This window comes from Mesorhizobium sp. L-8-10 (assembly GCF_016756635.1).
Taxonomy (GTDB): Bacteria; Pseudomonadota; Alphaproteobacteria; order Rhizobiales; family Rhizobiaceae.
Genome location: NZ_AP023263.1, coordinates 1,248,237 through 1,305,138, shown reverse-complemented (window position 1 = coordinate 1,305,138; position 56,902 = coordinate 1,248,237). Strand labels below are relative to the sequence as shown.

Below are 56,902 nucleotides of genomic sequence, written 5' to 3'. Positions count from 1 at the left end.
GCTGCGTGGCGCCGAGCAACGACCCGACCTCTGGTTCACCTACCACCCCTATTGCAAGGCGCCGGACTGGATCGGCCCGCGGGTCGCCGAGGCGCTCGGCATAGGCTACGTCACCGCCGAAGCCTGCCGCACGCGGCAAGGCACCGACGAGGATTGGGCTGCTTCGCGGCGAGCCGTCCAGGCGGCGGTGAAGGGCGCAGCGGTCAATTTCTGTCTGAAGCCCTCCGACCGGGCCTATCTCGAAAGTTTCCTGCCCGACATGGAGACGGTCGTTTCCCTGCTGCCCTTCGTCGACCTCGCCCGCATCGATTCCGTGCCGGAGCCAGCCCCCGATGCCGAGCGTTTCTCCCACGGCCACCCGCTGATTCTCGCCGTGGGCATGATGCGGCCGAACGCCAAGTTCAGATCCTATGAATTGCTGGCCGCGGCACTCGGCCGTCTTCCGGATCTGGCCTGGAAGCTCGCCATCGTGGGCGATGGACCAATGCGCGGCAACGTCGAAAGGCTGTTGTCGGCCCTGCCGGCCGAACGCGTGCATTTCGCTGGCGCGATCGGCCGGGACGAGGTGCTGCGGTGGATGCGCGCGGCCGACATCATGGCCTGGCCGGGCTTCAGCGAGGCTTTCGGCATGGTCTATCTCGAGGCGCAGGCCTGCGGGCTTCCGGTCGTCGCGCTGCACACCGCCGGCGTGCCCGTCGTCGTGGAGGACGCGGTGAGCGGGATGCTCACCGCCGAGGACGCTGAAGCCTATGCCGCCGCCCTTCGGAGCCTTCTGGCGAGCGAGGCGAAGCGGCGGGCCTATGGCGCCGCCGGCCGGCGAAACGTGGAAAGAAGCCACAATATCGCCAGCGCGGCAAAAGTGATGAGGGACCGGCTCGGCGCATTGGTAAATCCCGGCGACGGCTCGCCGGTGCCCCGGGCACGCTCGTCGTGAGCGTCTTTGCCGACGTCAATGCCGAGCTGGAAAACTGGCGACGGGAGAGCATGCGTCCGCGTTTCTGGCTGCGCGACGACGACGCCGCGGCGCCCGACCCGCGCCTCGACCGGCTGATCGGCCTCGTCCGCCGCTTCGACGTGCCCCTGCTTCTCGCCGTCGTGCCGGCCTTGGCCGGCGCGCCTCTTGCCGACCGCCTCGCCGGGGAGCCGCTCGTGACGCCCTGCGTCCACGGTTTCGCTCATGAAAACCATATGGCCGAGGGCGAGAAGAAGGTCGAACTCGGCGGGCGGGCCGCCGACGAGGTGCTGGCCGAGCTTCGCGAAGGGCGGCGGCGGCTTTCCGAACTCTTCCCCGGCAGCCTGTCTGATATATTGGTGCCGCCATGGAACAGGATCGCGCCCGATGTCGCAGCGCGGATCCACGAATGCGGCTTCTCGGCCGTCTCCACGGCATCCTGGCATCGCACCGGTACGTCGCTGCCCGAACTCAACACGCAAGTCGACATCATGGACTGGGCGGGCGGCCGGGTCGGACACCGGCTGGACGCCGTGGCGGCGGAACTGCGTCGACGCCTGGAGCAGGCGCGCGCGCGAGGCGGCGTGCCGATCGGCATATTGAGTCACCATCTCGTCCATGACGAGACCGCCTGGGCAACGCTTGCGAGCGTGATCGGCTATCTCAAGATCGAGCGGGGGCTCGATTTCGAGACCGCGGAGAGCTTGATCCGCGATCGGGACTGGTGAAACCGCGCGCGCTTTCTACCGGGTGGCGCCTGCTTCGGCAGCGCCTCGAGGGCCGCGAGCTTGTGCGTGGGCGGCCCTATTCTCGCAGTCATTACCCGGCCGCCGACGCCAGCCTCTCATTGACGAGCGTCGTCCAGTAGCGAACGCCATGGATAATCGCATTGTCGTTGAAATCGTAAGCGGGATTGTGAAGCCCGGCCGAGTCGCCGTTGCCAAGCCAGATGATCGCTCCAGGCCGCTTCTCGAGCATATAGGAAAAGTCTTCCGCACCCATCGTGCACGGACAGTTGCCGTCGACCCGATCAGATCCTGCGACTCTGGAGGCGGCCGATATCGCGGCAGTCGTCATCGCCGGATCGTTGACCGTCACCGGGTAGCCGGGTCGCCATTCGATCTCGGCAGTCGCTTCGAAGAGCCGCGCGGTACTGGTCACGATATCCCGGAAACGCTGCTCGACCGCTTGCCGGGTTGCCGGATCGATCGTTCGTATCGTGCCGCCGATGACCGCCGTTTCCGGAATCACATTGAGAGCCTCGACGCTTCCGCCCGCCATGTGGGTGACCGATACCACCACCGGGTCGAAGGGATCGACATGGCGCGAGGCGATCGACTGGAGCGCCGTCACCAGATGCGCGCAGGCCAGCACGGGGTCGCGCGCTTCATGCGGCGAGGCCGCATGACCGCCGCGGCCGCGCAGGGTGATGACGAAGCGGTCGGCGGCTGCCAGCATCGGTCCGGGCCGGATCGCGAAGGAGCCGACCGGCCGGCCCGGCTCGTTGTGCATGCCGAAGACCTCGTCGATGCCGAAGCGTTCCAGCAGCCCTTCCTCTATCATTACGCGCCCGCCGGCTCCGCCCTCCTCGGCAGGCTGGAAGACCAGCACCACCGTTCCGGCGAAATCCCTCGCGGAGGCGAGGTGGCGGGCGGAGGCCAGCAGCATCGCCGTGTGGCCGTCGTGGCCGCAAGCGTGCATCCTGCCGAGCACTTTCGAAGCGTGCGGCAGATTGGTCTGTTCCGCTAGCGGCAATGCGTCCATGTCGGCTCGCAGGGCGATGGTGCGGCCGCCTCCGAGACTTCCCTTCACGACCCCGACGACGCCTGATCGCGCAATGCCTGTCACGACCTCGTCGCAGCCGAACGACCTCAGTTTCCCGGCAACGAATTCGGATGTCATGGGCAAGTCGAACAACAGTTCGGGATACTGGTGAAGATGGCGGCGCCACTGGGCGGCTTCTTCCGCTATCGCCTCGATCGTGTCTGGGATCGCCATCTTTTCCCCTTTCAGCTGGCTGGATTTCATTCGTCATACCACGCAAAAGCCGGCGTTCCGGATGGAAGGCCGTGCGTGCTCGACCATTCGATGCCCGTAGGACGAAACGCTTGCCTTCACAAGACACAGGTGCCACAGACTGGCCGTAGCCAAGAATGACGGTACGCCATGCCTGTGATTGAACAGATCGCCCAGTTTGCCGACGACCTCACCGCGATACGCCGGGACTTCCACCAGCATCCCGAACTTGGCTTCGAAGAGCATCGCACGTCGCAACGGGTGGCCGATCTGCTTGAAAGCTGGGGCATTGCCGTCGAGCGCGGTATCGGCGGCACTGGCGTCGTGGGCGTTATCGAAGGAGTCAGACCGGGACGCAGCATCGGGTTGCGGGCCGATATGGACGCCCTGCCGATGGAAGAGCTGACGAACCTTCCCTATGCGTCGAAAAACCCCGGCGTATTTCATGGCTGCGGGCACGACGGGCACACCACGATGCTGCTCGGTGCAGCGCGCTATCTCGCCGAGACGCGCAATTTCGCTGGTCGCGCCGTATTGATCTTCCAGCCCGCAGAGGAAGGGCTTGGCGGCGCCCGGGCCATGCTGCGCGACCGGCTCTTCGACCGCTTCCCCTGTGACGAACTGTATGGAATGCACAATTCTCCGTACAATGAGCATTCCCAACTGACGATACGGCCGGGCAAGGCGCAGGCCGGTGCGGGCTTCTTTGACATCACCCTTCATGGTCGCGGCAGTCATGGGGCGATGCCCCAGGCCAGCCGCGATCCGATCACCATCGGCTCGGGCCTGGTGAAGGAGATGCAGGAGATCGTCTCGCGCAACACCGACCCGACGCATCCTGCGGTCGTGTCGGTCACACAGTTCCATGCCGGTTCCGCCTACAACGTCATCCCGGAGACCGCCGCCCTTCGCGGCACGTTCCGCTACTTCGACGAAGCCGACGGCGAGATGATCGAGACGCGCATCCGCAAACTCTGCGCGGGCTTCGCGCTTGCTCACGAGATCGAGATCACGGCCGATATCCGCAACGTCTTCGGCGTCCTTTCGAACGATCCGCAGCGCGTGGACGACCTCATCGAGGTCGCGCGCGAGATCGTCGGGGAAAGGGCGCAGCCGAGCGCCGAACTGACGATGGGGTCGGAGGACATGGCCGATCTTCTGAACGTCGTGCCCGGCGCGTTCTTCAATCTGGGGCACGGCGGTACCGTTCCGCTGCACAATCCGGGATTTGTTTTTGACGATACGATCCTGCCGGTCGGCGCCAGCCTGCTGGCCCGCCTCGTCGAAGTCCGCGGTGCCGCCTGAGGGCGATTCAGCCCGCAAAAACAGCTCGTTGACCTGAGAGCGTCGCGCGGCCGCGCATCGGCCGCGCGGGACGAGGCGCTGCCGTTTTGCGCCGGCGCCCGCATGCATCGGCCCGATCCTTGTGCGCCGCAGCGCGTTTTTCTCTTGACCGAACGGCCGCGAAGCTCCATTGGTTGCAAATAGTGGAACTAAGGTTCCATTTTTTGGAACGACAGGAGGATTGATGTCGGTCCTGAAGAATGCCGCCGATGTGCTGAGATGCTTTGGCAACGACTGTCCCGACCTTACGGTCTCCGACGTCGTGAAGCGGCTTGGCATGCCCAAGGCCAATGCCTCGCGCCTGCTCAAGGCGATGCGGGAAGCCAGGATGCTGGAGACGATCGGCGACACCCATCGGCATCGTCCCGGGCGCCTGATGCTGGATCTCGCGGCGGCCTACCGGCGCTCCTCGATACTGATCGGCCGCGCCAGCGAAGTCGTCGCCGGAGTGAGCAGCAGCTTCGGCCATACCGGCTACATCTCGGTGAGGGACGGCCAGGAAGTGACCGCCGTGGCCGACTTCCAGGGCACCAACACGCTGCGCGTCGTCAGCAACATCGGCCGGCGGCTGCCCGCCCATCTCAGCGCGACCGGCCGTTCGCTCCTGGCGCGGCTGAGCGAGGATGAGGTGCTTGAGCTCTATGCCGGCCACAGGGCGATGGCCGACCTGCCCGCGCAACTCGCGAAGGTGCGGCGTCAGGGCTACGCCTATTCCAGCCAGGAGGCGACACCTGGCGTCGACGCGATCGCCATCGCCGTCGCGGATGTCCTCACCGACGAGGCCGTAAGCCTCTGCATCGTTTACCCCCACGCACTCGTGGATGCCGAGGGGCGCGACCAGATGATCGCCGCCCTCGGGACGGGCGCCGCCCGGATTGCCGAAGACCTGGGCGACCGCGCCTTCGTCGCCCCCGGATTTGACAGAAAGGACACCCTGGAATGAGCGATCTGCAGAACCGCTGGCGCGTGGGGTTCGACATCGGTGGAACCTTCACCGACTTCGTTCTCTATGACCGCGAGAACCACTCCGTCACGCTTCACAAGCGGCTGACGACACCTCACGACCCGTCCCAGGCCGCGCTTCTTGGCCTGGAGGAGCTCCTCGCGCTTCGCGACATCACCCATCGCGATGTCGGCGAGATCGTTCACGGCACGACCCTGGTCACCAACGCCGTCATCGAGCGCAAGGGCGCGCCGGTCGGCCTCATCACGACGCGCGGTTTCCGGGACCTGCTCGAGATGGGAACGGAACAGCGTTACGACATCTATGATCTTTTCGTCTCGTTTCCCGATCCGATGGTCAGCCGCGACCTGCGCCTCGAGGTCGATGAGCGCATGACGGCCGCGGGCGAGGTGGAAACGCCCCTCGACGACTCTCAGGTTCTCCTGGCAGCGAAATCGCTGGTCGCGCAGGGCTGCGAAGCAGTGTCCATTGCCTTCATCCATTCATATGCCAATGCCGCGCACGAACGTCGCGCCGCCGACATCATCCGAGCCGCCTTCCCGGAGCTTTCGATCTCGATGTCGAGCGAGGTCGTGGCGGAAATGGGCGAATACCAGCGTACGGTGACAACCTGTGCCAATGCCTTCGTGCAGCCCTTGATGCACCGATACCTCACCAAGCTGGAGAGATCCTTGCGCAGCGCGGGCTTCACAGGTTCGCTACGGCTCATGCATTCCGCCGGCGGGCTCATGTCGCTAGAGACCGCACGTGACTTTCCGATCCGCCTCCTGGAAAGCGGCCCGGCCGGCGGCGGACTCGCCACCGCGCTGTTCGGTCATGGAGCCGGGCTTTCCGACGTCATTTCCTTCGACATGGGGGGTACGACCGCCAAGGCCTGCATGATCGAGAATGGCCGCGCCGAAATCTCGCCCATGATGGAGGCCGCGCGCGTCCACCGTTTCGTCAAGGGTTCCGGCCTGCCGATCAAGGCGCCCGTGATCGAGATGATCGAAATCGGCGCCGGCGGCGGTTCGATCGCGGCAATCGACGACGTCGGCCTCTTGAAGGTCGGCCCCCAGTCCGCCGGCTCCGATCCGGGACCGGCATGCTATGGCATGGGCGGCCACGAGCCGACCGTCACCGACGCCAACCTGACGCTGGGCTACTACGATCCCGACTTCTTCCTCGGCGGCCGCATGAAGCTCGACCTCGAAGCCGCCCGCGCCGCGATCGCGCGCGTGGCGGAGCCGCTGGGACTGACGATCGAGCAGGCCGCGCTCGGCATCCACAAGGTGGTCGTGGAGAGCATGGCCTCGGCGGCGCGTGTTCATCTTGTGGAACGCGGCAAGGATCCGCGCGAATACTCCATGGTCGGGTTCGGCGGTGCGGGCCCCGCCCATGCTGTCGACGTGGCACGCGCGATGGGCATCGGTTCCGTCCTGATCCCGCCCGCGTCGGGCGCCGCATCCGCGCTCGGTTTTCTCGCCGCTCCGCTGTCCTTCGAGGGCGTGCGATCGCTGCGCGTGGAACTGAAGCCCGGCTTCGATGCGGAAGCGGTCAACAGACTGCTGACGGACCTCGAGAATGAGGGCCGCCACCATCTTGCCCGTTCGGGCATCGCGGCATTGGACACTGTGGTCGAACGCAGCGCAGACATGCGCCTGGTGGGCCAAATGCACGACATCAGCGTGCCGCTTCCCGCCACCGCACTGGGCGAGGCCGACCTTCCGGCCATACGCGAGGCCTTCGTGCGTGCCTATTCGGCCCGCTATGCCGCGCCCTTCGAGGGCGCGCGCTTCGAAACCGTCAACTTCCGCGTTCGCGTCGCCGGCCCCACGCCGGAACTTTCGCTGACCGGCGCGACGGGCGGCGGCGACACTGCGGCCCGGATCAAGGGGCACCGCGTCTGCTGGTTCGACGAAGGAGAGTTCAGCACCGCGGTCTATGACCGCTATGCGCTGCGGACCGGCGACACGATCCCTGGCCCGGCGATCATCGAGGAACGGGAGTCCACCACCGTCATCGGCCCGTCGGACAGCGTGACGATCGACGCTGGCCAGAATCTTTGCGTCCGGGTCGGTGCACTCAAGGCCGTCGAGGCGTTCGTGACTGCCGACATGTCGCGGGCCGAAGCAGTCGCGCGCATCAAGGGCGACCCGATCGGCCTCGAAATCATGTGGTCACGCCTCGTCAATGTCGTGGAGGAGATGTGGCTTACGGTGTGCAGGACCGCGTTTTCGCTCGTGATCGCCGAGGCACAGGACTTTGCCTGCGAACTCCTCGACAAGGACGGAGAAACGCTTGCCCACAGCCCGCGTGCGATGCCGGTTTTCAACCTGACGCTTCCCCGGGCGGTCAAGGCACTGCTGGCGCGTTATCCGGCGGAGACGCTCAAGCCCGGCGATGTGCTGATCACCAACGACCCCTGGCTCTGCGCCGGCCATCTCTTCGACATCGCCATCGTGACGCCCGCTTTCCGCAATGGCCGTCTTGTGGGCCTGATGGGCACGGTCGGGCACGTCTCGGACATCGGGGGCACAAAGGACTCGCTCCATGCCCGCGAGATCTACGAGGAAGGCCTGCAGATCCCGCCGATGAAACTTTTCGAGGAGGGAAAACCCAACGAGACGCTGATCCAGCTCATTCGCCAGAACGTCCGCAACGGCGAACAGGTCCTGGGCGACATCTTCTCCTTCGTCGCGGCCAATACGCTCGGTGCGGAACGGCTGGACGCCTTCATGCACGACTACGGAATGCATGATCTGGGCGCCTTGGCCGAGGTCGTCCAGGGCCTGTCCGAAAAGGCCATGCGCGACGCCATCCGGGCGCTGCCCGATGGCGAATACCGCTCGGTCATTACCAACAACCCGCTGGGCGAAAAGATCAGCTATCCGGTTCTTGTGAAGGTGGAGGACGACAGCATTACGGTGGACTTCGACGGCGCCCCGCCGCAACTGCCGCAGGGCGGCCTGAACTCGACGCTGAACTACACGGCGGCCCACGCGACCTATCCGCTGAAGTGCATGCTCACGCCCACTGTGCGCGGCAATGCCGGATGCTATCGCCCGTTCACCGTGACCGCGCCGGAGGGATCGATCCTGAATCCGACCTATCCGGCGTCGGTGAACCTGCGCACGCGCACCGGCTGGTATCTCGCGCCGAACATCTTTGCCGCGCTCGCGTCGGCCTCGCCGGATATGGTCCAGTCCTTCACCGGGCTTGCGGTGGCAGCGAATGTCTACGGCCAGACCAAGGACGGGCAGTTCTATTCGGACATGCTCTTCTGCGGCGGCGGCCAGGGTGGCTCGCAGCGCGGCGACGGCCATTCCTCGCTGCTCTGGCCGACCTCGGCGGCCAATACGTCCATCGAACTGATGGAAAGCCGCGTGCCGGTCCTGGTGATGGAGAAGGCATTCCTCGCCGACAGTGGCGGCGCCGGCAGGATGCGAGGCGGATTGGGCCAGGTCGTGCGCTTCCGCAAGCGTGACGAGGACGGGCTGGAGATGCTCGTTTCCGTCTACCCTGAGGGCGTCGACAATCCGATCGAAGGTCTGTTCGGCGGAAAGGCCGGCGGCGGGGCCCGTGGGCGCGTGCTCTCCACGGACGGCCGCGTGCTGCGCGATTGCGGCACAGGCGAGCTGGTTTCGCTGCACCGTACCGACCAGGTGGTGGAACTCGTCCTGGCTGGAGGCGCCGGATACGGCAATTCCGCCGAGCGCGAACCCGCGGCGATCGCCCGCGACCTCGCGCTCGGCTATGTGACGCCGGACCATCTGGCGCTCAACTACCGGAAGGAACCCGGAACGCCCGGTTCCGCCGCCCTGCAGGAAAACATGGCCTGGGCGTAGTGCCCGGCCAGGTCCGGCGGCGCCCGACCCGACCAGGCGCCGCCCATTCGCAACGACGACCAGACACCCGATATGGAGCAAAGCAATGACAGCCTCTGACCATCTCAACATCTCGCGGCGCGGCCTGCTGGCCTTGGCCGGCGTAGGGCTTGCCACCACCGTCTTTCCGCGCCGGCTCTTTGCGCAGTCAGGCAATGTCCTCATCATCGCCGCCGGTCAGGACATTCCCAATTTCGATCCGCACACGGCGACGGGCTATTCCGCGTCCTTCTTCATGCGAAACGTCTACGACCCGCTCGTGCGTATTTCGGGCAATCCGCCGGTACCCGCTCCGGGAATCGCCGAGAGCTGGACCGTCAGCCCCGACGGAACGGAGTATACATTCGTCCTGAACAAGGCTGCGAAGTTCCATTCCGGCAATGCCGTCACCGCCGACGACGTGGTCTATTCCTTCGGCCGCGCACTGAAGCTCGCCAAGGGCAATTCGTGGATGATCCGCGATATTGTCACCGCCGAGGGAGTGTCGGCGGTCGACGCCGGCACGGTGAAGTTCAAGCTCACCGCGCCGTTCGCGCCGTTCCTGCAGGTCCTGCCATGGATCTTCATCGTCGAGAAGGCCGTGGTCGAGGCCAACCTCGGAAGCGATTCCGGCGAGACCTATCTCATGACCAGCACCGCCGGTTCAGGCCCCTTCACCGTGGCCCGGGCCGAAGTCGGCACGCTCTATCACCTGGCCCGCGCGCCCGAAGCGTGGCAGGCCGGCGGCGGCAATCTCGAAGGCGTGATCTGGCAGATCGCGCGTGAAACCGCCACGCAACGGCTGATGATCCAGCGGGGCGAAGCGCATATCGCCACGGATCTCACCAGCGAGGACATGGACTCCCTGAAGGATGCGCCCGGCGTTGTCAGCATCATCGAGCCGGAATACCGAACCTTCTCGATCAAGATGAACACGGAGCACGGCCCCTGCGCCGACATCAATCTGCGCAAGGCGATTTCATATGCCACGAACTACCAGGCGATCCTGGACGCCGCGGGCTATGCCGACCTGATGACCGGGCCGCTGCCGAACGGCATTCTCGGCTTCGACCCCGACCTCGTCACCTACCGCACCGATCTCGCCAAGGCGAAGGAGTATATGGCGAAATCCGCGAAGCCGGAGGGCGGGTTCACGCTCAGGATGTTCCACGTCACGGGTCTCGAACAGCAGCGCCGCTGGGCCCTCATCATGCTCGACAGCCTCAAGCAGCTCAACATCGGCCTCGAGATCATGCCCATGAACTGGCCCGACATGGTGACCGCCTGCAAGTCGCCCGAAACCTTCCCGGACTTGTTCCCCGTCTATCAGACGGCGAATTACGGCGACCCGGACAACATCGCCTACGCGGCCTATCATTCGTCGCGCAACGGGGGCTGGCAGAACGCCGTCTACAAGAATCCGGAAGTCGATGCCCTGATCGAGGCTGCGCGCAAGGAGGTCGACCAGGCCAAGCGCGTGGCGATCTATGGCGACTTTCAGAAGAAGGTCGTCGAGGATGCGCCCGATATCTTCGGCGTGCTGGAGCGGCGCAAGCTCGCGATGCGCGACAATGTAAAGGACTACCACTTCACGCCGGTCGCCTCCAACGCCATCGAGGCCTGGGGCCTGTCGCTCGGCTAAGCAAGCTTAAAGCCGCGCCGCGGTTTTCTGAGAGAACCTGCGAGAAGGAAGCGGCCGGCAGGGAAAACGTAGGCAAAGCCACGGAAAACTGCGTATTTCGAACATTTGGCGGGCTTCCGGGCCCGCCAAGGCCCAAAAAAGAGGACATCGGAAATGCTGCGTTTCATCCTGCGGCGGCTCCTGCTGCTCATTCCGGTCATCGTCGGGCTGACGGTCATCATGTTCGCCATTGCCCGCCTTTTGCCGGGCGATCCGGTTGCGCTCGCCGCGGGTCCAAACGCCACCAAGGCCGAGATCGAGGCCCTGGCCGTGGAATACGGCCTGGATAAGCCTGTCTGGGTGCAGTACGCGAACTATGTCTCCGGTCTCGTTCATGGGGATCTCGGGACGTCGCTCCTGACGCGTCGCCCCGTCGCCGCCGATATCGCCGCCTACCTTCCCGCCACCCTCGAACTCGTGTTTGCGGCGATGTTCATCGCCGTGGCGGTCGGCATCCCGCTCGGACTGGTCACCGCCGTTTGGCGCAACCGCTGGCCTGACTATCTTGCCCAGGTGGGCGCCATCGGCGCGATCTCCATGCCGCGTTTCTTCCTTGGGCTGCTGCTCCAGCTCTGCTTTGCCATGTGGCTCATGTGGCTGCCGCTCGGAGGCCGCCTGCCGATCGTGGTCATACCCCCGCCCACCGTTACCGGATTCCTGACGATAGACTCACTGATCGCTGGCAACTGGACCGCCTTCACGCTGTCGCTTCGCCACCTCGCGCTTCCCGCCATCGCCATGTCGCTCTCGCCCCTTGCCACCATCATGCGGATGATGCGCTCCTCGACGATCGAGGTGATGCAGCAGGACTATGTGATGACCGCCCGCGCTCTGGGCCTTTCGTCGACGAAGATCGTCACCAAATACGTCGCCCGCAACGCGGTCTCGGCGACGCTGACCGTGATCGGCCTCTATTTCGGCTGGCTGCTCGGCGGCACGGTGCTGGTGGAGACCGTATTCGACTGGCCGGGCCTCGGCCTCTACGCCACCAAGGCCATCGTTTCGCAGGACATGATGCCGGTGATCGGCGTCGCGCTCGTGATCGGCCTGCTCTTTGTCATCGCCAATCTCGTCATCGACATACTCTACGGCGTCATCAATCCCAAGGTCCGCTACTCATGAGCACGATCGAGCAGAACGCCGCGGACGATGCCGGCACGCCGCGCCGCGACAGGATGCGCCGCGCCTACTTCCGCTTCTCGCAGAGCAAGCTGTCGATGCTCGGCGCCGGCATGGTCGCCGCGGTGATCTTCTTCACCATATTCGGCGCTGTGCTTGCCCCCTATCCCGACCATGTCGCGGGCAGCGTCGCGACCGCGTCGCGTTTCCTGCCGCCGTCCGCGGCCCATCCTTTCGGCACCAACGAACTGGGCCAGGACGTGCTTTCGCTGGTCATGGCCGGCACCACCGTCTCCGTGCTTGCCGGCTTCAGCGTAGTGCTGATCGGCACGGCGATCGGCACGCTTGTCGGGGCTGTCGCGGGCTTCGCAAGCGGCTGGGTCGACGAAGTGCTGATGCGGCTGACCGACCTCACGCTCACCATTCCCGGGCTGATCCTCGCCATGGCCATCGCCGCAGCCCTCGGGCCGGGCTTCGGCAACATGGTCATCGCGATTGCTTTGTCCTGGTGGCCCGGCTATGCGCGGCTGGTGCGCGGCGAGGTGCTCGCCGCCCGCGAGGAGGTCTATGTGACCGCCGCCCGCGCGCTCGGGGCCACGCCGAAACGGATCCTCTTCCGTCACATCCTGCCCAACGTCGTTTCGCCGATCATCGTCAAGATGTCGCTCGACATGGGCTTCGCCATCCTGACGGTCGCCGGCCTTGGCTTCATCGGCATCGGTGTCCGCCCCCCCACGCCGGAGTGGGGCACGCTGCTTTCGATTTCGCGCTCCTATATGCCCGACTACTGGTGGACGGCGATGGCTCCGGGCATGGCGATGTTCCTGGCAGTCTTCGGATTCAATCTGCTCGGAGACGGCCTCCGCGACGTCCTCGATCCGAAAGCGAGGCGCTGAAATGACGGCCCCGCTCCTTTCGATACGCAACCTACACCTTCAGATGTCGAGCTTCGACGGCCGCGCCCATGTCCTGAACGGAATCAACCTGACCGTGAACCGGGGCGAGATCTGGGGTCTCGTCGGGGAAAGCGGCTGCGGAAAATCGCTGACAGGCCTGTCGGTCTCACGCCTGCAGCCAGCGCCGCCGGCACGCTACACCGCGGGTGAAATCCTGCTCGAGGGACAGGACCTTCTCAAGCTCAGCCCCGCCCAGATGCAGCGCCTGCGCGGCAAGCGCATAGGCATGATCTTCCAGGACCCTACCACCAACCTCAATCCGGCTTTCCGCATCGGCGAACAGCTTGTGGATGTGGCCTTGGCGGCGGCCGAGCACGATCCCGGCGTGATCGATTGCCCGCCCGGCTCCGGCAGGCGCGCCCGCCGCCGGGCCGCGCGCCGGCTGGCCGGCGAGATGCTGGCACGGGTCGGCATCCCCGATGCGCTGGCAAGGCTCGACAATTACCCGCATCAGTTCTCCGGCGGAATGCGCCAGCGGGTGCTGATCGCCATGGCGCTGATCGGCCGACCGGATCTCCTCATTGCCGACGAGCCGACGACAGCGCTCGACGTATCGGTCCAGGCACAGATCCTCGAGCTCATCAAGAACAGCGTCAACGACTTCGACATGGGCGTCGTGCTGATCACGCACAACCTTGGGGTCGTCGCCCAGACCTGCAGTCATGTCGCTGTGATGTATGCGGGAAACATCGTCGAAAACGGTCCGGTCGCGGCGGTGATCGGCAATCCCGTCCATCCCTATACGATTGCTCTGATGTCGGCGATCCCGACCCGGGAAACCAAGCGCGGCACGCTTCGCGGGCTGGCTGGTTCGGTGCCGAACCTCATCACGCCGCCGCCGGGCTGCCGCTTTGCGCCACGCTGCAAATTTGCCCTTCCCGCCTGCACCGCGGCCATGCCGGCGTCGCTGCCCGTGGGCGACAACCACGCGGCAGCCTGCATTCGCGTGGCCGAGATGGAGGCCCTTGTCCGTGACTGAGATCGTGCTCGAAATCGACAACGTCTCCAAGATCTATCCCGGACGCCGAGGCATCTTCGGGAAATCGCCCGAAGTCCACGCGCTGAAGAACGTTTCGCTTGCCGTGCGCAGGGGCGAGAGCTTCGGCCTCGTCGGCGAAAGTGGTTCGGGCAAGACGACGCTCACGCGATCGATCCTGCATCTCGAAACGCCGACCTCGGGCAGCATCCGGGTGCAGGGCCGGGATCTCGGGCAACTTTCCGACGCCGAATTGCGGCGGCTGCGCGCGCGGGTGCAAATCGTGTTCCAGGATCCCTATGCGTCGCTCAATCCGCGCATGTCGGTGCACGACATCGTGACCGAGCCTCTGCTGATCCACCACGAAACCCTCGGCCTGTCCCGCAAGCAGCGCACCGACCGCGCCGCCGAGCTGCTTTCGCTCGTCGGCATGGGCCCGCAGCACCTGCATCGTTATCCGCACGAATTCTCCGGCGGACAGCGGCAGCGAATCTGCATCGCGCGTGCGCTCGCATCCGGACCGGAATTGCTGCTGCTGGACGAACCGACCTCGGCGCTTGACGTGTCTGTGCAGGCGCAGGTTCTCAACCTCCTGTGCGAATTGCAGGATCGTCTCGGGCTGACCTATTTCTTCATCAGCCACGATCTGGCCGTGGTGCGCTATCTTTGCGATCGCGTTGCGCTGATCAACCGCGGTGAAATAGTCGAACAGGGCGATTGCTCCGACATTTTCGACGCTCCGGCAAGCGACTATGCCCGTATGCTGATCGGAGCGATGCCGGAGGTGAAAGTACCGGAAAGCGCCATCGGCCGCGCCCCCGACCGGGTCGAAGCGCGCCAAACCTCCTGATGTGCCACGGGCCGATCCTGCTCACGCGAGAGGGGCGGGTCGCCCGAACGGCCGGCGTTGTTGCGGCTGCAAGCCGTCACGGCGCAGGCTCGGTGCCTCAGGATTTGTACCGGGCGCATGTCAGCGATAGGGATCGGCCGCGTCGCGCAGGCCGTCGCCCAGGAAGTTGAAGGCGAGAATGACCAGGATGACGGGCACGACCGGAAGGATGAGCCAGGGATAGAGTGCGACGACGTTGATGTTCTGGGCCTCGTTCAGCAGAACGCCCCAGCTCGTCACCGGCGGGCGCAGACCTAGGCCCAGGAAGCTCAGCGCCGTCTCGCCGAGGATCATGCTCGGTATGGTGATCGTGGCCGATGCGATCAGATGGCTCATGAAGCCCGGGATGAGATGGAGGAAAATGATACGCAGCGGGCTCGCACCCATGAGTTCGGCCGCCATCACATAGTCCTCCTCGCGCAGGGAAAGGAGCTTCGATCGGACGGCCCGCGCCAGCCCGGTCCAGTCGAGCAGCGCAAGGATCAGCGTTATGCCGAAATAGACGATGATCGGGCTCCAGGTCACCGGCATGATCGCGGCGAGCGCCAGCCAGAGCGGGATGCTCGGCAGGCTCTGCAGCACTTCGATGATCCGCTGCACGACATGGTCGACCCACCCCCCATAGTAGCCCGCCGCCCCGCCGATCGAGATGCCGAGCAGGAAGCTGATCGAGATGCCGATGAGGCCGATGGTGAGCGAGATTCGCGTGCCGTAGATGATCCGGGACAATACGTCCCGGCCCATCCGGTCCGTGCCGAGCAGGAAGGCGGTTCCGTTCTCGGCGGGGCAGAACAGGCGCATATTCGCCTCCCACAACCCCCAGAAGGTATATTCGTCACCCTTGCAGAAGAAGCGCAGCGGCTGGACCTTGGTATAGTCCGTCGTGAATTCGCGCTTCAGCGTCTCCATGTTCAGCTTGTACTGCGTGCCGTAGACGAACGGCCCGACGAAGCGCCCTTCGTGGAACAGATGCACCCGCTGCGGCGGCATGTAGATGTTCTGGGCGTTCCGTTGATTGAGGCTGTAGGGCGCCAGAAACTCGCTGAACAGGATCGACAGATAGAGCAGGCCGAGGAAGACGCCCGACACGACGGCCGCCCTGTGCTTGCGGAACTTCCACCACATCAGCTTCCATTGCGGAGCCAGGTAGATCCGCTGCTGCTCCGGCGTGAGTTTCTCCACGGCCTTCGGGTCGAAGGGTCTCGCTGAAACGAAATGGTCGAGCGGGGCGCCGTCCGGCGGCAATGCGGCGGTCATTTGCGACGGCCTCCAGCCAGCCGGATACGCGGATCGAGGATGGCGAGCGCGATGTCGGAGATGAGAACGCCGACCACGGTGAGCGTCGCCAGCAGCATGAGGAAGGAGCCGGCCAGATACATGTCCTGGCTCTGCAGCGCGCGGATGAGAAGGGGACCTGTCGTCTCCAGCGACAGCACTATGGCGACCACTTCGGCGCCCGAAATGACTGCCGGCAGGATGCTGCCGATGTCGGCAATGAAGAAGTTGAGCGACATGCGCAGCGGATATTTGACGAGCGCTTTCAGCGGCGGCACGCCCTTGGCGCGCGCGGTGATCACATATTGCTTGTGCAGTTCATCGAGCAGATTGGCGCGCAGGCGCCGGATCATGCCGGCGGTGCCGGACGTTCCAATGACGATGACGGGGATGACCATATGGCCGGCGATGGACATGAACTTGTCCCAGCTCATCGGCTGGTCGAGATACTGGGCGTCCATCAGGTGGCCGATCGACGTGCCGAACCACACATTGGCCAGATACAACAGGATCAGCGCCAGCAGGAAGTTCGGCGTCGCCAGCCCCAGCAGACCGAGGAACGTAAGTCCGTAGTCGCCCCACGAATACTGGTGCGTGGCCGAATAGATGCCGATCGGGAAGGCGATCAGCCAGGTGAAGATGATGGTCACCGTGGAGACGAGGATGGTCAGCCAGAGCCGGTTTCCGATCACCTCCGTCACAGGCAGTTCATATTCGAAGGAATAGCCGAAGTCGCCCTGCAGCATGCCCCACACCCAGCTGCCGTAGCGCACGATCATCGGCTGGTCGAAGCCGTATTCCTTCTTGAGATATTCGATCTTCTTGGGATCGACGGTTTCGCCCTGGGCCTGCAGCTCCGCTATGTAGGTTTCGAAGTAGTCTCCCGGCGGCAGTTCGATGATCAGGAAGATCAACGCGCTGATCAGGAACAGGGTAGGGATCGCCGCCAGCAACCTGAATGCGATGTAGCGGAGCACGACAGCCTATTCCTTGTACCAGAACGTGTCCGGCATATAGAGACCGAAATAGGCCGTCGGTGCAAAGGAATATACACCCTCCTCGGGCACGTTTTGCAGCTTGTCGTTGATGACGACAGGCTGCTTGACGCCGTTGACGGTGCCGATGGTGAAAACCTGGTCCGTGAAGATGTCGAGCATCTTTTCCCAGATCTCCCGCCGCTGCTCCGTTGTGGCCGAGACGCGCCACTGCTTGTACAGATCGAGAAGCTCCTTGGCGGCAGGCAGGTCGACCGGCTCGCCCGCCTTGCCGCCGCTGTCGGTATGTTCGCCCCATTTCGGCCAGTTGCCCTGGACGCCTGATACGGGCGCCATCTCCTCCGGAGGCAGATCGGGTGTCGCCTCGCCGACGCTCAGCCCGTTCCATACCGAAATCAGCGTGTCTCCGGCCAGGAAGCGGCGGCGCATCGTGTCGAGCTGGAAAGGCCTTGCGTAGACCTTGAGGCCGAGCGCGCCCCAATGCTCGCGGACGAGTTCAACGATATCGGTCTCCTGCGTATCGCCCGCAAACTCGATGATGAGTTCGGCCGGCCGGCCGTCGGGCAGCATGCGTATGCCCTTGTCGTTCCGCTTCAGCCCGATCTCGTCGAGCAGCGCGTTGGCCTGGTCCTGGTCGAATGTCGCCCAGGCCTGGTCCGCCTTCTCGCTGTAGAGCGGAGAGCTTTGCAGGACCGAATTGGCGCCCTCATGCGCCAGCCCGTAGAAGAACTGCTGGTTGATCTCGCCCCGGTCGATGCCGAGCGACAAAGCCCGCCGGAATTCGACCTTGCGGAAGATCTCGCGCCAGACGGGATCGTTGGTGTTGAGATTGGGCAGGAAGGCGACCTTCGAGCCGGTACCGTCGTTCCACAGCTTCACCCTGATTGGACGGGTCTTCTCCGCCTCCTTGAGGAAGGTGTAGTTGTCGAAACGGAGATAGCGCGCCTGGAGGTCGCTTTCGGCGCTGCCCGCCTTCGCGGCGATGAGATCGTTGGAACTCATCGTCATCGCCACCGTGCCGACATAGGGCAACTGACGGCCGGATGCGTCGACGCGATGGAAATAGGGATTGCGCTTGAAGACGAAACGCTCGGCGGGCGGAGCAGTGGTGTTCCACCAGGGCTCGAGCGTCGGCAGATCAGGATTCTCCGGCCGATATTGCCGGGCCTTCACCGTATGGAGCGCGATCCAGTCGCGCGATCTGTGCTCGGCGACCACGGCAGCCAGCTTGTCGGGATCGGCGTAGCGCTTGTGGAACTGCTTCATGTAATGCGCCGGTAGCTGGATGTAGTTCGGGCTGGCGCCCGCAAGCGAGGGCAGGAATAATGGATTGGGCTTGTCCCACGTGTAGCGGACGGTCAGTTCGTCGATGACCTCGAAGACCGGTGGCTTGCCGTCGACCAGCATCTGCTGGTCCGGACCGCCGCGCGACAGTTCCTCGTTCAGCGCCACATCCTCCCAGAAATAGCGGAAGTCCTCCGCCGTGAAGGGCGCGCCGTCGGACCATTTGTGCCCGCGCCGCAGGTGGAGGGTGAAGATCCGGCCCTCCTCCACGTCGAAGGATTCCAGGATGTCGGGTGCGAGATTCAGGTCCTTGTCGAAGACGACCAGGCGCGAATAACCGTAGATGGTCATCATACGGATGTCCTTGGCATCGGCCATGATAAGCCGCATCGTCCCGCCATATTGGCCTTCGGTCTTGCCGAGCGCGGCCATGTCGACCACCCGCGGCTTTTCCGGCAACCTTTCGGCGAGCGGCGGCAGGGCGCCGCTCTTCACGGCATCGGCTATGTCGGTCGGCTCCTCCGCGGAAGCGGGGACGGCGAAGCACCAGAGAACCGCCAGCGCGGCGGCGATGCTGCGGCGGAGCGGGAAGCAGGAAGTCATGCCGAAAGCCTCTCTTTTGATTGGGTGCGGGACAGCACGAAGTGCCCCTCGGCGACGGGTTGCAGGGACAGGTCTCCCGGGTGCTCGGACTTGAAGACCGGATTCCAGTCTTCGGTCTCGTCGCGGGTCTCGTCGGTCTGGTGCGCGAAATCGAGCTTGTGGTCGAGATCGGCGCGCGGGACGGCGTTCAGCAGCGCCTGGGTATAGGGATGGACCGGATTGCCAAACAGGGCCTCCGTCGGAGCGATCTCGACGATCCTGCCCCTGCGCATCACGGCGATGCGGTTCGCCAGATACTTCACCACGGCCAGATTGTGCGAGATGAAGATCAGCGTCAGGCCGAGTTCGGCTTGCAGCTTCTTCAAGAGGTTCAGGATCTGCGCCTGGACCGACACGTCGAGCGCCGAGACCGGCTCGTCGCAGATGAGCAAGTCCGGCGACAGAGCGAGCGCGCGGGCGATGCCGATCCGCTGGCGCTGGCCGCCCGAGAAGCTGTGAGGATAGCGGTTGAGAAAACTGGGCTGCAGCCCAACCAGTCCCATCAATTCTGCGGCATTGTGCTTGATCTCCGTCGGCGAGCCGATGCGGTGGATCTCGAGCGGCTCGCTGAGTATGTTGAGCACTGTCGAGCGCGGGCTGAGCGAGGCGAACGGGTCCTGGAACACGATCTGGATCCGTTTGCGGAATTCCTTGAGCGCGCTGCCCTCCAGCGTAGCGACGTCGCATTTCACTTCGCCATTGTCGAACCGGATCTGACCTGCATCCGCGGTCAGCGCGCGCATGATCAGCTTGCTGACGGTGGTCTTGCCCGATCCGCTCTCGCCGACGATGGCCAGGCACTCGCCGCGCAGCACGTCGAAGCTCACGTCGTCGACTGCCATGACCTTGCGCTGGTGGCCGGACAGCCAGCCTTCTTTGCGGATCACGAAGCCTTTGGACAGGTGACGCACGGAAAGCAGCGGCGCCGACCCGTCAGCGGGAGCGGAGGGTTTCCTGCGCATCGTGGCGGGAATCACCGGCGTATGGTCGCGCAGCGCGACGAGCTTTTCGCCCGGCGCCATGGAGAGCGTCGGAACGGCACGCATCAGGGCTTTGGTATAGGGGTGTCCCGGCCGACGAAAGACGTCGTCCACGGTCCCGGCCTCGACGACCTGGCCCTGATGCATGACGACGACCTCGTCCGCCATGTTGGCGACCACGCCCAGATCGTGGGTGATCAGCAGAAGCGACATGTCCAATTGCCGCTGCAGGCTCTTGAGCAGCCCCAGGACCTGCGCCTGGACGGTAACGTCGAGGGCCGTCGTCGGTTCGTCGGCGATCAGCAAAGCTGGCCGGCAGATCAGCGCCATCGCGATCATGGCGCGCTGGCGCAACCCGCCTGAAAGCTCCATCGGATACATGTCGTAGGCGCGGGACGGGTTGGGAAAACCTACCCTCTTCAGCATCTCTTCCGTCATCGGCCGCGCCTGGCCGCGTTCGACCTGCCGGTGCAGGACCAACGCTTCCTCGACCTGGTTGCCGATCTTGTGGAGCGGCGAGAGCGAGGTCATCGGTTCCTGGAATATCATCGAGATCCGCGCGCCGCGCAGTTCCTGCATGGCGCGGTCGTTCATCTCCAGCGTAGCGATGTCGACCGAGCTCCCCGGCTTTTCGGGATCACGGAACAGGATGCTTCCGCCGGTGACCGTCGCCACCTGCGGCAGGATGCCCAGGATCGCCTGCGCGGTTATCGACTTGCCCGACCCCGATTCGCCGACCACGGCGACAGTCCCCCCTGCGGGAATGCGGAAGCTCACATCGTTGACGACCTCGATAGTCGAACGCTGGAGGGCGATCGAGATACGCAGGCCCTCGACCCTCAGAAGGTCAGTCTTTTTGTTCCCCAGATCAGACATTTCCCGGAACCCCGGACAACAGGCGCACGGGAGTCCGACTTGTCGTCGTGGGGCGCCGGAGCGCCCCTGCCCGCAACGCAATGTCGCAATGCGCGGCGGCTTGCGCAAGGGGGTCGCGCGCCTTGCTTTTTGCTGCCGAAAAGGCGAATCCCAGCCCGTTCTGCGCGGGGTTTTTGCGCCAATTCGGCAACCCGCATTGGCAAGCGGGCATCAGCCAACCTAAATAGATGCCTCATGAGGCGCGCCACCGGGATATCGTGCGGGCGACGATTCGCGGGAAAAGAGCCGGAAAATCAGGGCTTGTCATGATGGGCATGTGCGATCGGCGGGCCGCCGTCTTCATCCGCTGGCTGTTTCCCCTCCTGGCCGCCACGCTGCTGGCCATCGGATTGACTTCCGCCAATGCCGTCGGCCAGACGTTGCCGCTCGCCGCCGTGACCAAGAGCCAGGGCCAGACCCAGCCGGGCGGCACGTCGCTCGAGCAATTCCTCGAAGAGGCGCGCAAGGCGGGCTCGACCGTCGTCGTCGTGACACCGGAGCAGAAGGCGCCGGAGCAGGAGCCCGGAATGTCGATGATGACGGCGCTGTCGTCGGACCAGTTGCTGATCGCGCGGGCCAAGCTCAGGCAGATGTTCGCCAATTCGGCCGCGATCCTGAAGAATTTCGACGAAGTGCTGAAGGCGTCGAGCCCTAACGGTACTCTGACCTGGGTGCTGGTCGCTGTCGGCACGGCCTTCAGCGGGCTCTTCCTCGGATTGGAGACGTATCGGTTCACGACACGCTGGGCGCGCGATCATTTCGACGAGGTTTACCGGCCGAACGAAACACGAAGGTCTCGCAAGCTGTCCTATCTGCTCGGCAGGGCGGCCGTGATGCTGCTCAGCACCGGCATCAGCTTCGTTGTCGCCATGGGCGTGGCGCTGATCTTCGACACCGGACATGCGCCCACGCGCAAGACCACCTTCCTGATCATCTCGACCTTCGCGATCTACCGCATCATGCGGTCGGTGATCCTGTGGAATTTCTTCGCGCCGGACACGCCGGCCCATCGCCTGATCAATGTCGACGACGACGCGGCCCGAAGGCTGCACCGCGACTGGTCGGCGGTGCTGGCTGTCGCCGCCGTGATCATAGCCTTCTGCCGCTGGGCGCAGCTGATGGGCGTCAGCGACGAGACCTACCGGCTGTCCTTCATCGTCGCGATGTTGGTCTGTGCGGTGATGTTCGCCATCTCGGCGATCGCGCACCGCAAAGAGCTCCATTCGATCCTGCTCGGCAAGGGCGATCCGGCCGCCAAACCCGCATGGCAGCGCTTTTTCGCGCGCTCGGCGTTGCTGGTCGTGCTCGGCTATTTCGGTATCGCCTGGTTCATGAGCTCGCTGCGACTGATCCTGGGCCTGCCGGGCGGCTATATCCTGGTCGCTGCACCGCTGCTCGTCTTCATCGTCGCGATCTTCGCCTATGGGGTCGCGATTCTCATCCTCGACAACATCTACGAGCGGCTGGAGCTTTCCTTCTACCGGCGGCTGGCGCGCGAGGATGCGGCGGAGCGCAATGCCCGGCGGCGCGACGAACAGGCCAAGGAACGGCTCGCGCAGCTCAGCGAACATGAGCGGGACATTCTGGAGGAGGGCGAGGAGATCACGGTCTACAAGCCCGAACTCCTGGCGCCGACGAACCGGCCCCGCAAATTCGTCCCGGTCTTCAAATCCTTCTTCGAGAATGTGATCTTCGCCGCGGTCGTCATCTTCTCGATCGCCATATTGGCCAGGCTCTGGGGCATCGAGCTCGAACGCGTCGACGGCAATCCGCTGGTCGCCGCGCTCGACATACTGCTCGTCCTGTTCATCGCCGGTTCGGCCTACAACGCGGTCAACAATTTCGTCGACATGAAGATCGTCGAGGAGGGCGGCTCGCTCGACGAGCGCCCCTTCAATCCAGGCGAAAGCGAAGGCGAGAGCGGCAAGGGACAGTCGCGCCTGGCCACGGTGCTGCCGATCTTCCGCTACGCGATCCTCTCCGTCATCGTCGCGGTCGCCGGCATGATCATCCTGGCCAATCTCGGCGTCGCCGTCGGACCGCTCTTCGCCGGCGCCGGCGTAATCGGCATCGCCATCGGCTTCGGCGCCCAGACACTGATACGCGACATCTTTTCCGGAGCGTTCTTCCTCGCCGACGACGCTTTCCGCAAGGGCGAATATATCGAGGTGGCCGGCGCCAAGGGCGTCGTCGAGAAGATCTCCATCCGCTCGTTCCAGCTTCGCCATCACCGTGGCGCGGTGAACACGATCCCGTTCGGCGAGATCCGCCAGCTCACCAACTATTCCCGCGACTGGGTGATGATGAAGCTGCCGCTGCGCCTGACCTACGATACCGACGTCGACAAGGTGCGAAAGCTGGTGAAGAGGTTCGGCCAGCAGCTTCTCGACGATCCCGTCGTCGGTAAGATGTTCCTGCAGCCGCTGAAGTCGCAAGGCGTCTATGCCATGGAGGACTCCGCTATGATCGTGCGCGTCAAATTCATGACGCGGCCTGGCGACCAGTTCGTCACGCGCAAGGTCATCTACGCCGGCATCCGCGAACTGTTCCATAAAGAAGGCATCCACTTCGCCCACCGCGAGGTGACCGTGCGGCTTGCCGATGGCGAGCAGATCGAGGACCTGACGCCCGAGCAGAAGGAAGCAGTCGCCGGCGCGACCCGCGCCGTCCTGGACGACGGACAGAAGCCGCGCCAGATCGCGCCGGCGGCGCAATAGGCGATCGCGGCTGATGAAGGCGGCGGCCGAACTCGACACGACAATGCCGTTCGGCGGCCGCCGGGCATCCCTGGGCGCTCGCCTCCTGTGGTGGTTGGCTACGCACCGTCTGCTCGCGCGGGAAACCCGCGGCCGCCTGCGCAGGATCATCCGGGGCCGGCATCGTGGCCCTTACGACGTGATCGTCGACGGCGTGAATTTCAGAACCTATCCGACCGAGAACTATTGCGACCGGATGCTGTTCGGCGCAGGCGCCCTGCCGGAGCCGGCCGAGCGCGTGCTGCTGCGGCCCTTCGTCCGGCCGGGCATGCATTTCGTCGATGTCGGGGCCAATGTCGGAACCTATGCGCTCTGGATCGCCGTGCTTGCAGGCCCTTCCGCGCGCATCCTGGCGCTCGAACCGCATCCGAGGACATTCGCGAAGCTCCGCTTCAATATCGAGGCCAACGGCGCAACCAACGTCACCGCCGTCAATCTCGGCGCCGGACCGAACAGCGGCGTCATGCAGCTCTTCTTCGACGGCGGCGGCAATGTCGGCCAGTCCTCGATGCTCGTCGAAGGCGCAGGCGCGGCTTCCAACCGCGAGACCGTGCGCCGAACCGTGCCCGAAACCGTAAAAGTGGCGCCGCTGGCCGAAATCCTGGAAGCCGAGCGTTTCCCCGCCATCGATCTCCTGAAGATCGACGTCGAAGGCTATGAGGACCGGGCGCTGCTGCCGCTGTTTTCGGAGGAAAGCCGGTCGTTGTGGCCAGCGGCGCTGCTGATCGAGACCGTCCAGAGTGAACTCTGGCAAACCGACTGCCTGGCGTTTCTCGCCGCGCGCGGTTACCGCAAGGCAGACGCGACAGCGCAGAATACGCTGCTTGTGCGCGACCGCTGAGGTCAGACCTTGCGATAGAAGGTTTCGCCCACCACGAATCCATCGAGCCCGGTATCCCGCGCATAGCGCGCGAGGTCGCTCAGGCGGTTGATGAAACCCTTGCCGTTGAAGTTCAGCGAGGTATTGCAGAGCACACCATATCCGGTCAGCCGTTTGAAGGCCGTCAGCAGTTCGTGGATCTGCGCGTTTTGCCTGCGGTTCACCGTCTGGACACGCGCTGTGCCGTCGACATGGGTCACCGCCTTCAGCGCGTCGGTCTTGGCGGTCTGGAAATAGAGCATATGCGGACTCGGCCCGTGATTCTCGAAGAGGCGATCGAGTTCGTCTTCCAGCATGATCGGCGCGATCGGCCGGAAAGCTTCGCGGCGCTTGATGGCGTTGAGCCGCGCATGGGTCTCGGCGGTAAAGGGTGCGGCAAGAAGCGACCGGTTGCCGAGTGCCCGCGGTCCGATCTCGTAGCGGCCCTGCACCCAGGCCAGCACGTCGCCGGCGGCGAGACGACCGGCGATCCCGGCATCGTCCCTCCGTTCCGGCTCGAACCCGTCGGGCCTGCCCGTGTCGATCACGAATTCCTCGCCGGCATAGACCGACCATTCAAGTTTGGCGTTGCCGGTATAGGCGAATTGCGCGTCGGCAGCGGTGCCGATGGCCGAGCCGGAATCATTGGCGCAAGGCGGCACGAACACATCGGCGAAGAGGCCGGTGGCGTGCCAGGCGCTGTTCCAGTCGCAATTCAGCCCGCAACCGCCCGAGACCAGCAAGGGCAGGCCGTCGCGCAAATTGCGGCGGGCAAAGTCGTGGAAGCGCTCGAAGACGGCATTCTGGAACCGTCGGGCGAGGGTCCGGAACGCCTGGGTCTGCAGCCCGATGTTGAAGAAGGACGATTCGGCGAAATCGGCCTTGCGCAACGGCGCCGCGACCGCATCATGGGCAAGGATGCGGTCGATCAGCACCCGCTCTTGCGGCGTCTCGGCGTCGTCACGGCCGAAAGCCGCCAGCGCCATGAGCTTGCCGGCATCCTCGCGGCGCGATTTGCGGGCATCGGCCGGGTAGGTCGGGTCGGCAAGGCCGTAAAGGAAGCCGTATTTGTGTCCCGGCCCGCTCATCGGCGTGCCGAGCGCCGTCACCTTGAGATCGGCGTCGATCCTGTAGAAGGCCCCGATCACCCCCTCCCAGACCAGCGCGTAGCAGGGTTGCCCCTGTGGAAAGGGCGACATGGCATAGCTGCCGATGATGTGGGATCGCTCATGGCTGGACGAGAAGGAGCGGATATCGCGGCCCAGCATGCGGCCGGGCCGGTCGATGATCGTCGCGCCTTCCGCATCGAAATAGCCGCCGCCGACGGGTCCGCTCATCGGCCGGAAAGAGCGTAGCCAGCCGGATACCGCGACGACGTCGGGGATGCCGTCGACCAGCGAGAGGCCGTGCAGCATGTTTTCAGACGACAGCGGTGCATAGCGGTCGCCCGAATCCTTCTCTGCCTCGATCGAAAAGACCAGGCTGCCGTCCTGGACAAGCGCGACGTGGCCGTCATGGCCTGGCTTGTAGGCGAAAATCTTCATGCCAGCTGCCGCTCGCCGTATCTCGGGCCGAGATCAGAGACGTGCATCGACATGCTCCTTCGGGAAGATCCCCTTGACGTCGAAGAGGATGCCTGACGGTTTCAGAAGTGCCCTGGCCTCAGCCGGCCCGAGTTCGCGGATGCTGCGATGGCCGACCGCCACGATCACCGCATCATAGGCTCCGGGCTCGAGCGTGGAGCTCAGTTCCAGGCCGTATTCTCGCTTCACGTCCCTTGGATCGGCCTCGGGATCGAAGACGTCGACCGCAACATTGAAGCTCTGGAGCTTCTTCACGATGTCGATCACGCGGCTGTTGCGGATATCGCGGCAGTTTTCCTTGAAGGTGAACCCCAGCACCAGCGCACGGAACGGCGGAGCGAGCCGCTTTTCGAGAAGCAGGCGGATGGTCTCGACCGCCACATGCTCGCCCATGTCGTCGTTGATGCGCCGCGCTGCCTGCACCATCTCCGGATGGAAGTTCAACTGCCGCGCCTTGTGGGTGAGATAATAGGGGTCGACGCCGATGCAGTGGCCACCGACGAGGCCGGGGCGGAACGGCAGGAAGTTCCACTTCGTTCCGGCGGTCTCCAGCACTTCGAGCGTGTCGATGCCGAGCTTGCCGAGCAGCACGGCGAGTTCGTTGACGAGCGCGATGTTGACGTCGCGTTGGGTGTTCTCGACGATCTTGGCGGCCTCCGCCACACGGATCGACGGAGCGCGGTAGGTGCCCGCGGGGATGGCGCGACGGTAGACCGCATCGACAAACTCGGTCGTTTCCGGCGTTCCCCCCGAGGTAACCTTGATCACGGTCTCGATCTTGTGCGTCGGATCACCTGGATTGACCCGCTCGGGACTGTAGCCGACGAAGAAATCGTGGTGGCAGCGCAGCCCCGACGCTTGCTCGATGAGCGGCACGCAATCTTCCTCGGTCGCTCCGGGATAGACCGTCGATTCGAAGACGACCGTAGCGCCGCGCGAGACCACTTGACCAACGGTGCGGCAAGCCTGGAAGAGGGGGCCGAGATTCGGCTGCTTCGCCGCGTCGATCGGCGTGGGAACGGCAACGACGATGAGCTTGCAGTCGCGCAATGCGTCCTGCTCGGCGGTGAAATCGAGATTGCGGCTTGCCAGTTCCTCGGCCGTCGCCTCGCCGGTACGGTCGATGCCTGCCTTCAGCGCCTCGATACGCGCCTGATCGACATCGAAGCCGGTGACCCGGAAGTGTTTGGCGAAAATAATCGCCAGCGGCAGACCGACATAGCCGAGGCCGATGATGCCGACATGCAGGCCGTCGAGTGTAGGGAATGCGGAGGGAAGCGAGGTGGAGGACATCAAGCCTGGAACTGAAGCCATGGGTTGGCACAGTTCTTAGTGACTTGAACGAATTCCAGCAACAGGGGCCCGCTACACCTTGCGGTGAACGCCGAGGGAGGCATGGCAGCTTCGGGCTGCGGCTTCACCACCCGGTGCAGAACCGGCGGGTGCGCCCGCCGGTTCGACCGGCGCGTCACCGCTTCAGGATTTGAGGCGCGCGACGCAATGGGCCCGAAGGATAAGGGCAGCTTCGGCGTAGCTCGCCTGCTCGTCGGCGAATTCCTGGTCATCGGTGCCCTTGAGCAGGGCCTGGACGTCTTCGAGAATGCGCATCGGAAGGATATCGGTGCAGCTGCGCATCCGCCCGAACACCGCGCTGATTGCGGTCGGCAGCCCTTCGCAGAGCACGGACGGTTCGGTCGTGCCGGGAGCCCAGTTCTCGAAGGCATCGAGCGCATCAGCGAAAGCCTGATGCAGAAAGATCGGCGCATGGCCCTCATGGAGCGGGGGCAGCAGATGTCTCATTGTTTCCTCACCTGTTGGTTGGCGGACGCAATCCCCCACCCGTCAACACAACGCCAGATACGCGGCAGGGGCACAGATTCGACCAAGGCGCGATGAAACGCAACCCCTTTGTGGTACCTGTCAGCCTCGACGGTTCGGCTTCTCAGGCCCGAAAACGCCGCCACGGAACATGGCGCGCGCCCGGCGCAGAGGAATGGGTCGGCCTCGGACGGACCAAAGGTGTGACCTGGCTGCCAAAGAGAGCGGCCGTATCGGCGACGAACTCGATATGCCTTGCATTCTCCTCCATCGCCCGATGCGGTCCGCTGACATCCTTCATTCAACTGGAAACTGGGGATAGCTGATTGTCGCCTGGCGGCGGACGATCAATGGCCGAGGAAACCGAACACCAGGGCGGCCGCGAAGCCCACGGCGAGGACGAAGCACAATGTCGCGGCTGCGTCCTGGACGAACTTGTCGCGCAGCCTGCGGTTCGGGCTTCGGGCCCGGTCTGCGGAATGGGAAAGGAACGTCATCGTGACCTCCACATGTCCCTTTAGTCTAGCGGATTAATAGACATTGTCGATTTCAAATTTCGGCCGCACTGGGGCAAGCTTTTCCAGCAGCGTACGGATTTGAGGAGACTGTGCCTTTTTCCACGGTGAAGCCGTACTTCGGGGGTCGGCATGATTTTGATGCGGGCCGGCGTCACGCGTGCTAGCCAGACGCCATGGCACAGAAAAAGGCGCATGAGGTCGATGGCTGGCTGAACCGGCCCGACGACAAGATCAGGATCGTTCTGATCTATGGTCCGGACCGAGGGCTCGTATCCGAGCGGGCCAAGCTGCTCGCCGGCAAGACGGGGCTTTCGCCCGACGATCCCTTCTCTGTCGTGCGTCTCGACGCGGCCGAGATCGAGCAACAGCCAGGCCGGCTGGTCGATGAAGCGCGCATGGTCCCGATGTTTTCGGACCGCAGGTTGGTGTGGGTCCGCAATGCCGGTACGCACAAGGCGCTGGCGGAAGATGTGAAAGTGCTGGCCGCCGACCCGCCGCGCGACGCGATCATCCTGATCGAGGCCGGAGACCTGAAAAAGGGGGCCGCTCTGCGCACCATGGTGGAGGCTGCTGCCGTAGCGATCGCCTTGCCTTGTTATGCCGACGAGGCGAAAGGCGTCGACGCGGTTATCGACCAGGAACTGCAGAAGGCCGGCATGACGATCACGCTGGAGGCCCGCCAGGCATTGCGCCGCAGCCTCGGCGGCGATCGCCTTGCTTCACGCGGGGAGATCGAGAAGCTCGTTCTCTATGCGCAGGGCCAGACCCAGATCACGATCGAAGACGTCGATCTGTCGATCGGCGACGTTGCGGGACTTTCGGTCGATGAAGTGGTCGATGCCGTTCTCGAAGGCAAGCTGGACGTCTTCGAGACGTCCTTTTCCCGCCTGGCCGCCTCGGGAAACCAGATATTTCCGATCCTCTCTGCCTTGATGCGGCAATTTCAGACCCTCCATGCAATGCGTGGCCAGATGGAAGCCAAGGGCCAGTCCGCCTCCGCCGCCGTCGCCGGGGCGCGGCCGCCGGTCTTCTTCTCCAGACGGCGGACTGTCGAGAACGCGCTGCAGCGCTGGAACACGGACGGCGCCGCACGCGTACTGGAACGGCTTCAGAACGCGGTATTGCAGACACGACGCCGGCCGGAATTGGCCGAGGCGATTACACGCCACACCTTGCTGGCCATAGCGCTCGACCGCTCGCGCGGCTGACTGCCGTCGGACATCGAGCCCGCTTCACCGGTCACGGCAAGGCCGATCGGCGCCGCACTGCAGGAGGCGGACATGCTGCCTTTCCTCGAGCCGGCCGATTCTTCGATAATTCGCGGGCGAACCCGCTTATCATCGACCGCTGGCTTCAGTCCTGCAGCTTGCGGCAAAGTCCGTCAAGCTGCTCCAGCGTCCGGTAGGCGATCCGGATCTCACCGCCTTTTTCCCTGTGGCTGATGGTGACCCGCAGCCCAGTGACGTCGGTCAGCAGCTTTTCGAGAGCGATCGTATCAGGATCCTTCTCGTCGGCGCGACTCGCGCGTGGCTGCCGGGTCGCCGCCGCGGCGGGCTGCTGGGCGAGGGCTTCGGCCTGGCGGACGGACAGTCCCTGATCGACGATCTGCTTCGCAAGACCCGCCGGATCTTCCGCCGTGACCAGCGTGCGGGCGTGGCCCGCCGACAGCGACCCGTCGACCAGCATGTCGCGAATCACGTCAGGCAGCTTGAGCAGACGCAACGTATTGGCGACATGGCTGCGGCTCTTGCCGATGACCTGGCCGAGATCGGCCTGTGTATAGTTGTGATCGTCGATCAACTGCTGGTATCCGAGCGCCTCCTCGACCGGATTGAGATCGGCGCGCTGGACGTTCTCGATGATCGCCAGTTCGAGCGCGACCCTGTCGTCGACTGCTCGGACAATGACGGGAATCTCGATCAATCCGGCGCGCTGCGCTGCCCGCCAGCGCCGCTCACCCGCGATGATCTCGAAACGCCCGGCTTCCGCGGAGGGTCGCACCACCACGGGTTGCACGACGCCGTGCTCGCGGATCGACTGGGCCAGGTCGGCGAGTTCGGCGTCACCGAAATGACGGCGCGGATTGCGCGGATTGGGAGAAATGAACTCGATCGGGACCTTGCCGTCCGCGCTGACCGGGCGCTTCTCCACGTCGGCCGGCTTGTCGATTTCGCCGATCAAAGCGGCAAGGCCGCGGCCGAGGCGTTTGCGCGAAAGGTCGTCACTCATAAGTCGTCGTTCCGGTCGGTTATTGGTTGTTGTCGGAGGCGGATCGGCCGGTCACGCGGCCCGCAGTTGGCGCTCGCGCCGGATGACCTCCGAGGCAAGCTGCAGATAGGCCTGACTGCCGCTGCATTTCAGGTCATAGAGGATTGCCGGCTTGCCGTAGGACGGCGCCTCCGAAACACGCACATTACGGGGGATCACCGTCTCATAGACCTTGTCCCCCATATGCGCGCGGACATCCTCGACAACCTGATTGGCGAGATTGTTACGGCCGTCGAACATCGTCAGCACGATGCCCTGAATGCTCAGGTCCGGATTGATCGCCCGGCGCACCTGATCGACCGTCTGCAGAAGCTGGCTCAGGCCCTCCAGCGCGAAGAACTCGCATTGCAGGGGCACGAGAACCGAATCGGCCGCTGCCATGGAATTCAAGGTCAGCAGGTTGAGCGACGGCGGACAATCGATCAGCACATAGGAGAACGGCACGCCGTCCCCTTCGCGCAACGCATTGCGCAACCGCACCACGCGGTCGGACTCGGAAGCGATCTCCATCTCGACGCCGAGCAGGTCCAGCGTCGAGGGAACGATCGACAGGCCGGGCACCGCGGTCTGCATGGCCGCTTCGATCACACCCTTCGTTTTGGTCAGCACGTCATAGGACGACACGGTCCTGTCCTGACGGTCGATGCCGAGCCCGGTGCTGGCATTGCCTTGCGGGTCGATATCGATGATGAGCACGCGCTCGCCGATCGCCGCCAGAGCAGTCGCCAGGTTGATCGCGGTTGTGGTCTTGCCGACGCCCCCTTTCTGGTTGGCGACGGTGATGATGCGGGGACGATTGTTCATGTTGCGAAACAGGATGTTCATGGCCGCTTGCGATATCTGGCTTCGGTCTTATGCAGGTTGGCGCGGCCGAAGATTCCGAATTTCCAGGATCACACTGTCGTCGTCGATCCGGCTCTTGTGTTCTACCAGATCGTGAGTCCAGGCGTCATCGCTTTCTTTCAGCTCGACGCGGTAATCCCGTCCTTTGTGAAAAAGGCCGCGCGATCCGGTCGTCAGCCAGGGTGAGCAGAGATCGAGAAGCAGGGGCAGGGGAGCCAGCGCGCGCGCAGTCACCACGTCCGGCCGCTCGATGATGCCGTAGACCTCCTCGATCCGCTTCGGATGGATCCTGACGCTGCGCCGGTAGGCCGCGAGCGCTGATTGCAGGAAGGCCGCTTTCTTGCGGTTGCTCTCCACGAGATCGATCGTTGCGCCGGGCCGGTCCTGCAGGAGAATGGCCATCACGGCGCCCGGAAACCCGCCGCCTGACCCGACATCCAGCCAGGTTCCAGCTTCCGGCGCCAGCATCGCGAGCTGAGCGCTGTCGAGGATGTGACGGCTCCAGATGTCGGACAGAGTGGAGGGTGCCGCCAGATTGATTCGGCTCGCCCATTTGAGGAAGGTGGCTTCGAATTGCTGGAGCCGTTCGAATGTTTCACGTGAAACGGGGCCGGCGACTTCGCGCAGCCCCTCGAGCGAACGCTCCCTCACGCTGCGCTCCGCCCGGCGTTCCCCTCCGCGTTGCGGATATGCGCGATCATCAATGACAGCGCCGCTGGCGTCATGCCGTCGATTCGCTGGGCGTCGGCTATCGACTGCGGCCGACGCTCGCTGATCTTCTGCTTCAGTTCGTTGGACAGGCCGGGAACCATCGAGAAATCCAGCCCCTGAGGGATGATCCGCAACTCCTCGCGCCGGATCGCGGCAGAGTCCGCCTCCTGGCGCTCGAGATAGACCGCGTACCGCGCCTCCGTCTCAAGTTTCTCCGCTGTAGCAGCGTCGATCTCATGGAGCTGCGGCCAGACCGCGGCAAGCCGCGAGAAATCCATCCCGGGATACGCCAGAAGCTGATAGGCACTTCGCCGCACGCCATCCTGGCTGATCTCGATCGCATGGCGTTTCGCCTCGTTGGGCGTCAGGCCGAGATCTTGAAGAACAGATCGGCCTTCGTCCAGCCTTCCGTTCATCGCATCGAACCGTTTCGCTCGCGAACCGGAGACGATACCGAGCTTCCGTCCGAGCGGGGTCAACCTCTCATCGGCATTGTCTGCCCGCAACGACAGGCGAAACTCGGCCCTCGACGTGAACATGCGATAGGGTTCGCTGATGCCGCGACCGGTCAGATCGTCGACCAGCACGCCGATATAGGCTTCCGTCCGGCTGACGGCGATGCCGTCCTGGCCTCCGGCCCGCCGGGCGGCATTGATACCGGCGAGAATGCCTTGCGCCGCAGCCTCCTCGTAGCCTGTCGTGCCGTTGATCTGACCGGCAAGGAAGAGGCCCTCGACCTTTCCGGTCTCGAGCGTCTTGTCGAGCTCGCGCGGATCGATATGGTCGTATTCGATCGCGTAGCCGGGCTGCCTCATCACGGCCCGTTCAAGACCCGGTATCGTCTTCAGAATGGCAAGCTGCACGTCTTCCGGCAGAGATGTCGAAATGCCGTTCGGATAGACCGTGTCGTCGTCGAGCCCTTCGGGCTCCAGGAAGATCTGGTGACCGTCCCGATCGCCGAACTTGACGATCTTGTCCTCGATGGATGGACAGTAGCGCGGACCGATGCCTTCGATCGATCCCGAATACATTGCCGACCGCGCGAGGTTGGTCCTGATGATCTCATGCGTCGCCTGCGTTGTACGTGTAATCCCGCATTCGATCTGAGGCGTGATTATGCGATCCGTCATCAGTGAAAAGGGAACCGGATCCTCGTCGGCCGCCTGCATGTCGAGCGAAGCCCAATCGATGCTACGGCCGTCTAGCCGCGGCGGCGTTCCCGTCTTCAGGCGCCCAAGCCTGAACCCGGCGCGCGCCATCGTTTCGGACAGTCCCAGGGACGCTTTTTCATTCATCCGACCCGCGGGAAAACGGCGCTCGCCGATATGGATGAGGCCGCGCAGAAACGTGCCCGTGGTCAATACCACGGCGCCGCAGGTCAACCGACGACCGTCCTCGAGAGCTACCGAAGCAACCTTGCCGTCCCGGATCTCCAGATCGAGCACTTCGCCTTCGATCACATCGAGCCGCTCATGATCGGAAATGGCGCGCTGCATGGCCGCCTTATAGAGTTTGCGATCGGCCTGCGTGCGTGGTCCGCGGACAGCGGGTCCCTTGCGGCGATTGAGCAGACGGAACTGGATGCCGGCGGCATCGGCCACTCTGCCCATCAGCCCGTCTAGCGCATCGACCTCACGCACCAGATGACCTTTTCCCAAGCCTCCGATGGCGGGGTTGCAGGACATCGCGCCGATCGTTGCTGCCCTGAGCGTCACGAGCGCAGTTGACGCGCCGCTTCGCGCGGCGGCTGAGGCAGCTTCGCAGCCGGCGTGGCCACCGCCGATGACGACGACATCATAGGACTGAAGCATGGACTCGTTTCTCTTCGGGTTCGGAGGGAGCAGATGCGCCTTCCGCCCCGTCTAGTCAAGGCGCGGAGAGAGATCGCCTGCCCCGATCGATGTCGAAATGGCCCGTGAACTTGCGATTCGTTTCACGTGAAACGTAGTTCCTCGATTTGTTCATGTTCTCATGTTTCACGTGAATCATGACCCACGGGCTCAAGCCCCTGTTTCACGTGAGTCATTGCCCCAGGTGATCGGGCGGAGGATGGCGTTCGAAGCCCACGCCACCCAAGGCCCGCTTCCTCCTCGCGGCGAGCGGGCCATGTTTCACGTGAGTCACTCACTTGCCGATACAGAATTCCGAAAAGATCGTATCGAGCAGGTCTTCCACATCGACCGCCCCCGATATCTTGCCGAGACTGAACCCGGCGTCGCGCAGTTCCTCGGCCCGCAGCTCGAGCGCCAGATCCTCCTGAACGGCCGCCCTGCGCAATGACGAAGCGCAACGGTGCAAAAGCTCGACATGCCGCATCCGGGACGGCAGAACTTCACCCGAAGTCGCCGTGGCCCCCGCCGCCCGGCGAGCGATCCCTGCCAACAGTTCACCCAGTCCTTCCCCGGACTTCACCGAAATCACGAAGTCGTAGCCCTGATCCACCGCGGCTCCTGACGTCCCCAGATCGGACTTCGATCCCACGCGCAGCCGACCGGACGGCATGTCGCCGGAGGAAGCGGCCACGGGATCGTCAAGCGCAATCAGTTCGAGTACAAGATCGGCGCGTCGGGCCCGTTCGAGGGCACGCTCGATGCCGATAGATTCCACCCGACCTGCGGCTTCACGGATCCCCGCCGTATCCACCATCACGACTTTCATGCCGTCCAGGTCGAGCGCCACTTCAACGAGGTCGCGCGTCGTTCCCGGCTCCTCCGTGACGATCGCGACCTCGCGTCGCGCCAGCGCGTTCAGCAGGCTCGACTTCCCCGCGTTCGGCGCCCCCAGGATAACCACCTGGTAACCATCCCGAATGATTTCGGCACTCCGATATCCTTCAAGATGCGCATCGATATCCTTCGCCAGCGCCGCCATCTCGGCCCAGACCTCACTCGACACCGATCCCGGCACGTCGCTCTCATCGGCAAAATCCAGCTCGGCCTCGATCATTGCACGCGCGTGAATGATCCGTTTTCGCCAGCCGGCATAAAGAGCGGTCTGCTGGCCCTCCGCATTTGCCGCAGCAAAGCGGCGCTGCGCTTCGGTCTCGGCCCCGATCAGATCCGCGAGCGCCTCCGCGCCCACGAGATCGAGCTTCCCGTTCAGAAAGGCCCGCCGCGTGAATTCGCCGGCTTCGGCATGACGGAACCCGTCAATGCCCGAGAGCTCCGCGAGGATCGCGGCGACAACCGCCTTGCCGCCATGGACATGCAGCTCGGCGCAATCCTCACCTGTAAAGCTGTGCGGACCTTCGAAAAGCAGCACCAGACCACGGTCCACTATCTCGCCTGACCGTGGCGACCGTATCGCCCGATAATCAGCCCGTCGGCCCTCCGGCAGGCTCCCGACCATCGCCTCCAATGCGCCTTTCACATGCCCCCCAGACATCCGGACCACGGCCACGCCGGAAGGAAGTCGCCCAGAGGACAGGGCAAAGATCGTGTCTCTGAAGATTGTCGCAGGCATGTCCACGCCCTACTGTTACATTGTTGCCGCCAGCCCCGGAGCCGAAATTGCCTCTTTCCGCCGCGAACCTGCTCTCCGAGGAGACCAGTCCCTATCTGCGACAGCATAAGGACAATCCGGTGCATTGGCGCGCCTGGTCCACCGAAGCGCTGGCCGAAGCACAGGCACTCGACAGGCCTATCCTCTTGTCCGTCGGCTATGCCGCCTGTCACTGGTGCCACGTCATGGCCCATGAAAGCTTCGAGGACGACGGCGTCGCCGCCGTCATGAACCGGCTTTTCGTGAACATCAAGGTCGATCGTGAGGAACGCCCCGACATTGACCAGATCTATATGGCTGCGCTCAATGCCACGGGCGAGCAGGGCGGATGGCCTCTCACCATGTTCCTGACCCCTGACGCCAAGCCCTTCTGGGGCGGAACCTACTTTCCGAAGCTGCCTCGCTACGGCCGCCCGGGTTTTGTTCAGGTTCTGGAGTCCGTCCACCGTGCCTGGCGTGACAAACGCGGCGAGCTCGCCAGAAGCGCCGACGCGCTCACCGACCATGTCTCAGCCCGCCTCGCCGGCGGCCCCGCATCGACAACGATCGATCCGACCCAACTCGCGACGCTTGCCGCCGGCGTTCAGGACATGATCGACCGGCAGCGCGGCGGCCTGCGCGGCGCGCCCAAATTCCCCAACGCCCCTTTCATGCGCGTGCTCTGGCAGTACTGGTTGACGTCAGGCAACAGAGAACATCGCGACAGCGTGCTTCTCAGTCTGCGCGAAATGCTGAAAGGCGGGATCTACGACCATGTAGGCGGAGGGCTGTCCCGCTATTCCACCGATGCCGATTGGTTGGTGCCGCATTTCGAAAAGATGCTCTACGACAACGCGCAACTACTTCAATCGCTCGGCTGGGCCTATGCAGCGACCAAGGACGAATTGTTCGGAGTCCGAATCAAAGAAACGGTCGGGTGGCTGCTCCGCGAAATGCGTGTCGATGGCGGCGGCTTCGCCTCAAGCCTCGACGCCGACAGCGAAGGCGAGGAGGGCCTTTTCTACACATGGGATCGTTCCGAGATCGAATCGATCCTCGGCGAGTCGTCGACCCGTTTCCTGTCCATCTATGGCCTCGCGGCGCCTGATGGCTGGGAAGGAAAACCGGTCCTTCACATCGAAGCCGACGATCTGACGCCGGTCATCTCCGCTGAATTTGTCTCGGCGCGTCAAAAGTTGTTTCACGCCCGGGCTGGGCGGATCAGACCGGGCCGCGACGACAAGGTGCTTGCCGACTGGAATGGCCTGACAATAGCAGCGCTGGCTGGCGTGGGCCGCTTGCTCGATCGCCCGGATTGGATCGCTGCGGCTGCGGCCGCCTATCGTTTCGTCATCGGATCGAGTGACGACGCCGGGCGGCTACCGCATTCAATCCTGGACGACCGACGCCTCTATCCGGCGATGTCTTCCGACTATGCCGCCATGATCAATGCGTCCATCACGCTGTTCGAGGCGACATCGGAGGCATCCTATATTGCCACCGCCCGCAATTTCGCCGACAAACTGGAGACTTGGTACACCGACCAGAGCGGCCATGGCTACTATCTTTCCGCGTCTGATAGCGCCGATCTTCTGATGCGTATTCGCGGCGACGTCGATGAAGCCGTCCCTTCGGCGACCGCGCAGATCATCGAGGCCCTTACCCGACTGGCGGTGCTCACCGGTGATCTCGACCTACAATCGAAGGCCTGGGCTGCCGCCGAAGCCGCGTCCGGTCGTGCCGCGCAGCTTGCCTATGGCCAGGCAGGCATCGTGTACGCCGCCGCCCTGGCCCTGGATCCATGGAAGCTCGTAACGGTCGACGCGCCTGGCAGCCGCGCCTTCGCCTGCGTCGCCGACGCTGCCAGCGACCCGCGCCGGGTCGATATCCGGCTGACCGCGGGCGATAAAACCTCCGCCCCGGCACTGCCTGGCGGGATTGTTCCGGACATTGCAAGGCCGGGCGCGTGGCTCTGTCGCGGCAACGGGTGCCTGCCCGTCATCACCGAACCCGCCGAGTTGCGGTCCGCGCTGATCCAGCCCTGACGACGGCGCTTCGGGCCACCAGAACCGTACGAGGTCCCCGCCAACAAAAAGGCGACCGCCCATTGTTCGACGGCCGCCTTCCGATAAGCGATTCGAGCGCGCAGCAGCCTACGTATTCATCGAATCGAAGAAGTCGGCATTCGTCTTCGTCTGCTTCAGCTTGTCGATGAGGAACTCGATCGCATCGGTCGTGCCCATGGGCGCCAGGATGCGGCGAAGGACGAAGATCTTCTGCAGATCAGCGCGGGGCACCAGAAGGTCTTCCTTGCGGGTACCGGACTTGAGGATGTCCATGGCCGGATAGATGCGCTTGTCGGCCACCTTGCGGTCGAGCACGATCTCCGAGTTACCCGTGCCCTTGAACTCCTCGAAGATCACCTCGTCCATACGGCTGCCCGTGTCGATCAGGGCGGTCGCGATGATGGTCAGCGAGCCGCCTTCCTCGATATTGCGCGCCGCGCCGAAGAAGCGCTTCGGCCGCTGCAGCGCGTTGGCGTCCACGCCACCGGTGAGCACCTTGCCGGAGGACGGCACGACCGTGTTGTAGGCGCGGCCCAGACGCGTGATGGAATCGAGCAGGATCACCACGTCCCGGCCATGCTCGACCAGACGCTTGGCCTTCTCGATCACCATCTCGGCGACCTGGACGTGCCGGGCGGCCGGCTCATCGAAGGTCGAGGAGACGACCTCGCCCTTCACCGAGCGCTGCATGTCGGTCACCTCCTCGGGCCGCTCGTCGATCAGGAGAACGATCAGATAGCATTCCGGATGGTTCGACGTTATCGAATGCGCGATATTCTGAAGCAGCACTGTCTTGCCGGTGCGCGGCTGCGCGACAATCAGCGCGCGCTGTCCTTTGCCGAGAGGCGCCACGAGGTCGATAACTCGCGGAGAAATGTCCTTCGACGTCGGATTCTCCATCTCCATCTTCAGCCGCGAGGTCGGATAGAGCGGCGTCAGATTGTCGAAGTGGATCTTGTGCCGGATCTTCTCCGGATCGTCGAAATTGATTGTGTTGACCTTCAGCAGCGCGAAATAGCGCTCGCCTTCCTTCGGGCTGCGGATCGGCCCTTCCACCGTATCGCCTGTTTTCAGCGAAAAGCGCCGGATTTGCGAGGGCGAGATGTAGATATCGTCGGGACCCGGAAGATAGTTCGCGTTGGCCGACCGAAGGAAGCCGAACCCATCCTGCAGCACTTCCACCACGCCGTCGCCGATGATCTCGACATCCTGCGCCGCCAGCTTCTTGAGGATTGCGAACATCAGTTCCTGCTTGCGCATGACGCTGGCGTTCTCGACCTCGAGCGACTCGGCGAAAGCGATCAGATCGGTCGGCTTCTTGTTCTTGAATTCGGTAAGTTTCATTTCCTGCATAGTGCGGACTCTGAATCTGCTCTGGAAAATATCGGCGATACGCGATGCATGCCGGCCGTGCGCGAAGAAATAGGGAAAAGTCAGCGCTAGGCGGGGAGGGAAGGATGTCCTTTTATCCCTGCCGGTCCCAAAGAGCAAGCTGCGATTTCTCGTCGGCGTACCGCTAGAACGGCTTGACTACGACCAGGATCACGATGCCGATCATCAGTAAGGTAGGCACTTCGTTCATGATCCGCCAGTGCCGCGACGATTTCGTGTTGCGATCCTGCGCGAACAAACGCACCGACCGCGAGAAATAGCCGTGGACAGCCGACATGCCGAGCACGAAACCTATCTTGGCGTGGAGCCAGCCGCCCGCGAAACCGAAGCCGCGCCAGGCCAGCCAAAGGCCAAACACCCAGGTGACGATCATGGCCGGATTGATGATGGCGCGCAGCAGGCGACGCTCCATAACCTTGAAGGTCTCGGACTGAACCGAGCCCGGCTCCGCCTCGGCGTGGTAGACGAAAAGGCGTGGCAGGTAAAGCATGCCCGCCATCCACGCGATCACGGCGATCACATGGATCGCCTTGGCCCAGAGATAGAGATCGGCCGGATCGAGCCAGAACAGCAAGGCGGCGCCCACGACGAATATGGCGATCGCCACCGCCGCGCGGCGCATCGCGCTGGCGCCGTCATCGGCGATGGACTTGTCGCCGCCGGGATTCATCGGTGTGACCCTGCACGCACACGGGCAATCATGCGCTCCACATTCTCGACCGGCGCGTCCGGGGTGATGCCGTGTCCGAGATTGAAGATCAGCGGTCCGCCCCCGAGACCCGCCAGAATGGCATCCACGCCCTCGTCCAAAGCTCTTCCACCGGCGACCACGCGCAACGGGTCGAGATTGCCCTGGACGGCGCCGCTCTGCTGCAGCCTCTTTGCCTGAGACAACGGAACGGACCAGTCGAGCCCCAGCGCCGTGACGCCGGTCGCGGCGCGATAGCCGTCGTAGAGGCTGCCCGCCCCTCTCGGAAAGCCGATGATCGGCACGTCGGGAAAGGCGGTGCGCACGCGTTTCACCATGCGTGCCACCGGCGCGGCACAGAAGGCGTCGAAGCTCGCCTCGTCGAGCACCCCGGCCCAGGAATCGAAGATCTGGACGGCGTCGGCACCAGCTTCGACCTGGCGGATCAGATAGTCGGCCGAATGATCCGCCAGCCGGTCCAGGAGCTTCGCGAGAGCCTCGGGATGCCGATAGGCGAACAGGCGGGCCGGCGCCTGGTCTGATGTACCGCGGCCGGCGATCATATAGGTCGCGACCGTCCAGGGAGCGCCGCAGAAGCCGAGCAGCGTCGTCTCGGCCGGAAGCTCCGCGCGAAGCCGTCGCACCGTCTCGTAGACCGGTTGCAGATTCACGTGAAACATTGCTTCGTCGAGTTGCTCGATCCCGGCTGGCTCGATCGGGCTCATCAGGGGCCCATGGCCTTCCTCGAAGCGAAGGTCACGGCCGAGCGCATGCGGCACGACTAGGATGTCGGAAAACAGAATTGCCGCGTCGAAGCCGAAGCGCCGGATCGGCTGCAGCGTCACCTCGACGGCGAGATCGGGATTGTAGCAGAGGTCGAGGAAGCTGCCGGCGCGCTGACGCGTCGCGCGATATTCGGGGAGATAACGCCCGGCCTGCCGCATCATCCAGACGGGCGTCGGGAATACGGTCTCGCCCTTGAGCACGTCGATGACGGTTCGTCTTGCGGTCATGGCTGCACGTTTCTCCAGTCCGGCTCCCTTAAATCAATTCATGAAAAAAGAGTCTTCTGATTCTACGACTCTGTCGGAATCGGGAATTCCGACTTCTCGACTCCGGGCGTCCTCGCCATGTCGCGGGCAGCCGGCAAGGACAATCCGCCAAGCCCCTGTTAATATTACGGATCGCCGCAAAATCGCTAGCGATTCCAGCCTCTTGCCGTTGCGCAAATGAGAACCGGCGTCGTCCACGGTTGTGACAATGAGCCGCTGCCCACATTCTTCTCCACAAGGGCCCGGCCGACTTCACAGTGGTCTCGATTGTGGAAAGCTGGCCCTTTGATACAGTCCCTGGCAAAAGCATCCGTCCAAAGGTCAGGCTTATCCACACCTGGCCACAGAGGGGCCAGAATAGTGTGAACAAGGCGCAGAGCTTCTTCCATCTCCATCTGATTTCTGACGCGACCGGCGAGACGCTGCTGGCCGCCGGACGCGCCGCATCGGCGCAATATAAGGACGCGCGGGCGATCGAGCATATCTATCCTTTGATTCGCACCGAGCGGCAGCTGATGAAGGTGTTCGAGGAGATCGATCAGGAGCCGGGTATCGTGCTCTATACGGTGGTGGATCAGAATCTCGCGCGGCTGATCGACGAGCGGGCGGCGTCCATGGGGCTGCCTTGCGTCTCGGTGCTGGAACCGGTGCTTGCCGTGTTTCAATCCTATCTCGGCACGCCTGCCGGCCGCCGGGTCGGAGCCCAGCATGTCCTGGATGCGCAGTATTTCCGCCGCATCGACGCTCTGAACTTCACCATGGAACATGACGACGGCCAGCTGCCTGCGGACATGGAGGATGCCGACATCGTCCTGATCGGTATATCGCGGACCTCGAAGACGCCGACCAGCATCTATCTGGCCAACCGCGGCATCAAGACGGCGAATATCCCGATCGTGCTCGGGGTGCCGATGCCGGAAAGCCTGATCCGCGCCAAGCGTCCGTTGATCGTCGGTCTCGTGGCCACGGCCGAACGCATTTCGCAGGTTCGTCAGAACCGCGTGCTCGGCACGAGCGCGGGTTACGATGCACAGAGCTACACAGACCGGGCGAACATCGCCGAGGAACTCACCTATGCCAGGCAGATCTGTACCCGCCACAACTGGCCGATGATCGATGTCAGCCGGCGCTCGATCGAAGAGACGGCGGCCGCGATCGTTGCGCTGCGCGGCAAGACGAGATAGGCCTCGCGCGACATATCGCGACAGAGTGTCTTCATCCGTCACCGGCAGCGCATCGGTTATCAGACATGCAACCCACCACGATCATTCTCGCCTCGGGAAGTCCGTTCCGGCGCGCCATGCTCACCAATGCGGGGCTCGACTTCGGGGTCGAGAAACCCGACATCGATGAGAGGGCCGTGGAGGCGGCGATCGCGGGACAAGCGAGGCCGGACGATGTCGCGGCGATCCTCGCCGAAGCGAAAGCGCTCGACGTGAGCGGCCGCCATCCGGAGGCGCTGGTCATCGGGTCGGACCAGACCCTGTCGCTCGGCGACGAGATCTTCCACAAGCCGGCCGATATGGAAGCGGCGCGCCGCCATCTCCTGAAACTTTCCGGGAAGACCCATAGCCTCAACAGCGCGGTGGCCGTCGCCAAGGGCAGTGAAACACTGTGGCGTCATGTCGGCATCGCGCATCTGACCATGCGACGGCTGGATCCGGCCTTCATCGGACGCCATCTCGCGCGTGTCGGCGACAAGGCTTTACAGAGCGTTGGGGCCTATCAGGTCGAAGGCGAGGGCATACAGCTCTTCGAGAAGATCGAGGGCGATCATTTCACAATCGTCGGTCTGCCGCTGCTTTCGCTGCTCGGCGCGCTGCGCGACCTCGGCGCGATCGATGGCTGAGCCGTCTCGCAAGGCCTTCGTCTGCGGCCATCCGATCGCGCATTCGCGCTCGCCGATGATCCATACCTATTGGCTTCGGCAATACAGCATCAACGGCGCCTATACGGCGATCGACGTCGAACCCGCCCGTCTCGGCGACTTCATTGCAGGGCTGCAGCATGCCGGCCTGGCCGGCGGCAATGTTACCATTCCGCACAAGGAAGCGGCTTTCCGGCTGGTCGGCCGTCGAGATGAAGCGGCCGAAGCAATCGGCGCGGTCAATACGATCTGGCTCGAAGACGGAACCGCCTGCGGCGGCAACACCGACGCCTATGGCTTTGCCGCCAATCTCGACGAACATGCCCCGCGCTGGGAGAAGAACAACTCGGCCCTGGTGGTGGGCGCGGGCGGCGCTGCTCGCGCCGTCATCCATGCGTTGAAGCAACGGGGCATAAGCGATATCCGGATCGTCAATCGGACGGTTGATCGGGCGAGGAATCTTGCCGATCGTTTTGGGACAGGCGTGTCCGCGCATGGCCAGGACGCGCTACGCGAACTTTCAAGCGACGCCGGTCTGCTGATCAACACGACCTCGCTCGGCATGGGCACTAACAAGGAACTGGCCGCCGATCCCGACTGGTTGCCGGATCATGCGATCGTCAATGATCTCGTCTATGTTCCCTCGCGCACCCCGCTTCTGGCGGCAGCGGCGGCACGTGGCCTCAAGACCGTCGACGGCTTGGGCATGCTCCTTCATCAGGCCGTGCCCGGATTCGAGCGCTGGTTCGGCCGTCGGCCCGAAGTGACCGCCGCGCTTCGCAACCTCGTTCTGGGGGATGTGGAGAAAAGAGCATGATCGTGCTCGGCCTTACCGGCTCGATCGGCATGGGTAAGTCGACGACCGCAAGGATGTTCGCCGATGCGGGTGTTCCGGTGCATGATTCCGACGAAGCGGTGCACCGTCTTTATGCCGGAGGCGCCGCACCCCTGGTCGAGGAAGCTTTTCCGGGCACGGTTCGGGACGGCACAGTCGATCGCACGCGGCTGGCCGAACGCGTGATCGGAGATACTGTGGCGATCCGCAGGCTCGAAGCCATCATCCATCCGCTGGTACGCGCCGACGCCGATGCGTTTCTCGAGCGTCATCGACGCGCCGGCGCACCACTTGCCGTACTCGACATTCCGCTTCTGTTCGAAACCGGCGGACGGGACCGCGTCGACAAGGTGCTGGTCGTGACGGCGCCGCCCGAACTGCAGCGCGAACGTGTGCTCGCCCGTTCCGGCATGACCGAAGAGAAATTCCGCGCCATCCTGGCGAAGCAGGTTCCGGATGCGGAAAAGCGCAGACGGGCCGACTTCGTGGTCGACACCGGTTCGGGGCTGGAGGCTGCCCGGCAGGCGGTGGCCGCCATCATCGCGCAACTCACCGGGGACAAGCCGGCTGCCGCGGACCGCGGCCGGTTGCCCTGACCGGGCAAGCGCTGCCATGGTTGGACGCGGAGTGATTCGGTGCGCGAGATAGTCTTCGATACGGAAACGACCGGCCTCGATTCCCGGCTCGATCGCATCATCGAGATCGGCGGGATCGAACTCGTCAACCGGTTTCCCACCGGACGGGTGTTCCACCACTACATCAATCCGCAAGGCCGCGAGATACACGCCGATGCCCAGTCGGTGCACGGCATCGGCATGGACCAACTCGTCGACAAGCCGATCTTCGACGTCATTGCGCCGGAGTTCCTCTCCTTCATCGACGGGGCCCGACTCGTGGCGCACAATGCCGGCTTCGACATGGGCTTCGTCAATGCCGAGCTGGCAAGGCTCGGCCAGCCGGCCGTCGAGCCCGATCGCGTCGTCGACACTCTGGCGATCGCCAAGCGCAAGCACCCGATGGGGCCGAATTCGCTCGACGCGCTCTGCCGCCGCTACGGCATCGACAACAGCCGCCGCACCAAGCACGGCGCCTTGCTCGACTCCGAGCTTCTGGCGGAAGTCTATATCGAGCTGATCGGCGGCAAGCAGGCCGCACTGGGGCTCGAGATCGTCGTCGAAGATCGTGGAGCCGGCGGATCCGAGGCGATTAGAATCGTTCCGGTCGCGCAGCGGCCCACACCCTTGCCATCACGCCTGTCGGAGGCGGAACGCGCGGCCCATGCCGAGCTCGTCAAGCAGCTCGGCGAAAACGCAATCTGGGCCAGGATGATGGCGGCGCCTGAAGCCGAGCTGCAGTAGCCGCCCGGCCTTTTCGTCGCAAAAAAAAACCCGGCACGATGGCCGGGTCTTTCGAACCTTGCGAGATCGCTGGCGGATCAGCTGACCTGAACCTGCGCCTTGGCCTGTTCCTCGGCGATCTTCTGCTGGAACATCTGGGCGAAGTCGATCGGGTCGAGCATCAGCGGCGGGAATCCGCCGTTGCGGGTCGCCTCGGCGATGATCTGACGCGCGAAGGGGAAGAGCAGTCGCGGGCATTCGATGAACAGGATCGGCAGCATGTGCTCCTGCGGAAAACCCTCGACGCGGAACACGCCGCCATAGATGAGCTCGACGTTGAACAGCACATCCTTCTCTGTGCCGGCACGGGCCGAAAGCGTCAGGTTGACGTCGAACTCGGTGTCGGAGAGCGGATTGGCGCTGACATTGACGTTGATGTTGATGCCGGGCGCCTGCTCGCGGCCGCGCAGCGACTTCGGAGCGTTCGGGCTTTCGAAGGACAGATCCTTTACGTATTGCGCGAGCACGCTGAGCGAAGGCTGTGCGCCATTGCCGGCTTTCGGCGCGGTTGTGGTTTCGCTGTCAGACTTGGCCATAAGCCAGATCCCTCCTGGAAAGGCCGTCCGGCCCGATTGAAATTGCGGGTTCCGCTAGCATGGCAGGTTCGGCATGACAAGGTTTGCCGCGCCGAGGCCCTACTCACCCGGCCGACGGCGCGGACGGCGCGGTCGATCCCGCCGGCGCGTCGATCGTGTCAGGAGACTCGATCGAATTGCCATAGATCTCCGCCCCCCACCACGCCAAAGCTGCGAGCAGAAGCGCCACGACGAGAACGACGAGAACCGGGCGTCCGATCCCGCCTTGTCGTGCCTTCTTCGCCGGGATTCGATTCGGCTCTGTTTCGGGTCGGGGCGATGTCTGCTCGGCCGATCCCGCCGGTTCGCGAATTTCATCGACTGGTATGGGCATCTGAGCCTCCTGTTCTTCGTTACGAGGGATGGCCGGCTCCGGCCCGGAGCACGCTGGAATTCCAGGAGGGCCCTGCGGTGTCACGATTTGGACACGTGCTCCGGTTTGCCCTTGCGCTTCGTCGAGGCCATGTCGTGCAATTCTTCCTCGCTCATGGACTCGGCCATCGACTTGGACGCGCCTTTGAGTTCGATCTTCTTGATCTCGCCGCGTTTTGCCGCAAGCGCGGCGCCGGCGGCCTTCTGCTGGGCTTTCGATCTGGCTGGCATCGCCTTTCTCCGCTTTCAGGAGGGTCGAACCCGGCGAGCATATCTTCTGTGGCCATCCGGCCTTTCCCGGCCCGGAGAAATGACGTATCGCCCGGTTCTGGATGGTTCGACTCTCGGTTCCATGAACAGGACAAATCCCGCCCGCGCGGGATGGTTCCGTCGCCGGATGCGGTTCATGGGAAATGAGAGACATCCGTCCGGCAGGGAATCCGGAGGTTGCACGACATGATGACCGTTTCCACCAGCAAGTCCCATGGCGGCATCCAGGGCGTCTACAGCCATGCCTCGGAGGTCTGCGGATGCGACATGACCTTTGCGGTCTTCGTGCCGCCGCAGGCGAGCGACCGTTCCTGTCCGGTGGTCTGGTACCTTTCCGGGCTGACCTGCACGCATGCCAACGTCATGGACAAGGGTGAGTATCGCCGCAAGGCCGCCGAACTCGGGCTGATCCTGGTCTGCCCCGACACCAGCCCGCGCGGTGAGACCGTGCCGGACGAGAAGGACAACTGGCAGTTCGGCTCCGGAGCGGGTTTTTATGTCGACGCGACGCAGGACCCGTTCGCTCGGAACTACCGCATGTATTCCTATGTCACGCAGGAGTTGCCGGCGCTCGTCGCGGAACATTTTCCGGCCGACATGTCCCGCCAGGCGATATCGGGGCATTCGATGGGCGGACATGGCGCGCTCACCATTGCCTTGAAGAATCCCGGACGTTTCCGAAGCTGCTCGGCCTTCGCGCCGATCGTCCAGCCGATCACGGCGGGCTGGTCGCGCCCGGCCCTCGAGAAATATCTTGGACCCGACGAGGCCACATGGCGCGCCTACGACGCCTGTGCCCTTATCGAGGACGGCAACCGTTTTGCGGAATTGCTCGTCGATCAGGGCACCGCCGACGGTTTCCTTCAGGAAGGCCTGAGGCCCTGGCTGCTGGAGGAGGCCTGCGGCAGGGCCGGCATCCCGCTTACGCTGCGGATGCAGGAGGGTTATGACCACTCCTACAATTTCATCTCCACCTTCATGGACGATCATCTGGCCTGGCACGCGGAGCGCCTTGCCTAGCTCGATCAGCCGAGGCTATTCCAGCTCGGGCCTGCGCCAGGGCGATTTCGGGTCGGGGCCCTTCGAGGAATATTCATCCTGGTCGAGGTCGATCGTCCGCCCCTGGTCCCGCTGGCCGGGGCGGCGGAAGGAGCCGGCTCCGGCGCCGAAATTCGTGACGACGGTGATCCGGCTCCTGAGGTAGCGCCAGGCGAGTTCTCGCACCGCTGGAATGAACAGCAAGAGGCCGAAAATGTCGCTCACGAAGCCCGGGATCAGGAGAAGAATGCCGGCGATCATGATCATCAGGCCGTGCGCCACTTCGCGGCCGGGCGGATTGCCGGCTTCGATCTCGCGCCGGATGCGTCCAAGCGCGCCGAAACCTTGCCAGCGCAGGAGCAGGGAGCCGGCAACGCCGCTCAACAGCACCAGCGCGATGGTGGGAAGCACGCCGATCTCGCTGCCGACGACGACAAATCCCGCAATCTCCAGCAGCGGAAGTGCAAGAACAAGGATTGCAATCAGAGGCGGCACGGTGTCTTAACGCCTTTCAACTAGTGCAGCGCAGGATGGATATTGGCACGATCCGGTCTACATAGTTATGCGAAGCGCGGATTTGAATGATCCGGGCAAGCGTTCTATATGATTTAGATGCACGCCGCGACGCGGAGGCTTGACGTTCTCGCGGCGCGGCAGGGGATCAGAACAAGGGATCGCTTGGCGGAAGACATGGAATTCTTCGATTTCGGCACCATATTTTTTCTTGTCGCGGCCGTCGTGATTTTCCTCCAGCTGCGCAATGTTCTTGGTCGCCGTACCGGCAACGAGCGGCCGCCCTTCGATCCCTATACGGCCGCCCGCACCGGCGACAAGGGCAAGGAGGCCGCCAAGACCACCGAGAACGTGGTCTCGTTGCCGCGCAAGCGTGCCGCGGCCGAAGCCAATGACGAGGCATACAAGGCCGTGGACGCCATTGCCGCGGCCGGCACCGATCTCAACAGGGGCCTGAGGGCGATCAAGGACGCCGATCCTTCCTTCGATCCCAAGTCGTTCCTCGACGGCGCGAAGATGGCCTATGAAATGATCGTGATGGCCTTTGCCGACGGCGATCGCAAGACGCTGAAGAACCTGCTGTCGCGCGAAGTCTTCGACGGCTTCGTCGCGGCCATCGCCGACCGGGAGTCGCGGTCGGAGAAGATCCAGTCCTCCTTCGTCGGCATCGACAAGGCCGAAATCGTGTCGGCCGAGATGAAGGGCGGCGAGGCGCATGTCACGCTTCGTATCGTCAGCGAGCTGATTTCGGCGACGCGCGACAGCGCGGGAACGGTGATCGACGGCGATCCCGAGACGGTCGCCGAGGTGAAGGACGTCTGGACCTTCGCGCGCGACACACGCTCGCGCGACCCGAACTGGAAACTGGTGGCGACCGAGGCGGAAGACTGATTTTCTGCGGCCGCTTTCATGGCGCTTTCCCCGCTCTTCACGAAGGTCTCCTTCGGCGATCTGGCAGGCTGGCAGGGCGACGACAAAAGCGCCGCCTATGAAGCCTTCCGCCGCTCGGCCGTCCAGAGTCTGGTGAAGCCCTATCGCAGCGGTGCGCTCGGTGTCGATTTCGGCGCCTTCGCGCCCGCATATGACGAGGCGCGACGGAAGCCCGAACTCGCGGGCGACGCGGCGCGGGCTTTCTTCGAACGGCATTTCGTTCCCCATCGCATCAGTCCGGAGGACGGCGGCCAGGGCTTCGTCACCGGATTCTACGAGCCGGAGGTCGAGGCTTCGCCAGTGCGAACCGACCGCTTCCGGGTTCCGCTGCTGTCGCGTCCCGCCGATCTGGTCGATGTCAACGACGCCGATCGGCCGGTCGGCCTCGATCCCTATTTTGCGTTCGGCCGTGCCACTGCCGGCGGGATTGTCGAATATCACGACCGCGGTGCGATCGAGCGGGGCGCCCTGGACGGCATGGGGCTCGAGATCGCCTGGCTCGCCGACCCGGTGGACGCCTTCTTCATCCATGTGCAAGGCGCCGCGCGCCTGCTGATGACGGACGGGACTGTGAAGCGCGTGACCTATGCCGCAAAAACCGGCCATCGCTTCACGGGGCCGGGCGGCGTGCTGGTCCGGTTGGGTGAGTTGGCCCTTCCCGATGTCACCATGCAGTCGATCCGGCGCTGGTTCAGAGACAATCCCGGCCGCATCGAGGACATCCTTTGGCGGAACCGGTCCTATATCTTCTTCCGCGAGGCGCCAGTCGAAGACGATGCGCTCGGTCCGGTGGCGGCGGCGAAGGTTCCGCTCACGCCTGGCCGTTCGGTGGCGGTCGACCGCCTTCTCCATACCTTCGGAACGCCCTTCTTCATCGAGGCGCCGACACTGAGCGCGTTCGGCGATGGCGGCTTCTCGCGGCTGATGATCGCCCAGGACACCGGCTCGGCCATCACAGGCCCGGCGCGGGGCGACCTCTTCGCCGGATCGGGCGCCGAAGCGGGTGAGATCGCCGGGGTGGTCCGCCACCCGGCCGCTTTCTGCGCGTTCATCCCGCGACCACTGGTGGAGGGGGTTCGATGAGCGCCAGGCCGACAAAGGGCCTGAGCGACGAGGATCGCGTTCTCTGGAACCTCGTCGCCCGTTCGGCGAAACCATTGCGCGGGAAGCATCCGGTGGAACCGGAAGAGCCGCCGGTTCGGCAAAGCAAAGCCGCCGTGCCGACGCAGGCAGCCTCGCCCCAGCCCGCCCTGTCGCAGGCTGTGCCGGCCAAAAGGCAGAACGTCGCCCATGTCTTCGACGGCCAGACCCGCGACAAGCTGTCGAAGGGACGCCTGCCGATCGAAGGCCGGGTCGACCTGCACGGCATGACGCAGGACGAGGCCTATGCGCTGCTGCTCGCTTTCCTGCGGCGCGCTTATGACGGCGGCGTGCGCTATGTGCTCATCATCACGGGCAAGGGCTCGTCGTTGCGGAGCGAGGGCGTGCTGCGCCGCGCGGTGCCGCATTGGCTGTCCACGGCGCCGTTTCGCGGCCTCGTCAGCGGACACGACAATGCGGCGCGCCACCATGGCGGCGGCGGGGCGCTTTATGTGCGGCTGAGGCGCCGGCAGGCCGAACAATGACGCCGTTCGGGGAAAGGCTGCGCCGGCTGAGGCGCGAGAAGGGCGTCTCGCAGAAGGAGATGGCCGCATCCATCGGCGTCAGCGCAGCCTATCTGTCGGCCATGGAACATGGCCATCGCGGCGTACCGAACTGGGCGATGGTCCAGAAGATCATCGGCTATTTCAACGTCATTTGGGACGACGCCGAGGAACTGCAGCGGCTTGCCGAAGCCTCTCATCCGCGCGCGGTGATCGACACGTCGGGCCTCTCGCCCAAGGCGACCGAACTCGCAAATCTGCTGTCGGAAACCATCACGCGCCTCGATGACGCCGCCATCGACAGGCTACTGGCCGATCTGCGCGAAATCCTGGACGGTCCGGCCTCCCGGTGATCAGAACAGCGCGCGAAGCTCCGGCAGCTTCTCGTTGACCAGCCAGCCGTAATAATTCTCCTCCGGCAGCTTCGGCTCGGCGCCTTCGGCCTGGCGCCGCTCGTTCTCGGCCTTCAGCGCCCAGGCCCGCGCCTCGGGATTGCCGACATTGTAGAGCGTGGCGGTCAGCCCGGGATTGCCTGATATGTCGAAGCCGGCGATCGTGCCATAGGCATCGATGGACATTTTGAGCGCGGCGGCGACATAGGGCAAGGTCAGGTCGGGATCCATGATGGTCTTGTAGACCTGCCCGGGATCGTCGCTGCCGAGCTTGGGCAGTCCCGACACCTTGTGCACAAGGTCGCTCATCTGCAGCGCCGTCAGCGGGTTGAGCTGGCCCAAGCCGAAGGTCTGCCCGGCATAGAAGGGCTGGAAGAAGGCTTGGCTGAAACGCTTGTTCGGGAACGCGGCGCCCCCGACCGTCCTGCCGCGGAACTGGTCGTTCCAGACGGTTTCACGACAGGTCCAGACGGCATAGCTGCCGTCGCTCTCGCGGCACAGCGCGAATTGCGGCCGCCGGATGAAGTCGGAGATATCCTCGCCGTCATAGCTGAAGGAGATGCCGCTGGTCAGGTAGGAGATCGCCTTGACGTAATAGGTCTGCAGCCGGTCGTACGCATCGACATTGTAGGTATGCTCGCCGATGATGGCGCCAACGATATGGATCGGATCGATGCCGTAGGCGGCGGCGGCTCCGGCGATCTTGCCGCGCAGCTCCCGATCGTTCTTCAGGAGCTTGTAGACCTTGCGATACTTGGCCTCGTAGCTGGTCTTCATCGCCTTGGTGCGCGAGGCCGACGCGCCCGGGACGGGCGGCTGCTCGAGATGGCGGTTCCCGGACGGAACCGGCGTCGCCGCAGCGGCGCCGGAAGCGCCGAACAGGACGAAAATCAGCACAGGCAACAGGCGCAACGTCATTCACGGCCACCAGAGATTGTTGAGCTCAGGCCGCGCAACGTAGAAAAAGCCCCTGTCAAAGTCGAGGGACTCCGGCCTTCCGGCCGGGACCCCTCTTGCCGCGCGATCCCGGAAAGAGTCGGGATCGCTTCCTAAAGGATAAATCGCGACAAATCTGTGTTCTTCGCGAGATCGCCGACATGTTTGCGAACATAATCGGCGTCGATCGTCACCTCGGTGCCGGCGCGGTCGGGCGCGTCGTAGGAGATTTCGTCGAGGACCCGCTCCATCACCGTCTGAAGGCGCCGCGCCCCGATATTCTCGACATTGGCGTTGAGGTCGACTGCGATGCCGGCCAGCGAATCGATGGCGTCGTCTGTAAATTCCAGTCTCACGCCCTCGGTCTGCATCAACGCTACATACTGCTTGATGAGGCTCGCCTCCGTCTCCGTCAGGATGCGGCGGAAATCCTCCTTCTCCAGAGCGCGCAGCTCGACGCGGATCGGCAGTCGGCCCTGCAGCTCCGGCAGCAGGTCCGACGGCTTGGCGACGTGGAATGCGCCCGACGCTATGAACAGGATGTGGTCCGTCTTCACCGGCCCGTATTTGGTGGCGACCGTCGTTCCCTCGACGAGCGGCAGCAGGTCGCGCTGCACGCCCTCGCGGGACACGCCGGCTCCGACGCCGCCTTCGCGCGCGGCGATCTTGTCGATCTCGTCGAGGAAGACGATGCCGTCGTTCTCGGTCGCCTCCAGCGCGCGGCGCACGACCTCGTCCTGGTCAAGCAACTTGTCGGATTCGTCGTTGATCAGGAGCTCGTAGGATTCCTTGACCGTGGTCTTGCGCGTCTTGGTGCGTGTGCCGCCCATCGCCTTGGACAGCATGTCGTTGATGTTGAGCACGCCGATATTGGCGCCGGGCATGCCGGGGATCTCGAAGCCGGGCATGCCGCCCGTGCCGCTGTCGGTCACCTCGATCTCGATTTCCTTGTCGTCGAGCTCGCCGTCGCGCAGCTTCTTGCGGAAGCTGTCCCGTGTCGCGGGGCTGGCGGTCTTGCCGACCAGCGCCTCGAGGACGCGTTCTTCGGCGTTGAGGTGGGCACGCGCCTTGACGTCCTCGCGCATCTTCTCGCGCACCAGGCCGATCGCCATCTCGACGAGATCGCGCACGATCTGCTCGACGTCGCGGCCGACATAGCCGACCTCGGTGAACTTGGTCGCCTCGACCTTGATGAAAGGGGCGCCCGCGAGCCTCGCCAGACGGCGCGAGATCTCGGTCTTGCCCACGCCGGTCGGGCCGATCATCAGGATGTTCTTGGGCATCACCTCTTCGCGCATCTGGCCCTGCAGCTGCTGGCGGCGCCAGCGGTTGCGAAGGGCGATGGCCACGGCGCGCTTGGCATCCTTCTGGCCGATGATGAAACGGTCGAGCTCGGAAACGATCTCGCGGGGGGAAAATGTCGTCATGTCACGTACCACCTTGCTGCTGCCAGAAGAACTCGAACGGACGCAGCAGTCTGATCTCGTTGAGTCTGGGCTTGTATGCGGATGACGGAGCCGGTCATGCCTCGCCGCCCCCGTCTTCGGCGTCGATCTTCATCATCAGCGCCGGGCCGTAGATCGAACTGCGTCGGTCGAAGGCCCGGAAACCCGCCTTCTCATAGGCCCGGATGGCCCGCGCATTCGACGGATCCGGGTCGATGATCACCCGCGGCACGCCTTCGGCCAGCAATTCGCCGACGAACTGCCGGAGCAGGGCCGACCCGTGGCCCTGGCCGACGAGATCAGGCCTGCCGATGGTCAGGTCGACACCCATCGTGCCGAAGGGCTGGTCCTGATAGGGATGATCGTCCTCCATATGCGGATCGTAGCTCTGGAGGTAGCCAATCGGCTCGCCATCCAGCTCGACGATCAGCGGTTCGACCGAGATGCTGTCGATATGCTCGCGGATCGAGGCGATCTCCTCGTCGGGATCGCCCCACCATTCGGCCACATGCGGTTCGACGAGCCAGCCGGCAATCAAGGGCAGATCGGTCTCGACGACCGGCCGGAAGTCGTAGCGCGGCGTCGTATTACGCGGCATCGAGCGTTTCGACCACGATGCTGTGGTTGGTGTAGACGCAGATGTCGGCCGCGATCTCCATGGCCTTGCGGGCGATCTGCTCGGCGTCGATATCGGTATCGATCAGCGCGCGCGCCGCAGCGAGCGCATAGTTGCCGCCGGAGCCGATCGCCATCACGCCATGTTCGGGCTCGAGAACGTCGCCGGTGCCGGTGAGCGCCAGCGAAACCTGCCGGTCGGCGACCAGCATCATGGCCTCCAGGCGGCGCAGATAGCGGTCGGTGCGCCAGTCCTTGGCGAGCTCGACGCAGGCGCGCGTCAACTGGTCGGGATACTGTTCGAGCTTGGCTTCCAGCCGTTCCAGGAGGGTGAAGGCGTCGGCGGTCGCGCCGGCGAACCCCGCGAGCACATTGCCCTTGCCGATCCGGCGGACCTTCCTGGCATTGCCCTTCATGATGGTCTGGCCAAGGCTGACCTGGCCGTCGCCGGCGATCACGACCTTGTTGCCCTTGCGCACGGTGACGATCGTCGTGGCGTGCATGCTCAAATTATCAGACATTACTTGCTCCGATGGCGCGCGGCCCCGAAGGCGACCGCGCGGTACGAGGGTTGGTCCGGTCATATGTATGCCGCCAAGCGGCTTTTGCAACCGGCCGGAAATCCGGCTTCCCGGCGAGCTCGGCGCCAACTGGTAATCACCGTTCCATGCTGTTAGAAGGCTCGCGCCCCAACAATGGAGCTGGAGATCGCACGATGGCGTCAGGCACCGTCAAGCGCGCGGCGAGCGTCAGCCGCAAGACCAAGGAGACCGAGATCTCGGCGTCGGTCGAGATCGACGGAAACGGACGGTTCGAGGTCTCGACCGGCGTCGGCTTCTTCGACCACATGCTGGAGCAGCTTTCCCGCCATTCGCTGATCGACATGACGGTCAGGGCGAAGGGCGATCTCCATATCGACGACCATCACACCGTCGAGGACACCGGCATCGCGCTCGGCCAGGCGATCGCCAGGGCGCTCGGTGAGCGGCGCGGCATTACACGCTACGCCTCGATCGACCTTGCCATGGACGAGACCCTGACAAGGGCCGCGGTTGACGTGTCGGGACGGCCTTTCCTGGTCTGGCAGGTGGCCTTCTCCTCGCCCAAGATCGGCAGCTTCGACACGGAACTGGTGCGCGAGTTCTTCCAGGCGCTCGCGCAAAACGCCGGCATCACGCTGCATGTCACCAACCACTACGGCGCCAACAACCATCATATCGCCGAGACCTGCTTCAAGGCGGTCGCGCGCGTGTTGCGCACTGCTCTGGAGCACGATCCGCGCCAGGCCGGCGCGATCCCCTCGACCAAGGGAACGCTGAGCGCATAGGTGAAACCATGGCGAGCTATGTGATCGTGGAGCCGCCGCCGGGCCCCGGCGGGCAAATCGCGAGGGGTCCCGTCTTCGTCCGCGACGGCTTCGCCTTCCTCGCCTTCCTCGTGCCGCTGATCTGGCTGCTCTGGCACCGGCTGTGGATCGAGGCCGCGCTCGTACTGGGTGCCACACTCCTGCTTGGCGGGCTCGGCGAATATGGCGACGCCGGACCGCTTGCGACGCTATTGTCGATCCTGGTGTCGGTCTATGTCGGCCTCGAAGGTGCCGCCCTGCGCATTGCTGCGCTTCGCCGGCGCGGCTGGCGCGATGCCGGGGTGGTCGAGGCGGATTCCGTCGGGGATGCCGAAATACGCTATCTTGCCGAGCCGGTCGTCGAGAGGCCCGATGTCGAATGGCCCGCCCCGGCGGCCGGCGGCCATCCGCCGCTGCGCACCGCGCCTTCCGGCCCGGCGCTGGGCCTCTTTTCCTATCCCGGGGGGCGCTGAGATGCGTGTCGCCATCATCGACTACGGCTCGGGCAATCTGCGTTCTGCCACGAAAGCCTTCGAACGCGCCGCGCGTGAAGCCGGCATCCCCGCCACGATCGAGCTGACCGCCGATGCAGAGCGGGTGCGCACGGCCGACCGCATCGTCTTGCCCGGCGTCGGTGCCTATGCCGACTGCCGGGCCGGTCTCGCTGCCGTCGCCGGCATGGCCGAGGCTGTGGAGGAGGTGGCCGGCAAGGCTGCGCGGCCGTTCCTGGGCATCTGCGTGGGCATGCAGCTGATGTCGGATCGCGGGCTGGAAAAGACGGTCACGCAAGGTTTCGGCTGGGTTCGCGGCGACGTCCGGGCGATCGCGCCGTCCGATCCCGCGCTGAAAGTACCGCAGATCGGATGGAACACGATCGAGCTGCGGCGAAACCACCCCCTGTTCGACGGCATAAGCACCGGGCCGAACGGGCTGCATGCCTATTTCGTCCACTCCTACCACCTCGACGCGACTGACCCGGACGACGTGCTGGCGGTCGCCGACTATGGCGGGCCGGTGACGGCCGCCGTTGCGAACGGCAATCGCGCCGGCACGCAATTCCACCCCGAAAAGAGCCAGGCCCTCGGCCTCGCGCTGATTGCCAACTTCCTGCGATGGAAGCCCTGAGTTCTCGTCCCGTTCAACCGCCCGCCAGAGCGCCGCGCGTCCAATTGGACGCGCAAAGGTCGCTCTGCCACTACTAAACTTGCGCATCGTGCTTTCCGAAAATCGATTTCGATTTTCGGGCCGATGCGATAGCTGAGGCAAATATGATCCTTTTTCCGGCAATCGACCTCAAGGACGGCCAGTGTGTGCGTCTGAAGCTCGGCGACATGGACGCGGCGACCGTCTACAACGCCGACCCGGCCGCGCAGGCGCGTAGCTTCGAGGAGCAGGGTTTCGACTGGCTGCATGTGGTCGACCTGAACGGCGCCTTCGAGGGACGCTCCGTCAACGGCAAGGCAGTCGAGGCGATCTTGGCGGCAACGAAGAACCCGGTTCAGCTCGGCGGCGGCATCCGCAGCATCGCTCATGTCGAGAACTGGCTGGACAAGGGCCTGGCGCGGGTGATCCTCGGTACGGTTGCCGTGCGCGACCCCGAGCTGGTCAAGGAAGCCTGCCGGCTCTTCCCGGGCAAGATCGCCGTCGGCATCGATGCGCGCGGCGGCAAGGTGGCGGTCGAGGGCTGGGCCAAGGCGTCGAAGCTCGGAGCGGTGGAGCTGGCGAAGAAGTTCGAGGGCGCCGGGGTGGCCGCTATCATCTATACCGATATCGACCGCGACGGGGTTCTGTCCGGCATCAACTGGGAAGCTACGATCGCCCTCGCGGACGAAGTCTCGATCCCCGTCATCGCGTCGGGCGGG

The 56,902-nt window shown here is 64.2% G+C and carries 53 protein-coding genes (2 of these 53 only partly in view); 28 read left to right on the top strand and 25 right to left on the bottom strand.

Going from position 1 to position 56,902, the window contains the following annotated elements:
• Together JN280_RS05940 and JN280_RS05935 are read left to right on the top strand one after the other, a co-directional pair.
• Positions 1-934: the 3' portion of a glycosyltransferase family 4 protein gene (locus JN280_RS05940; protein WP_202310712.1), read on the top strand. Its footprint begins 227 nt before the window's first position; only the last 934 of its 1,161 coding nucleotides appear in the window; its start codon lies off the left edge, out of view; its stop codon occupies positions 932-934.
• Positions 931-1,680, top strand: a complete 750-nt coding sequence (locus JN280_RS05935) for a polysaccharide deacetylase family protein (RefSeq protein WP_202310710.1) — start codon at positions 931-933, stop codon at positions 1,678-1,680. Before JN280_RS05940 ends, JN280_RS05935 begins: the two co-directional genes overlap by 4 nt.
• Before the next feature lie 91 nt (positions 1,681-1,771).
• Here the strand turns inward: JN280_RS05935 and JN280_RS05930 are convergent, their stop codons facing one another.
• On the bottom strand, positions 1,772-2,950 hold the full coding sequence (locus tag JN280_RS05930; protein WP_202310709.1) for a M20 aminoacylase family protein: 1,179 nt from the start codon (positions 2,948-2,950) through the stop codon (positions 1,772-1,774).
• 168 nt (positions 2,951-3,118) lie between these two features.
• Here JN280_RS05930 and JN280_RS05925 point away from each other — a divergent pair, with 168 nt between their 5' ends.
• From JN280_RS05925 to JN280_RS05890, 8 genes are all read left to right on the top strand, one after another.
• Positions 3,119-4,273, top strand: a complete 1,155-nt coding sequence (locus JN280_RS05925; protein WP_202310707.1) for a M20 aminoacylase family protein — start codon at positions 3,119-3,121, stop codon at positions 4,271-4,273.
• 223 nt (positions 4,274-4,496) lie between these two features.
• Positions 4,497-5,255: an IclR family transcriptional regulator gene (locus JN280_RS05920; protein ID WP_202310705.1), complete on the top strand. Its 759-nt coding sequence runs from the start codon at positions 4,497-4,499 to the stop codon at positions 5,253-5,255.
• The gene (locus tag JN280_RS05915; RefSeq protein ID WP_202310703.1) at positions 5,252-9,103 is read left to right on the top strand and encodes a hydantoinase B/oxoprolinase family protein; all 3,852 of its coding nucleotides are present in this window, start codon (positions 5,252-5,254) and stop codon (positions 9,101-9,103) included. Before JN280_RS05920 ends, JN280_RS05915 begins: the two co-directional genes overlap by 4 nt.
• An 85-nt stretch (positions 9,104-9,188) precedes the next feature.
• Positions 9,189-10,763, top strand: coding sequence for an ABC transporter substrate-binding protein (locus JN280_RS05910; protein WP_202310700.1), 1,575 nt, complete (start codon positions 9,189-9,191; stop codon positions 10,761-10,763).
• Positions 10,764-10,916: 153 nt separating this feature from the next.
• Complete coding sequence (locus JN280_RS05905; protein ID WP_202310698.1) at positions 10,917-11,924, top strand: ABC transporter permease; 1,008 nt, start codon at positions 10,917-10,919, stop codon at positions 11,922-11,924.
• On the top strand, positions 11,921-12,817 hold the full coding sequence (locus JN280_RS05900) for an ABC transporter permease (RefSeq protein ID WP_202310696.1): 897 nt from the start codon (positions 11,921-11,923) through the stop codon (positions 12,815-12,817). The genes JN280_RS05905 and JN280_RS05900 overlap by 4 nt, the downstream gene beginning before the upstream one ends.
• Position 12,818: 1 nt before the next feature.
• Positions 12,819-13,856: an ABC transporter ATP-binding protein gene (locus JN280_RS05895; protein ID WP_202310694.1), complete on the top strand. Its 1,038-nt coding sequence runs from the start codon at positions 12,819-12,821 to the stop codon at positions 13,854-13,856.
• Positions 13,849-14,703: an ATP-binding cassette domain-containing protein gene (locus tag JN280_RS05890; protein WP_202310691.1), complete on the top strand. Its 855-nt coding sequence runs from the start codon at positions 13,849-13,851 to the stop codon at positions 14,701-14,703. Before JN280_RS05895 ends, JN280_RS05890 begins: the two co-directional genes overlap by 8 nt.
• Positions 14,704-14,823: 120 nt before the next feature.
• Here the strand turns inward: JN280_RS05890 and JN280_RS05885 are convergent, their stop codons facing one another.
• The 4 genes from JN280_RS05885 to JN280_RS05870 are packed head-to-tail and all read right to left on the bottom strand — an operon-like array spanning position 14,824 to position 20,794.
• On the bottom strand, positions 14,824-15,999 hold the full coding sequence (locus JN280_RS05885) for an ABC transporter permease (RefSeq protein ID WP_202310689.1): 1,176 nt from the start codon (positions 15,997-15,999) through the stop codon (positions 14,824-14,826).
• A complete protein-coding gene (locus JN280_RS05880; RefSeq protein WP_202310687.1) occupies positions 15,996-16,994 on the bottom strand; it encodes an ABC transporter permease in 999 nt (332 codons plus the stop codon). Before JN280_RS05880 ends, JN280_RS05885 begins: the two co-directional genes overlap by 4 nt.
• Positions 16,995-17,000: 6 nt before the next feature.
• Positions 17,001-18,899, bottom strand: coding sequence for an ABC transporter substrate-binding protein (locus JN280_RS05875; RefSeq protein ID WP_202310685.1), 1,899 nt, complete (start codon positions 18,897-18,899; stop codon positions 17,001-17,003).
• A complete protein-coding gene (locus tag JN280_RS05870) occupies positions 18,896-20,794 on the bottom strand; it encodes an ABC transporter ATP-binding protein (protein WP_202310683.1) in 1,899 nt (632 codons plus the stop codon). The genes JN280_RS05875 and JN280_RS05870 overlap by 4 nt, the downstream gene beginning before the upstream one ends.
• Before the next feature lie 305 nt (positions 20,795-21,099).
• Between JN280_RS05870 and JN280_RS05865 the strand changes: the two genes are divergently transcribed.
• A complete protein-coding gene (locus JN280_RS05865) occupies positions 21,100-23,550 on the top strand; it encodes a mechanosensitive ion channel family protein (protein ID WP_202310681.1) in 2,451 nt (816 codons plus the stop codon).
• A 13-nt stretch (positions 23,551-23,563) separates the two neighbouring features.
• On the top strand, positions 23,564-24,430 hold the full coding sequence (locus JN280_RS05860; protein ID WP_202310679.1) for an FkbM family methyltransferase: 867 nt from the start codon (positions 23,564-23,566) through the stop codon (positions 24,428-24,430).
• Positions 24,431-24,432: 2 nt separating this feature from the next.
• On the opposite strand, the gene JN280_RS05855 is transcribed toward JN280_RS05860, so the two are convergent.
• The 4 genes from JN280_RS05855 to JN280_RS05840 all read right to left on the bottom strand — a co-directional run bounded on the left by JN280_RS05855 (position 24,433) and on the right by JN280_RS05840 (position 28,346).
• Positions 24,433-25,992 carry a carbamoyltransferase C-terminal domain-containing protein gene (locus JN280_RS05855; RefSeq protein ID WP_244743025.1) on the bottom strand — a complete coding sequence of 520 codons (1,560 nt, stop codon included), beginning with the start codon at positions 25,990-25,992 and terminating at the stop codon, positions 24,433-24,435.
• Between the two features lie 33 nt (positions 25,993-26,025).
• Positions 26,026-27,345 (bottom strand): nucleotide sugar dehydrogenase, encoded by a 1,320-nt coding sequence (locus tag JN280_RS05850; protein WP_342216163.1) that lies wholly within the window; start codon positions 27,343-27,345, stop codon positions 26,026-26,028.
• Between the two features lie 162 nt (positions 27,346-27,507).
• Complete coding sequence (locus tag JN280_RS05845) at positions 27,508-27,831, bottom strand: hypothetical protein (RefSeq protein ID WP_202310678.1); 324 nt, start codon at positions 27,829-27,831, stop codon at positions 27,508-27,510.
• 365 nt (positions 27,832-28,196) lie between these two features.
• Positions 28,197-28,346 (bottom strand): hypothetical protein, encoded by a 150-nt coding sequence (locus tag JN280_RS05840; protein ID WP_202310675.1) that lies wholly within the window; start codon positions 28,344-28,346, stop codon positions 28,197-28,199.
• A gap of 194 nt (positions 28,347-28,540) precedes the next feature.
• On the opposite strand from JN280_RS05840, the gene holA reads away from it, so the two are divergent.
• Positions 28,541-29,575: a DNA polymerase III subunit delta gene (gene holA / locus JN280_RS05835; protein WP_202310673.1), complete on the top strand. Its 1,035-nt coding sequence runs from the start codon at positions 28,541-28,543 to the stop codon at positions 29,573-29,575.
• 145 nt (positions 29,576-29,720) lie between these two features.
• Here holA and JN280_RS05830 read toward each other — a convergent pair whose 3' ends face one another.
• From JN280_RS05830 to mnmE, 5 genes are all read right to left on the bottom strand, one after another.
• Positions 29,721-30,596, bottom strand: coding sequence for a ParB/RepB/Spo0J family partition protein (locus tag JN280_RS05830; RefSeq protein ID WP_202310671.1), 876 nt, complete (start codon positions 30,594-30,596; stop codon positions 29,721-29,723).
• A gap of 51 nt (positions 30,597-30,647) precedes the next feature.
• The gene (locus JN280_RS05825; RefSeq protein ID WP_202314574.1) at positions 30,648-31,439 is read right to left on the bottom strand and encodes a ParA family protein; all 792 of its coding nucleotides are present in this window, start codon (positions 31,437-31,439) and stop codon (positions 30,648-30,650) included.
• 48 nt (positions 31,440-31,487) lie between these two features.
• Positions 31,488-32,129 carry a 16S rRNA (guanine(527)-N(7))-methyltransferase RsmG gene (gene rsmG / locus JN280_RS05820; RefSeq protein ID WP_202310669.1) on the bottom strand — a complete coding sequence of 214 codons (642 nt, stop codon included), beginning with the start codon at positions 32,127-32,129 and terminating at the stop codon, positions 31,488-31,490.
• Entirely contained in the window at positions 32,126-34,000 is a 1,875-nt protein-coding gene (gene mnmG / locus JN280_RS05815) for a tRNA uridine-5-carboxymethylaminomethyl(34) synthesis enzyme MnmG (RefSeq protein ID WP_202310667.1), read from the bottom strand. The genes rsmG and mnmG overlap by 4 nt, the downstream gene beginning before the upstream one ends.
• 313 nt (positions 34,001-34,313) lie before the next feature.
• Positions 34,314-35,651: a tRNA uridine-5-carboxymethylaminomethyl(34) synthesis GTPase MnmE gene (gene mnmE, locus JN280_RS05810; RefSeq protein WP_202314572.1), complete on the bottom strand. Its 1,338-nt coding sequence runs from the start codon at positions 35,649-35,651 to the stop codon at positions 34,314-34,316.
• A 47-nt stretch (positions 35,652-35,698) separates the two neighbouring features.
• Here mnmE and JN280_RS05805 point away from each other — a divergent pair, with 47 nt between their 5' ends.
• Positions 35,699-37,714 carry a thioredoxin domain-containing protein gene (locus JN280_RS05805; protein ID WP_202310665.1) on the top strand — a complete coding sequence of 672 codons (2,016 nt, stop codon included), beginning with the start codon at positions 35,699-35,701 and terminating at the stop codon, positions 37,712-37,714.
• A gap of 108 nt (positions 37,715-37,822) precedes the next feature.
• Here JN280_RS05805 and rho read toward each other — a convergent pair whose 3' ends face one another.
• The 3 genes from rho to hemE all read right to left on the bottom strand — a co-directional run bounded on the left by rho (position 37,823) and on the right by hemE (position 40,828).
• Positions 37,823-39,088 carry a transcription termination factor Rho gene (gene rho, locus JN280_RS05800; protein WP_202310663.1) on the bottom strand — a complete coding sequence of 422 codons (1,266 nt, stop codon included), beginning with the start codon at positions 39,086-39,088 and terminating at the stop codon, positions 37,823-37,825.
• A gap of 163 nt (positions 39,089-39,251) precedes the next feature.
• The gene (gene hemJ / locus JN280_RS05795; protein ID WP_202310660.1) at positions 39,252-39,797 is read right to left on the bottom strand and encodes a protoporphyrinogen oxidase HemJ; all 546 of its coding nucleotides are present in this window, start codon (positions 39,795-39,797) and stop codon (positions 39,252-39,254) included.
• Positions 39,794-40,828, bottom strand: a complete 1,035-nt coding sequence (gene hemE / locus JN280_RS05790; RefSeq protein ID WP_202310658.1) for a uroporphyrinogen decarboxylase — start codon at positions 40,826-40,828, stop codon at positions 39,794-39,796. Before hemE ends, hemJ begins: the two co-directional genes overlap by 4 nt.
• Positions 40,829-41,229: 401 nt before the next feature.
• Between hemE and JN280_RS05785 the strand changes: the two genes are divergently transcribed.
• The 5 genes from JN280_RS05785 (at position 41,230) to dnaQ (ending at position 44,927) form a co-directional block, all read left to right on the top strand.
• The gene (locus JN280_RS05785; protein WP_202310656.1) at positions 41,230-42,051 is read left to right on the top strand and encodes a pyruvate, water dikinase regulatory protein; all 822 of its coding nucleotides are present in this window, start codon (positions 41,230-41,232) and stop codon (positions 42,049-42,051) included.
• Positions 42,052-42,116: 65 nt separating this feature from the next.
• Positions 42,117-42,716 carry a Maf-like protein gene (locus JN280_RS05780; protein WP_202310654.1) on the top strand — a complete coding sequence of 200 codons (600 nt, stop codon included), beginning with the start codon at positions 42,117-42,119 and terminating at the stop codon, positions 42,714-42,716.
• The gene (locus JN280_RS05775) at positions 42,709-43,551 is read left to right on the top strand and encodes a shikimate dehydrogenase (protein WP_202310652.1); all 843 of its coding nucleotides are present in this window, start codon (positions 42,709-42,711) and stop codon (positions 43,549-43,551) included. Before JN280_RS05780 ends, JN280_RS05775 begins: the two co-directional genes overlap by 8 nt.
• Entirely contained in the window at positions 43,548-44,165 is a 618-nt protein-coding gene (coaE, locus tag JN280_RS05770) for a dephospho-CoA kinase (protein ID WP_202310650.1), read from the top strand. Before JN280_RS05775 ends, coaE begins: the two co-directional genes overlap by 4 nt.
• Before the next feature lie 39 nt (positions 44,166-44,204).
• Positions 44,205-44,927 (top strand): DNA polymerase III subunit epsilon, encoded by a 723-nt coding sequence (gene dnaQ / locus JN280_RS05765; protein ID WP_202310648.1) that lies wholly within the window; start codon positions 44,205-44,207, stop codon positions 44,925-44,927.
• 77 nt (positions 44,928-45,004) lie between these two features.
• On the opposite strand, the gene secB is transcribed toward dnaQ, so the two are convergent.
• From secB to JN280_RS05750, 3 genes are all read right to left on the bottom strand, one after another.
• A complete protein-coding gene (gene secB / locus JN280_RS05760; RefSeq protein ID WP_202310646.1) occupies positions 45,005-45,502 on the bottom strand; it encodes a protein-export chaperone SecB in 498 nt (165 codons plus the stop codon).
• Positions 45,503-45,605: 103 nt separating this feature from the next.
• Complete coding sequence (locus JN280_RS05755) at positions 45,606-45,875, bottom strand: hypothetical protein (protein WP_244743021.1); 270 nt, start codon at positions 45,873-45,875, stop codon at positions 45,606-45,608.
• Positions 45,876-45,955: 80 nt separating this feature from the next.
• Complete coding sequence (locus JN280_RS05750; protein ID WP_202310644.1) at positions 45,956-46,144, bottom strand: DUF3008 family protein; 189 nt, start codon at positions 46,142-46,144, stop codon at positions 45,956-45,958.
• A 225-nt stretch (positions 46,145-46,369) separates the two neighbouring features.
• Here JN280_RS05750 and fghA point away from each other — a divergent pair, with 225 nt between their 5' ends.
• Positions 46,370-47,203 (top strand): S-formylglutathione hydrolase, encoded by an 834-nt coding sequence (gene fghA, locus JN280_RS05745; RefSeq protein WP_202310642.1) that lies wholly within the window; start codon positions 46,370-46,372, stop codon positions 47,201-47,203.
• 15 nt (positions 47,204-47,218) lie between these two features.
• Here fghA and JN280_RS05740 read toward each other — a convergent pair whose 3' ends face one another.
• Entirely contained in the window at positions 47,219-47,716 is a 498-nt protein-coding gene (locus tag JN280_RS05740; RefSeq protein ID WP_342215923.1) for an FxsA family protein, read from the bottom strand.
• A gap of 195 nt (positions 47,717-47,911) precedes the next feature.
• Between JN280_RS05740 and JN280_RS05735 the strand changes: the two genes are divergently transcribed.
• Genes JN280_RS05735 through JN280_RS05720 form a run of 4 tightly spaced genes read left to right on the top strand, consistent with a single transcriptional unit; the run spans position 47,912 to position 50,660 of the window.
• Positions 47,912-48,625, top strand: coding sequence for a Tim44/TimA family putative adaptor protein (locus tag JN280_RS05735; protein ID WP_202310640.1), 714 nt, complete (start codon positions 47,912-47,914; stop codon positions 48,623-48,625).
• An 18-nt stretch (positions 48,626-48,643) separates the two neighbouring features.
• Positions 48,644-49,747, top strand: a complete 1,104-nt coding sequence (mltA, locus tag JN280_RS05730; RefSeq protein WP_202310638.1) for a murein transglycosylase A — start codon at positions 48,644-48,646, stop codon at positions 49,745-49,747.
• Positions 49,744-50,289 carry a Smr/MutS family protein gene (locus tag JN280_RS05725; RefSeq protein ID WP_202310636.1) on the top strand — a complete coding sequence of 182 codons (546 nt, stop codon included), beginning with the start codon at positions 49,744-49,746 and terminating at the stop codon, positions 50,287-50,289. The genes mltA and JN280_RS05725 overlap by 4 nt, the downstream gene beginning before the upstream one ends.
• On the top strand, positions 50,286-50,660 hold the full coding sequence (locus JN280_RS05720; protein ID WP_202310635.1) for a helix-turn-helix domain-containing protein: 375 nt from the start codon (positions 50,286-50,288) through the stop codon (positions 50,658-50,660). The genes JN280_RS05725 and JN280_RS05720 overlap by 4 nt, the downstream gene beginning before the upstream one ends.
• Here JN280_RS05720 and JN280_RS05715 read toward each other — a convergent pair whose 3' ends face one another.
• From JN280_RS05715 to hslV, 4 genes are all read right to left on the bottom strand, one after another.
• Positions 50,661-51,617, bottom strand: a complete 957-nt coding sequence (locus JN280_RS05715) for a DUF1402 family protein (RefSeq protein WP_202310633.1) — start codon at positions 51,615-51,617, stop codon at positions 50,661-50,663.
• Between the two features lie 131 nt (positions 51,618-51,748).
• On the bottom strand, positions 51,749-53,062 hold the full coding sequence (gene hslU / locus JN280_RS05710) for an ATP-dependent protease ATPase subunit HslU (protein ID WP_202310631.1): 1,314 nt from the start codon (positions 53,060-53,062) through the stop codon (positions 51,749-51,751).
• 94 nt (positions 53,063-53,156) lie between these two features.
• Complete coding sequence (locus JN280_RS05705) at positions 53,157-53,678, bottom strand: GNAT family N-acetyltransferase (RefSeq protein ID WP_202310629.1); 522 nt, start codon at positions 53,676-53,678, stop codon at positions 53,157-53,159.
• Positions 53,668-54,216, bottom strand: coding sequence for an ATP-dependent protease subunit HslV (gene hslV, locus JN280_RS05700; RefSeq protein ID WP_244743017.1), 549 nt, complete (start codon positions 54,214-54,216; stop codon positions 53,668-53,670). The genes JN280_RS05705 and hslV overlap by 11 nt, the downstream gene beginning before the upstream one ends.
• Positions 54,217-54,410: 194 nt before the next feature.
• On the opposite strand from hslV, the gene hisB reads away from it, so the two are divergent.
• The 4 genes from hisB to hisA all read left to right on the top strand — a co-directional run.
• A complete protein-coding gene (gene hisB / locus JN280_RS05695) occupies positions 54,411-55,022 on the top strand; it encodes an imidazoleglycerol-phosphate dehydratase HisB (RefSeq protein WP_202310627.1) in 612 nt (203 codons plus the stop codon).
• A gap of 8 nt (positions 55,023-55,030) precedes the next feature.
• Positions 55,031-55,513, top strand: coding sequence for a DUF2628 domain-containing protein (locus JN280_RS05690; RefSeq protein WP_202310625.1), 483 nt, complete (start codon positions 55,031-55,033; stop codon positions 55,511-55,513).
• Position 55,514: 1 nt separating this feature from the next.
• Positions 55,515-56,165, top strand: a complete 651-nt coding sequence (gene hisH, locus JN280_RS05685) for an imidazole glycerol phosphate synthase subunit HisH (protein WP_202310623.1) — start codon at positions 55,515-55,517, stop codon at positions 56,163-56,165.
• 143 nt (positions 56,166-56,308) lie between these two features.
• Positions 56,309-56,902 carry the 5' portion of a 1-(5-phosphoribosyl)-5-[(5-phosphoribosylamino)methylideneamino]imidazole-4-carboxamide isomerase gene (gene hisA / locus JN280_RS05680; RefSeq protein ID WP_202310621.1) on the top strand. The gene runs 162 nt beyond the window's last position, so only the first 594 of its 756 coding nucleotides appear in the window; the start codon lies at positions 56,309-56,311; the stop codon falls past the right edge of the window.

Coding starts and splice junctions, on each gene's coding strand:
- JN280_RS05930 (WP_202310709.1), bottom strand. CDS start 2,950: ATGGCGATCCCAGACACGATCGAGGCGATAGCGGAAGAAGCCGCCCAG.
- JN280_RS05925 (WP_202310707.1), top strand. CDS start 3,119: ATGCCTGTGATTGAACAGATCGCCCAGTTTGCCGACGACCTCACCGCG.
- JN280_RS05920 (WP_202310705.1), top strand. CDS start 4,497: ATGTCGGTCCTGAAGAATGCCGCCGATGTGCTGAGATGCTTTGGCAAC.
- JN280_RS05915 (WP_202310703.1), top strand. CDS start 5,252: ATGAGCGATCTGCAGAACCGCTGGCGCGTGGGGTTCGACATCGGTGGA.
- JN280_RS05910 (WP_202310700.1), top strand. CDS start 9,189: ATGACAGCCTCTGACCATCTCAACATCTCGCGGCGCGGCCTGCTGGCC.
- JN280_RS05905 (WP_202310698.1), top strand. CDS start 10,917: ATGCTGCGTTTCATCCTGCGGCGGCTCCTGCTGCTCATTCCGGTCATC.
- JN280_RS05900 (WP_202310696.1), top strand. CDS start 11,921: ATGAGCACGATCGAGCAGAACGCCGCGGACGATGCCGGCACGCCGCGC.
- JN280_RS05895 (WP_202310694.1), top strand. CDS start 12,819: ATGACGGCCCCGCTCCTTTCGATACGCAACCTACACCTTCAGATGTCG.
- JN280_RS05885 (WP_202310689.1), bottom strand. CDS start 15,999: ATGACCGCCGCATTGCCGCCGGACGGCGCCCCGCTCGACCATTTCGTT.
- JN280_RS05875 (WP_202310685.1), bottom strand. CDS start 18,899: ATGACTTCCTGCTTCCCGCTCCGCCGCAGCATCGCCGCCGCGCTGGCG.
- JN280_RS05870 (WP_202310683.1), bottom strand. CDS start 20,794: ATGTCTGATCTGGGGAACAAAAAGACTGACCTTCTGAGGGTCGAGGGC.
- JN280_RS05865 (WP_202310681.1), top strand. CDS start 21,100: ATGATGGGCATGTGCGATCGGCGGGCCGCCGTCTTCATCCGCTGGCTG.
- JN280_RS05860 (WP_202310679.1), top strand. CDS start 23,564: ATGAAGGCGGCGGCCGAACTCGACACGACAATGCCGTTCGGCGGCCGC.
- JN280_RS05855 (WP_244743025.1), bottom strand. CDS start 25,992: ATGAAGATTTTCGCCTACAAGCCAGGCCATGACGGCCACGTCGCGCTT.
- JN280_RS05850 (WP_342216163.1), bottom strand. CDS start 27,345: ATGGCTTCAGTTCCAGGCTTGATGTCCTCCACCTCGCTTCCCTCCGCA.
- JN280_RS05845 (WP_202310678.1), bottom strand. CDS start 27,831: ATGAGACATCTGCTGCCCCCGCTCCATGAGGGCCATGCGCCGATCTTT.
- JN280_RS05840 (WP_202310675.1), bottom strand. CDS start 28,346: ATGACGTTCCTTTCCCATTCCGCAGACCGGGCCCGAAGCCCGAACCGC.
- holA (WP_202310673.1), top strand. CDS start 28,541: ATGGCACAGAAAAAGGCGCATGAGGTCGATGGCTGGCTGAACCGGCCC.
- JN280_RS05830 (WP_202310671.1), bottom strand. CDS start 30,596: ATGAGTGACGACCTTTCGCGCAAACGCCTCGGCCGCGGCCTTGCCGCT.
- JN280_RS05825 (WP_202314574.1), bottom strand. CDS start 31,439: ATGAACAATCGTCCCCGCATCATCACCGTCGCCAACCAGAAAGGGGGC.
- mnmG (WP_202310667.1), bottom strand. CDS start 34,000: ATGCTTCAGTCCTATGATGTCGTCGTCATCGGCGGTGGCCACGCCGGC.
- mnmE (WP_202314572.1), bottom strand. CDS start 35,651: ATGCCTGCGACAATCTTCAGAGACACGATCTTTGCCCTGTCCTCTGGG.
- rho (WP_202310663.1), bottom strand. CDS start 39,088: ATGCAGGAAATGAAACTTACCGAATTCAAGAACAAGAAGCCGACCGAT.
- hemJ (WP_202310660.1), bottom strand. CDS start 39,797: ATGAATCCCGGCGGCGACAAGTCCATCGCCGATGACGGCGCCAGCGCG.
- hemE (WP_202310658.1), bottom strand. CDS start 40,828: ATGACCGCAAGACGAACCGTCATCGACGTGCTCAAGGGCGAGACCGTA.
- JN280_RS05780 (WP_202310654.1), top strand. CDS start 42,117: ATGCAACCCACCACGATCATTCTCGCCTCGGGAAGTCCGTTCCGGCGC.
- JN280_RS05775 (WP_202310652.1), top strand. CDS start 42,709: ATGGCTGAGCCGTCTCGCAAGGCCTTCGTCTGCGGCCATCCGATCGCG.
- coaE (WP_202310650.1), top strand. CDS start 43,548: ATGATCGTGCTCGGCCTTACCGGCTCGATCGGCATGGGTAAGTCGACG.
- secB (WP_202310646.1), bottom strand. CDS start 45,502: ATGGCCAAGTCTGACAGCGAAACCACAACCGCGCCGAAAGCCGGCAAT.
- JN280_RS05755 (WP_244743021.1), bottom strand. CDS start 45,875: ATGCCCATACCAGTCGATGAAATTCGCGAACCGGCGGGATCGGCCGAG.
- JN280_RS05750 (WP_202310644.1), bottom strand. CDS start 46,144: ATGCCAGCCAGATCGAAAGCCCAGCAGAAGGCCGCCGGCGCCGCGCTT.
- fghA (WP_202310642.1), top strand. CDS start 46,370: ATGATGACCGTTTCCACCAGCAAGTCCCATGGCGGCATCCAGGGCGTC.
- JN280_RS05735 (WP_202310640.1), top strand. CDS start 47,912: ATGGAATTCTTCGATTTCGGCACCATATTTTTTCTTGTCGCGGCCGTC.
- mltA (WP_202310638.1), top strand. CDS start 48,644: ATGGCGCTTTCCCCGCTCTTCACGAAGGTCTCCTTCGGCGATCTGGCA.
- JN280_RS05725 (WP_202310636.1), top strand. CDS start 49,744: ATGAGCGCCAGGCCGACAAAGGGCCTGAGCGACGAGGATCGCGTTCTC.
- JN280_RS05720 (WP_202310635.1), top strand. CDS start 50,286: ATGACGCCGTTCGGGGAAAGGCTGCGCCGGCTGAGGCGCGAGAAGGGC.
- JN280_RS05715 (WP_202310633.1), bottom strand. CDS start 51,617: ATGACGTTGCGCCTGTTGCCTGTGCTGATTTTCGTCCTGTTCGGCGCT.
- hslU (WP_202310631.1), bottom strand. CDS start 53,062: ATGACGACATTTTCCCCCCGCGAGATCGTTTCCGAGCTCGACCGTTTC.
- JN280_RS05705 (WP_202310629.1), bottom strand. CDS start 53,678: ATGCCGCGTAATACGACGCCGCGCTACGACTTCCGGCCGGTCGTCGAG.
- hslV (WP_244743017.1), bottom strand. CDS start 54,216: ATGTCTGATAATTTGAGCATGCACGCCACGACGATCGTCACCGTGCGC.
- hisB (WP_202310627.1), top strand. CDS start 54,411: ATGGCGTCAGGCACCGTCAAGCGCGCGGCGAGCGTCAGCCGCAAGACC.
- JN280_RS05690 (WP_202310625.1), top strand. CDS start 55,031: ATGGCGAGCTATGTGATCGTGGAGCCGCCGCCGGGCCCCGGCGGGCAA.
- hisH (WP_202310623.1), top strand. CDS start 55,515: ATGCGTGTCGCCATCATCGACTACGGCTCGGGCAATCTGCGTTCTGCC.